Here is a 56,944-nt window from a genome sequence, read left to right as displayed (position 1 = left end):
ACTGGAATTGGGAGTTGCAGGCGGCCGACTTATTCGCCACTTAAATGACTTGGCGCAAACAGAGGAGAGCAAACAGAGGAGATATGGGGTGTGGATTGCTGGGCTAGCGCGATTCTCTGGTGCAAGGAACATCTATCACCACCTTTTCATTTTGCAACAACAACGGTTACCCCTCATCTGCCTTTCGAGGATCGGTCATTTGGCCTTGTTTCTGCGGGTTCGGTATGGACGCATCTAGACGATCTCGCCGAAGCTTGGGCGTTAGAAGTGCGCCGAATACTTCAGCCAGAGGGCAGATTCTACTTCACAGTTAATGACCGGGCCGCAGTTGCGGTTTTCCAAGGGGGCGGAAACCCGGAACATAGACAGCGATATATCGAGCGCATTCGGCCTGACAGCTGACAGAATTGGCTGAAGCTCTTAGAGAGTCATGCCGGCTATCAGCGTTTCGCCAAGGGCGAGGCGCAAATGGTGGCAATGGGCCGATCCACGCAAGCGCATGTCATGTGGGATGTCAATTATCTCATCAAGCGCCTAGGTCCCGGTTGGCGGGTGTGTTCAATAACTCCTGAGGCCTATGGACATCAAACCGGCATACTGCTAGCAAAAATCTAGACGTAGCGCCGCTTCTGTAGCACACGGTCGATGGCACCGGCCGATTGCGCTTTCAACCAAGCCGCTCCACACTCAGCTTACCCATCAAGTGCCACGTGAGCACGCAGAGAACGCAGGCACCGAAAGCGTCGATATTGCTCAAAACCGAGCCGCCGCCCTTGACTCCTTAGAGAACAGTATCCGCCAGCACAGGACATGCCCGGTGCTATCGGCGAGTGGCAGCTTTGGGGCGCAGCTTGGCCACGCCTGACATCACGCTTGAGGGACTGCGGCCTGGCTTGGTTGAGCCGTCGTTGCGCCTGCGAGCCGCGAGCTGGATGACATTTTCAAGCGGTATGCTGTGGCTGCTGAGATGCTTGACGGCTTCCGGAAGGAGCGCCCTCGTCGCTAGGAACTGATAGCCGAATAGGAAGGTTTGTGCCTCCATATCCAGGTTCAAGAACTTCTGGAAAGGCTGAGCACGCCGACCAGCGATTGGAGCGGCATGACGATCAAACCTATCGCATCGCCAGGCCAGTGCACGTATAAGTATGATGAGTCACCAAACCCATTATTTTTGATTGTTTCTCTACGACTTTTGGCTAATATCCTTTATGCAGCGACCCATCTTTCCCGAATTGCCCTTAGAATTTGCTGTATTGGCGAGGGGAAGAAGTATTGCGGCGTCGATGCTTGATGTTGCAACAGATACAGTTTGGACATGATTAAGCCCGGATCGCAATGATCCGGGCTTCTTTCGACCGAGTCCGGCCGATCCGGTTTCTAGCAGACGCGGGATTTCTTCGGATATCGCCCGCACCAGCAGTAGAACGTGATGGTTGCTTGATAACCACCGGGGCCAGAAACAATGCCGAAGAAGACGTCCACACTCTAAAGGCCGCCCTCAGTGCCTGCGATAAATTCAGTCTTCGGCCTGTTATCCTCACGCACGCGGTTGAGCGCTTCAATAACTATGAGGCAGAGATCATTACGCGTGGAGGTATTTTCGCTGAGACAGCCAGCATAGAACGTGCTGCCGAGACAATATCACGATGTCGCCTGCATATCGGTGGCCGATATCACATGGCTATATTCACCATCCTCTGCAACGTCCCTTCTCTCCTTTTCGATGTTAAAACGCACAAAAACCAGTGGCTAGAGCGGTACTCGCCTCTAGTAAAACTTGTTCATCCGCACATAGACCTCAACGCCGTAGCAGCCCTGACCCTAAGCAACGGTGTGGCGCAAGAACATCGCGAAACAGGTACCGCGGATAAATACGTCCATTTCCTCAGAAGCGCCTATAGCTGAGCAGCCCGCGTCCACATTGCATCAATTTGCTCGTCATTGAGGCCCAGCGCGGCGCCCTACAGTCGTGATGAGCGGGTGTATGGCGGTTGAAGATGGTGGCGTATTCCCACTCAGTCAGCGCTGTTTGTTTCTCGGCACCTTCGGACATTGCCTCAATCGCAGCCGTGCTTGCCACGGCGTTAAAGCCCCGCCTACCAGCACGAAGGTGACGCCCCGTTCGCGGGCGCATGCTGGTGGCCCCACAACACTCGCGGTAGTGTCTGCCCTATGGCAACCCCACCGAAGCGCGGTTTCCTCTCCTCGCAACGGAAGATTTAGTTCAACTAGCTCTGGTAAGTGTACGCATGGCCTTTTCGCCGTCTGCCACCGCCTCTCTGCAAGTCAGCTAGGTCTCTGCCTAACCGCGATCCTCTCAAACCCTAAAGCGGTCGAAGGCCGTCAGGTGCTGCACCGGAGGATCGGCTTCGTCCCATCGGTAGATTTCCGATCTCAGGTAGCGAATCTCGTCGTTGAGCATCTCCTCGTCGATTTCGATCCACCAAGACTTCGGCCGCCCGTCGCTTCCATCCGACCAGCGGTACCCGCGAGCCTTCAGATGATCTTTCATGTCGAAGGGGCTGTGCTCTGCGAAGATGCGCACCCGCGATCGCTGACTTGCCTCGTATAGCTCTGCAAAGGCGCTGCGCTCCCAGTCTTTCCCGCTGCGTGCAAGGACTTCGAGGAGAGCGAAGCAATCGTCAACCGCCCGATGACCGTCATGGAAAAAGCCGGCCTGGCCTATGAGATAGCCGAGCTTGGTGCCTTCGAAGCCGCGCGCCGTCCAATCGATCTCTGAAACCGAACAGGCCCATGCCTTGCCGGAGAAGATCTCCGAAACTGCCTCGCAGAAGGGCCGATCGAAACCGGCATTATGCGCGACCACAAGATCCGCCGGAGCTATCAAGGCTCGAAGCTGGGTCACGTCGATGACCTGACCTGCCACCATCTCGTCGGTAATGCCGGTCAGCCGCGTGATCTCCGGTGGGATCGGCTTTATCGGCTGCTGCAAGCCGCCATAGACGCCAATGACATCGCCAATATTGCCTTCATCATCATAGCTGAAGGCCACTGCTCCGATCTCTATGATCTCGTCGCTGCGATGATTGAGACCGGTTGTCTCCGTGTCGACGATGATTCCGGTTCGCGCGAACTCCGGTCGCGGAATGTCGGCGACTTGCCGAGGCCGCAGCTTGCGAAGCACGCGGTAGCTTCCGCTTGCCTCCAGACGCACCGCCATTTCTTCGGCGCTCGGTCCTTTGCCTGCCCGCGCTTTTGTATGCAGCGGAAGTTTGGCGATGTCTTCACTATTCGCCTCAGTAGGCGGGGTAAACATCTCGAGTTGCGATGACATAACGGTTCCACATCGGAGCCCCGGCTCCCGTCAAGAGCGTGTTAGGATAGTGAGCAGTTGATTCCCCGGCAACATGACCTGAGCACGAACTAACAGTTCAGACAGCCCCAGGACCTCCGGGAACAAAGCGGTGGCATGGACGGTGTCCTGAGGAGCTCGGCCATCAAGGTGCCGAGCCCCGTAGCCGGAGAGAGAAGCGCCTGGCCTTGCACACGGAACATCATCCGCTCGACTATGGGGACTTGGAAGCAAAGATCCTGAAGGGTGAATATCGCGGCGCAAATGGAGCGCTATCTTGTCGGGCATCTTTTTCATAGGGACGCTTCCACCACTTCCCGCCGGAGGTCGTTCTCCTCAGCGCACCTTCGCGAGGCTACCTGATCCCGCCCATTCCACGGGTTGAGCAGATATTCTGACTGCGTAGATCCCTAAATAATCTGACAGCGCCTGCGGCAGTGCTGCGCCATCTGCTCTCATACAAAAGAGAGGAGATGATCCAATGCAGGAGAACGCGTCGATTTACGGACAACAAACATACGTTTCGACACAGTTGATCGCACCGCAGCCAAGGATTGCCGTGTTCGCCACGCTCGAAGGGCGCAGCCTGTCCTTCCGGCTTCTCGCGCGCCTTGCTCGCTGGATGGACACGCGGCGCGGTGGTTTGGACCTGCTCGAGCTCTCCGACGATCAGCTGAAGGATATTGGCCTGTTCGTGTCAGACGATTCTCGCCACGTCAACGCCCACGCTTCGAGACGTGGTCTGCGACGGATCATGCCGCGAGAAGAGTGCCGAGGAATGCGCGCATTCAACACGCCTCGTCTATCCCTATCGCCACGTTTTCATGCGGGGAAACCGACACCGTGGCTGAGCCAATTCAGGTGATTTTCTTCAACCGCCGTGAAGAATACCGCATCAGCCATCCGATCGGGGCGGCGATGCGTGCCTCGACGTACAAGTCACGAAGAGGTCCTTTCCGAGTTAGCGCCGAGGGAGCAGCTGCAGTCCGGCGCGAATGTGTCCTTCAAGCGCCAGCGCCGGCGCATCGATGGCCGCACACAGGCTCTCGTCGCCTTGTTGCGCTACAGCCTTGGTCGCGGGGTTGCCAGCCGCTGGAAGCGGAAACGCTCACGCTCACGCTGATCAGGCGCCTGCTTGGCGAGCGCACGTCGCATGGAGCGGCCGGCACCTAAGGACGCGAAAAGTTGGTCGATCGGACCAAACTGGTGCTCTCAGCCGATCTTGCCCGCCGGTGGACATTGGGCGACGTTGCAAAGGAGATCGGCGTCTCGCCGGTTTATCTCACCCAGGTTTTCCAGCAGGTAAAGGCACTGCCGCTTTACCGCTATCAGTTGCGACTGCGACTTGCGCGAGCACTTGACCTGCTCGGTTCCCTACATGATTTGACCGCACTCGGCCTCGAGCTCGGCTTTTCCAGCCACAGCCATTTCAGCTCCGCTTTCAAGCAGGCCTATGGGCGCACGCCGGGCGAATTTCAGCGTGCCCTTCGTCTTCGTTAGGTCGCTAAAAAACTGACAGCGGCACAGCACCGGCCATGGTTCTCTGCTGTCGTCGAAACCACGCCGGAAGAGGAGAATGAAGAGCATGAACCAGAGAACCTGCGCAGCCTGCGATTGTGAACTCGATCAACAGAGCATCAAAGTCAACTCGGCGGCAAAACCGTGGAAGTCTGCTGCGAGGAAAGCGCCACTGCACTTGGCGAATCCGATGCTGCAAAGACAACCTCGGCCGAGGCCGAGACGTGATCTTCGAGACCGGTCGCTAAGGCGAGCGGTCGCGCGCAAAGCAGGTCATCATCCTGGATAAGGTGCCGTATTCATCGCAATCGGCAACTGTATCCATGCCCGGTAGAATGTCTACTTCGTGGCCCTTCGGGAGCAGGTCTTCGATGCCAGATGTGAAATCCGCAACTCGCTTGCTCAGGTTCGTGGCGGTGCGGACCTGAATCGCTAAGCCTCTCCTTGCGGGGCTACCGCCGATCCGCAGGTCGACGGTTATGACCGCGGTTGGTGCTGTGGTAGTTAATAGTAGTTAATAGTACCATGCTGATGGGTTGAATAATCTCGTGTCGGCCGCTATTTGTACCATCAAAGGGGTTCAAAATGAACTTGACGGTCGAAATTCATCACGGTGGAGAATGGCATGAGTGCGGCTCGATCGAGCTGATGGACGTCGCGCGCGGGTACCGCGGTCCATCGATCGTCGACTACGATCTCGACTACTTCACCGAGTTCGCGGCTGCCGATTACCATAGGCTCGGGCGGGTATGCGATAACAGGGCGATGTCTGTCCGTTACCCGGTTGATCTTGAAAACCGCTACCTCGACACATGGCCGCCATTCCTTCTTGATCTGATGCCTCAGGGCCATGCCCGCAAGATGCTGAGCGAACATCTCGGCCTAGAAGAGGGTGCAAGAGCGTCGGATTTCCCTCTCTTGCTGAGAGCTGCCGGCAATCCGGTCGGCAACATCAGGATCAAGGAAGCGACCAGGGAAGAGGACGAACGCCTGAGACGGGTGGTGCGGGTCGGCGTCACGTTGGATGATATCTTCGGCCGTACCGACCGCTTCGACGAAGTCGTGGACCGCTTCGCCATGATCGCTTCTGGGTCGAGCGGCCTTCAGGGCGAATGGCCGAAGGTGGCACTGACCCTTGCCAAGGACGGCCTCTACTACCCGGATGTGTTTGTCGGGGACGATGAAGCAGTCCGCCACGTCATCGTTAAGCTCCTGAGGAGCCGCGAGGAGCGAGACCGCCTCATTCTCGAGACAGAGGCCTCCTATTCGAAGCTGGCCCAGGAGCTCGGCCTGAACATGTACGAGCCTTCCGACTACTTCGAGGGCGTGCTGGTCATCCCTCGCTCCGACCGAGTGGTACAGCGAGGTGGTGTCCTGCGCTATGGTCAGGAGAGCATGGTGTCAGCGGTCGGCGTGGCGGATTTCGGCTACATAGGGAGCCACGAGGAATACATTGAGGTCCTCAGGCGGTACTCGAACACCCCCGTCGAAGACATCATCGAGTATGTGAAACGAGATGTGGCAAACCGGGCCTTCGGGAATCCCGACAACCATGGCCGAAACACAGCACTGAGCAAGCATCCAGACGGTCGTATTCGTCTGGCTCCCCTCTTCGATTTTGCGCCGATGCGGCTGGCGATAGAAGGTATACCCCGGTCGACTAGGTGGGCGGTCATGCGAGACAGACACATGGACCACGCGCCTGACTGGCGGGATATCGTCGATACGGTATTCCCCGATCAATCAGGTAGAAACCAACTTCGCGCTGAGTTAGCCACACTCGCGGAGAAGCTCCTCACCGCCCCTGATGGGGCGAGAAACCTTGGCGTGCCGGAGGGCGTGATTGAACGCGCGATGGCTGACTGCACGGCAGTCGCGACTTCGATACTCGACAGATTCGTACGTTAGTCTCGTTGGAGGCCAACTGATGGCAAGATGGAAGAAACCAACAAAGGAAGAAACCAGGGCGCTAAGGCGAGACCTAACGGCGAAGGCGGCGGCCGGACAGCTACAGCTTCCAACCGCCGTCGCAGAGGTCAGAAAGACTTTCGGACTAACCCAGGAGCAGTTCGCGGGCATCACCGGCTTAACGCGACGCCAGATCGCCGAACTCGAAACGGGCATCGCCAATCCGACACTCGAGACGCTCCAGAAGATCGGCAGGCTCTTCGGGTTCTCGGTTGGGTTCGTCCCCAAAAAGTCAGAGGAACCGGCTCCCGAGCTTTCGGCCCTGAGATAGCTTCCGCCGAGGCCCCGTCTGGTGCCGGCAGTGCTACGAAGCCTGTAGGTGCATACGTTGACGGAAATTCGCAGTAGAATAGGCATCGAAAGCAGACGATTCGAGCGAGGGAGTCGTGCTTTCCCATGCGAATGCAGTCGCAGTTCGCAATGGCCCCGGGCCGGATCGCCCGTAGCGGTTTAACCGCTTGTCTCTGAGGCCGATCTGAGATGCTTGCTAGGATTTTCGTTCAGGTCCGAAAGCATGATTTTCCGCTCGAATCGTTCCTAGAACCGGACCGAAGACCTCCGAGATGCTTTGGGCACCCTTTGCTGATAGGTGGTCCCCGTCTTTATAAAGAACGACGCCATTTCGCATGACATGACATTTGTCTGCGTCGCATATGGCGCGCATAGGATCGACGACCAAGGCCCCGTTCGATTTGGCGGCGTTCGTTATCACCCGTCGCGCCAGTGCCTGCCGCTTGTTCGTATATTCAAGCGGGGGCGCAATATCGAGCGAGCTTCCGGATGTCGCCGCCCGCGCCAAGGCTTCGGGAACGTCATACCCCATCTCCGGCACATCCATCACCAGGACCGCCTGGGTACCTTGCCGCCTGAATGTAGTTAATGTGGTTTTGAGGCTCGCCTCTACCGGTGCAGACCAGTCGGCCACGGGCGGTTCAATGCGAGCATCAAAAAAGATGCCTTGACCCGGCAGTTCGGCCCGATGGACGTATTTCGGCCAGTAGCCAACCATGAACACGAAAGCGAACTTCTTCTGCTGAATGAGCGACATTACTGCCGAATTGTAGTCAGCGCATCGCTCAATCGCCGATGGAGGACCGAAGGCAGCATTTGGTAGTGGGGGGCAGCTTCCGCGACCGACGAACATGCCTGAAACACCGATCTTACGCGCCGCGACGTCAATTGCGGGAGCGATGGCCGCCGCATGGGAATCGCCCCAGACGAGGAAATAAGGCTCATTCTTAGGTTCGGCTCCGATGCTACAGAGATCGCCCTTCCTTATCTGCTCCAGCGTCAGACCTTTTCCGTTCGAGTCGGCAAAACAACGCTCGGACGAAAACGGGCTCGCATCATAAGTGGCCTCGTAAAGTTGGTAGGCCTTTTCAGGCAGCCTTTGCGGAATACCTTGCAGGTTGTTCACGACGAACCCGAATGCGACAGCCGAAACGACCGCGCTGCCGCTCACTCCGAAAATGATGGGAAGAGATGACGCGAACTTTCCATATCGTGACGGCTGTTCGATGAACCTCCATGACAGATAGGCAAGCACAACGGAAATAATTGCGAGCCCAAATGCCCATGCTGTTGTCAGCTCATGGCCGATAACGTAGCGGGCAAAGACTATTGCCGGCCAATGCCAGAGGTAAAGCGAATAAGAGATGCGTCCGATGAAGACCGAACCCGGGTTGCTCAAGAGACCGGCGACGAGCCCTTCCCGGCAACGCGCGTGAATGATAAGCGCCGTACTCAGGCATGGAAGCGCCGCATATATTCCTGGAAAGGGCGTATCGGGAGAATAGAAGAAAACCGCGGCGAAGATACCTGCCAGCCCCAAGGTGGTCAGTGCCTGTGAAAAAATGACTTTATAGCTCACTTTGGGGAGAAGGGCGACAAGAGAGCCAGTCAACAATTCCCAAACGCGGAAATGGAGAAGATAGAACGCCTTTTCGGGGGAGTGAAAGACAGCCCAGCTACTTGCGCCAAAGGACAGGAGCAGTACTGTCCCCATGATCACGCCCGTATGCCTGCGCGCGAATCTACATGAGACAACGAGCGCGATTGGAAAAACGATATAAAATTGTTCCTCAACCGAGAGAGACCAAGTGTGAAGCAATGGCTTCATCTCGGCCGAGATGTCGAAGTAACCTGCTTCCCGACGGAAAAGAACGTTGGATGTGAATAACGCGGCGGCTCGTACGCTATCAGCGAAGTATCGCATCTCTTGAGGCATGAACAAGAACCATGCGACGACGGCCGAGACCGCAATCATCGAGAATAAGGCCGGAAAGATCCGCCGAATTCGTCGCAGGTAGAATTGCCTGAAGTTGAAGTCGCCTTTCTCGAGATCGCTCAAGATGATTTGAGCCATGAAAAATCCCGACAGGACGAAAAAAACGTCGACCCCGACGAACCCGCCGCGAAACCCCGCAAAGCCCAGGTGAAAGAATAACACGGGCAAGATTGCGATGGCTCGCAGACCGTCCAAGTCGGGCCGGTATTCAAAATGTCTGTTTACCGCAGCCAATCTGCCTCCCGTTTCTCAGGAACTTGCGCCGAAGATTGATAGGGCGGATTACATCCCACGACGCAAAAAAAATGCCGTCACATCAGCGCGAACTGCGAAATCAAGGCATCAGCGCCAAGAAACCGTTCACCACTGAAACTCGTGCGGGGCGAAATTTGGCATTTGCATGCACTCGAACTTTGACGATGCAATGCTCACACAACCCCGGCACGGAGCAGATCGTGGATGTGCAGGATCCCCGTGGGCCGGTCAAGGTCGTCGATCAGAAACAGCACCGTGACCTTCTGCGTCTCCATCAGTTCCATTGCTGCACTGGCTAGCATGCTGCCTTTGATGAGGCGTGGTCTGTGCGACATGATTGCGTCGACGGTCATCTTCAAAAGGTCCGAAGACATATGCCGGCGCAAATCCCCGTCCGTGATCACGCCTGCAAGCTTCTTATCGCCGTCCACAACTCCGACCACGCCAAAGCCCTTCGATGACATTTCGATAATCGCGTCACTCATCGGACTGCCAAGCGGTAGCAATGGCACGCTCTCTTCGCAATGAGCAAGCTCATGGGCAAGAAGCAACTGCGAGCCGAGTTTTCCGCCGGGATGGAATGTCTTGAAGTCGTGAGCCGAAAACCCTCGCCGCTCGACAAGCGCTATTGCCAGCGCATCGCCGACCGCCAACTGCAGCATCGCAGACGTTGTCGGGGCCAGCCCATGGGGGCAGGCCTCCTGAACCTTCGGCAAGGTAATTGCGACATTGGAATTGCGCGATATCAGGCTGTCGGCGTTGGACGTGATGGAAACCACTGGAACATTGAAGCGCTTCGCATAGGTCAGCATGTTCCCCAGTTCGACCGTCTCTCCAGACCACGACAGGAGAATGAGGAGGTCTTCCGACGTTATCATACCGAGGTCGCCGTGACTGGCTTCGGTCGGATGGACAAAGTAAGCCGAGGTGCCAGTCGATGCCATGGTCGCGGCGATCTTGCGTCCGATGTGCCCGCTTTTCCCGATACCCGAAACGACAACGCGGCCGCGGCTGGACGCGATCAGTTCGACCGCATCGACGAAACTACCGGAAAGAGCCTGATCCGCACTCAAGCAGGCGGCCAGCGCATTGATGCCGTCGGCGGCAGTAGCAATTGTCCGGGCAACCGACTGCCTCACGGCGCTCTTTGCCACAGTATCAGTCGCACTCTTCGCCAAAACATTCATTTGATTCGCCCAGAATTCTGCTGTGACCCCAACGCTTGAAAGTCATTGCCTATCTTCTGAGTGTCCCTAAATCAAACCTAAATGGCCAAATTGCGCATTCTAGCGGCACTTCTTTTACGTCGGCGCGAGACAAAAGCACATCTGGCGCAGAGCTTGTGTTCCGAGCGCATCTATCAGAATCACCCGAAACGTCCCCGCGTGGACACGCAGAGTTGCCTGTGCAAAGTTATGGACCGCGCATCTGAATGCGTTCGTTGTCAAATACTTCATCAATCTTGTCTCAAGGAAGTTGCGATATGACGATTGATTCCGGCGCAATGGAGTCGCTCCGAGACAATCACCGCCGCTGGCTGACAAAACTTGGTATTCTGGAAAAGCCTTGGCTGATCCTCGGCTCAGCCCCGTCTCCGACTCTCCCCCAGGACCTGATCGAATACTGCGCGCGCGTTGACGTTAACAATTCGGGCAAAACGGCAAATGCCTTAGGGCTCCCTCCGGCCGATCTGACTTTCCGAAAGAAGAAGAAATCTTGGGAAGAGCATCCCTACGTGAGGACGAGGGGTCTCCTTTGGCTCCATACGAGACCACTATGGAGCATGCGCCTCAAATTGTTGTTAAAGCCCAATGTGCGCTACACGAGCCTGATGCGTGCCACCAAAAGCGAGCGCGAAGCAATCGTGGATTTGGTAAGCGGCGGGCTTCCGCCGGAGGTAGGCGAGGTTGGAAAAGTGACGAACGGCGTCGCCGCACTCTGCTATGCGCTCTATATGGGAGTGCCGTCTGTCACCCTGGCGGGATTCTCGTTGACTAAGATGGGTCACTCCTACAATGACGACGGCCGTCTTCGCCGACAGATTGCCGAGGACCGCTACGTCCTGATGCGGCTTCAAAACCGAGGCAATGTCTTCACCACCGAGGCCGATCTTTCTGAAGAAATCGGCTTCCCGCTCGCGCGCAACAGAGGCGATATCATCAGGTACAACGCTACAACGCCGCGCGTCTTTTCAGACGCACAAAGATCGCTGTAGCACTTTGAATCGCTGCACTTTTTGTCCTTAAATCGGTTCCGATTTAAGGACACATGCGTAGGGTTAGGACGATCGACACCGCAGACTCTGGGTAGGGAGCTACCGCCGCTCGATCCAAACGTAGCCGAACTTATATTCGTCGCTCGGCCGCCCGGCATTGTAAGGGATGGAGACAATTTTCGCCTCGAGGCCTTCCGTGTTGACGGCTTTCATGGACAGCAGCCCAGATATGCGAGGAGGAATATCCTCCCGTCCGCCATCTTCTGCTGACCAAGCCGCGAGCACAGGTCCGGGCAAAAGCGGAAGGCTGTCGGAATTCGGAGGGAATCCCGGCAGCATTATTGGCGTGTCAGGAAACTGTATCCTTAGATTTCCCGCGAGAATTCGATCATCCACCACGATCGTCGCCGGCGGAGCGCCACGCTCATCAGTTACGGCGCGAGCAAAACCACCATATGGCGTGTGTGCGAACGAGTACTCGCCAATCATCGGCCCCACCAGCACTCGGGCTGAGAGCATGAGGACAACACCGATGGCAAGGACTCCCACGATCGAGAGGAGAGCCGTGAGTTTCGGCGTCGCATCGACGCCGGCGGCATCTATTTTGAGCGTGAAGTAGAGGGGAAGCAGCACGGTAAAGAGAGCCAGCCATTTCTCCCGGATATGAGTGGCCCCCATGGCTACGACAATCAGTGCAACGATCAGGAAGCAGGCACAGAGCATCCTGCCTATAATCCGTGTCCACGGACTGCGCGCGCGCAGGATCCTGCCGAGGTCGGCATAAAAGATCAACCCGAACACGGCCATTGTCGGCGCAACGCCCTTGATGATCGCAACACCGAGCGAAAAAAGACCCTGCATCATATGCGGTAGGGCCGCGTTTTCCGCGCCCTCCTTCATCTCGGTGACCGTGTCGCCGCTGGCGTGGGCGAAGTTGTTCAAAACCCAATATGCATGTGGTGCCATAATGATGGCCCCGATCGCGATCGAAGCGAGCACGCGCCAATCGAAGAGGCGCTTTCGCAAATCGGTTTCCGGCAGAATGGCGATGATTGCGGCCACCGGGATGACGACGAAGTTATATTTTGAGATCGCTCCCAGTCCCATCGCAATGCCAACCATGAGATAAGGACCAAGGCGTGAAGGGCCTTTGAGTACTTTGAAAGATCCGTAGAGAAAAAGTGACACCGCAAAGAGTGCCGCAACGGTGTGGGAGAGGTCGCGCTGAGACAAAAGAAAGACCGGTGGCAGAGTTAATACGCCCAGCATGGCAACTGCCGAAAGCGCTCGGTCCGAAAGTATCATACGAGCGGATAGTCCGTAGAATAGGAGGCAGAGAAACAGAAGGCCGTTTTTTACGATCGTCAGCGACGCAACAGAAATCCCAAAAAGAGTTACAACACCATACTGCAGCCAGTTGTAGAAAGGGGGTTGCGTTCCGTACCCGGCAAGTAAATATTGCGACAGAAAAGCTTGCTCGGACTCGTCGATCTCAAGCGAATCCGGACGAAGAATCTTCAAAACAATGCTTAGCAGACAGTATCCAGCAACCAAATAGTAGATACTATCCGGTCTGCGGGCCAGTAGACTGCGCATTTGGTTCTCTCCATTATGAAGCGCGTAAAGGGAGAATCGCGAGGCACTCAGCAGGCTAGTACCCGAAGTCGGCAGCCTTTGCCAGACGCCGGCCCATGTGGGGAGCCGCGGCAGCGGTTGCACGAACGCTCTTGGCTGACAATGCTGCCGCGAGAACAAGGGGCGAGCTTCGCTTTTCGTATTTTGAAGAGGCTTAAGCCGCGCCGTTTCGAACGGTTTCTGCGCGGTGGCGAGGGACCGGACATCAGATCGCGTCGTGACCAAGTAGGTCCTTTGTTCAATTAGCGTTCTATCGACGTGAATTATGTTATCGCCCGGAGGCTTCACGACAGCGTCTTTTTTGGTTAAACCGGCTTCGGGGGTTGAGGACGCAAATCAAGGTTGCAGGCGTTTAGCTTAACGCGAGTGGTTCTTATACTCGCGAAGCCGCGGTTTTGGATCGATTTTACAGCCAACTCAGAATCGGAAGTGTCATGTCGGAAAATGCGAACGTTTATATCGGCTTCGACAGCAAGGAAGTTGTCGCCTACCATGTTCTTTGCCAAAGTATCCTGGAAAAGAGCTCCATTCCGGTCTCGTTCACGCCAATATCGTTGAACAACGTCGAGAAGATTTTCACTCGCGAGCGCAACGCGCTTCAGTCGACGGAGTTCTCATTTTCGCGATTTCTCGTCCCGTATCTGAGCAACTACGAGGGTTGGTCGCTTTTTGCTGACTGCGACATGCTGATGCGTACCGATATTGCCAAGTTGTGGGAGCTCAGGGACGATCGTTACGCGGCCATGTGTGTGAAGCACAACTACGTTCCAAAGGTCGAAACGAAGTTTCTCGGACAAGTTCAAACGAAATACGAAAAGAAGAACTGGTCGAGCGTGATCCTTTTCAACAATGCCAAATGCCGCAAGCTGGATCTTGACTACGTCAACAGCGCTACCGGGCTTGAGTTGCATCAATTCAAGTGGCTAGAGTCCGAGGAACTGATCGGCGAGCTCCCTGCGAGCTGGAATTGGCTTGTGAATGAATATGACTACTCAGCGGATGCGAACCTCGTTCATTTCACGGACGGTGGCCCATATTTCGAGGAGTATAAGAACGACGATTATGCCGAGGAATGGTTTGCGGCCCGCGATCGCGTTCTTCACGTGACGCAACGGTCACGGTAAACCGTCGCAGTCCGGACAAGCAGATACTCGAGCATACTTTCTGATGCCGTGGGCGGTACCAGCTAGCCCATGGCATTTGTTTGAGTGGCTCGGCGGACAGGCGGCGCTGCTAATGCTCGCGACGTGTCAAGGCGCTTTGGGAGGCGCCGGATCGGTCGAGTTAGCGAACTCGCTGGAATAACCAAAGCCATGTTCCGCAAGGGCGGACACGGGCGAATAATTCCTAACAGTAATACCGTTCTCAACGGCTGCGTTCTTGGCCATGATCAAATGATCAAGAATTCTGTTCTGAGCTCTGCGGATCCCCGAATAGGCTTTGTTTCTTTCTTCGTAAAACCTAGGTTCATCGGCGTTGCTGATATCTATGCCGAGGAGGCCGATCTCCTTTGGCTTCCATGAAGCTGCGAACTGCATTGCCGAAACGGCGACGGAGCCGCCCTGAAAAACGCCTGCATCCGGGTCTTTAGAAAACCCGGTCGCCCCGTCCTCGCTCAAATTCGCATGAGAAAGACGGCGCAGCTCGGTGATGTCTCTGCGTGATCGACCATATGGCTTTCTGACGTCATCTATCAGTACGATCTTTCTGTCCTGCAGCCACGTTCTGTCTAGTTGGCAGATCGCTCTGATCACGCTTACCGAAAAAAGGCACGGACATTCCGCGGGTATTCTCGCGAGGAGGTCAAAATTACCCCACACAAACCGCTCGTCTTCGATCGCGACCGCCAACGGCTTCGATACGACCTCCGGAACCAGATGCAAGGCACCGTTCAGCAGAACGCAGGAAAATTCTTCAGCTCTCCCCAGATCGGTCCGGGTAATCGAGGGTCCGGACCCCACGATCAAGACCCTCGAGATCCTCTGACGGAAAGCTTGGCGGCTGGTGGTGAGGCGTCCCACCACGACGCCTCGATATCGCATGAAGCCGCCTTCAAATCCTGCCGGACAGTCAAGCCTCAAACCGGGGAACCAGTCCTGCACATGGGCTCGAGAACTGCCTAGCACAACACGGAGAGCGATCTTTATGATCGATCTGGAAAGGGGGCGGTTCGAAGGCATTTATCCTCTAAAGCTGGCGACGGTTCATTCACTTTGCAAAAAGCTCAGCTTCAGCATGCTTACTGCTGAGCCTTGCCAGTCCATAGCGGAATTCCGAGCTCTTCGGAAACACGTGGGTCCGCCGTAAAGATCGGGCGCTTATCCTTAAGTAGTTTCGTGACGACCTCTTTGTCCATCTGGACGTGTAGGCGAGCCAAGCCGGCTTGATTATAGGAGTGGCCAGCTGAATTCGGATTTATTCCGGTGATGATCACGACAGGCGCGCCGTTATAAAGCGCAAACAGCACCGCATTCATTCCGTTGGAGCATTTAGAATCCGCATCCAGTTCCAGTGAGCGGAGCCCGGCTACCCGGTCCAGCAACGCCATTCGTTCATAACGGTCGACGATCTGCAGGTTATCATATCTGTAGTTGAAGGCACGCAACCCCTGTTCCAGGCGTGGCCGATCGTCCTTGCGCCATAGAAAAACATAGAGTGCGCCGGTGCGCTCCCCGTTGAGCACGCGCCTAACCTCAACCGCATTCGGAGTGGTGCCGTCGATCTGATTGAATTGCATCAGCGTTATATCGGGAGCTTCGATGCCCCAAGACTTGATCACTGATTGCGAGCCGTTCACCGTAATGACGGAGAAATCTGAGTTCCATCCGGCCGGCTTATGGGAGATGGGCGCGGAACCGACGACGACGACGGGACCGCGAAACCGGGCGGGCGCGGAAGGTGGCGCCGGACGCATCAGCCGATATTTCAAATTGCGGTATACACGTTTGCGCGTCTCGGAAATCCATGACCCCATACGACATTTCTCTCGCTATACATCCCCGCCTACAGCGGCCTAACGCTAGCTCCTGATAGGAATTCGCAATTGCAAAATAACTGTGATGCCCGTTAGCCCTTTAATCCGGCGCCGGACTTCCTTAGAAAGCTTGGCTTTAGCCGGCGAAGAAAAAGGTCTATCGAGCGAAGTGCATTTGTAAGAGAGATCAATTTGTCAACTTGGGCGTCGGTTTCGCTCAGGCGCGATGACAGCACTTCCGCCACAGTCGAGGAGATTTCAGCGGGAGGCAGTTCAGGAAAACGGGCGGCGAGAGAAGCATAGCTGTTCCTCGCAATGCCACCGTGCATCGAAAGCTTTCCGACCCTTGCGAACAGTCGCAGGAAGACTTGCTCGAAAGTCCAGTCATGGACTGACACTACCCGCCACTTCTCGCTGCGCTTTGCGGAGAACCCCGCCAAGACGATCTCCGCCGAAAGCTTTAAATCCACCAGCCACAAGCTCATGGCAAACCCGCTAGTGGGTATTTTCGTCGAAGGGTAGAGATCGGCGCAGAAGCCTGTCAAATCCAGATGGCCCGTCGGCGTGCCCAGGAAATCCTCCATCGTGTTCAATTTTTCCGTCGCGGCCAGGCGAATGTTCATGATGCCGAGGAAGCGCTCGGGTGCAAATAACTTGACCACATCGGCCACCTCTCGCCGATAGACGATGTTGGCGCCCTTTGGCTGAGCACGTGATACGAGCAAGGATTGGCCTTGAAACGGCTCAGCCAAAACCTTGTAAACCTTGTTGAAAAAGACAAACAGCGCAGTGTCGGGATACTCGGCCTGCAGCTCTTTGATATTCACCGCATCACTGTTTGCGACAAGAATAATATGGGAGAAGGCGGAGAACAAAGATCGCCATTCCGCAGATGTCGTCAAATTTTCCGTCGCTCCGGAGGCGGGGAAGTTCATAATCCGATACCCTACTTTAGCGTCCTTGGGGCCATCACTGCCTGGCTTCGCTAGCTTGCAGCACTGTCGGCCGCTGAAATCTCAGCCAATCCCGCCTCTATAAGATGTCATTTCCTCTAAATCAAAGCGGGTGCGCTTGAAAAAATACTATTTGCGTGTTCAACGAACTCGTGAAGGCGCGCACCTCTCCCAAGAAGGATTAGAGAGATGGGCCGATGCAGACTCAATGCTTAGCGAACCAGCGGGGACGCGGATGTTTGGTTTGAAGCCTAAACGACACTTCACCAGAGAAGTTGCGATCACACCTCCCACTCCTGAACAGGGCCGACATGGCATTGCTATTGTCTCCTGCATAAAGAACGAGGCCACGTATATTGAAGAGTGGGTGCGCTTTCACAAGGCTGTGGGAGTCAGACATTTTCATCTCTATGATGATGCCTCGACCGATTCCACGCTCGAGGTGCTTCACCGGATCCTGACAACGGAAGAGCTTACCATCGTCCCGTGGAAGATGCGCATGCGTGATGAGGCGAGCGGACATTTTCTCAATGGCCAGACGCTGGCGTTTGCTCATGCGATTTTGAATTTCGGTAGCAAGTACGACAGGATGGCTTTCATCGACGTCGACGAATTCTTGCTTCCGCGAAAAGGTCGGACCTTGCAGGAGGCGCTGCGAGGCGCGGGAGAGTTTCCGAACATTTCCCTGCCCTGGCACATGTTCGGTCACAGTGGCCATGTTTCGAAGCCGGAAGCCCCTGTGTGCCTCAGCTACACGATGCGAGTTTCCGATCCAATGCGGGAGAACCTCGATGCCAGCAATTTCAAGTGTATTGTTGATCCAGTCGAAGTGACGCGGGTAAGTGTGCATCACTTCGAAACACGGTCATACGGGGACACAACAGTGAATGACGCTGGTAAAAAATTTGCCAAGCGGAAAAGGAAGATCGCCGAGTTTTACTCCTCAGAGTTCATTCAGCTCAATCATTACTACGCCAAATCGCGGCAAGAGCTGACCGAAAAGGTGGAGCGCGGATGGTCTTTTGACGGGTCTGCCGAGAAATACCGGAATAAGGTCTCTGAGACGATTAAATACATCGAGGAGAACGTCGTCGAGGACCGCCGGATGGTAGAATTCATAGAACAAAACGGCATCCATCTCGGTCGTTAAGCTTCTTCTCACTTAGGATCGATTCTAGCGCACCGCACACATTAATTGCTAAAATCGACAGTCTTCCTGGAGTTACGGTCTTGCAGGACGAAATTCTCAGAAAAATGAAATCGCCGGATGTGAATTGTGTTTGGGCCGTTGCCGAAAGCAAGGCGGGAACACTGACACAATGTCTAGGCGTCGGAAAGGAGCTCAATCGCGAGCCCGTGGTCAAGTTAATTAGCCGGGCTCGTGGACTGAAGAAGCTATTCGAACCGGCCCTTTTTCGAAAAAGAGAACAAGGTCCCGACCTTGTGATCTCCTGTGGTTTCCGCTCCGAGCAGCCGGTTCTCGATATCAAGGCGGCGTATGCTGGCCGACCATTGACGGTCCACCTCCAACGCCCTCGGATCGAAGGATACGACCTCATCTTCGTCTCACGCCATGATTGGGTCGACGAACTCAACGACCGACCAAACTATCATGCCATGGTGGGCGTACCACATCAGATCACTGCGGCTCGCCTCGAGCCGCTTAGAGATCCTGCGCGCGAACATTTCTCAGTCGATAGCCGCCCTATTGTGGCGGTCTTCGTTGGTGGATCGAACGGCGCCTATGTCTACGACCACGATACGCACGAGAAAATTAAGGCCGCGATCAAGCACCTGGAAGAGGATGGCTGGCGTATTCTCGTTTCCGTGTCGCGAAGATCTGAAGAGGACACCTTACGGGCGTTAACGCCGCTTAGGAACGAGAATATAGCGGTCTGGGATCGGCGGAGCGAAAATCCCTACCTCCACTATATGGCGGCTGCGGATGCCTTTTTGATCGCCAAGGACTCAATCACGATGCCATGCGAGGCTCTTGCAACGGGAAAGCCAGTCTTCTCGCTTGAATTAACCCCTGTCGCCGGGCCACGCCTGGAGAAATTCGAGCGCTATCATCGGGACCTTCAAGAGACCTTGAAGCTGACAAGACCATTTGAAGGCAAGATCGAGATCTATTCATACGAGCCACTTAATGAAACCCATCGGATAGCCTCGGTAATCAGGTCCGAACTGCAGCGGTCCTGACCTCGGTTGCCTCGTCTCGACTTGATGCTTGTCGTTAGGCGGCTACTCGCGCCAGTGTTCTGCTACCCAGCGCGTCGGGCGAATGTAGTGCCGGAGATAGCGAAACGGCCCTTTTTTTCGCCGGCGGTCGGCATCAAAGACCCCCAGAATATGCTTGAGTGGCGTTTTTGGAGGAGCTTTTGTTCCGTATCGCCCTTCAATTGCGTGCTGTGGCAGCAGGCCTCGCGGGAAAATAACGACGCGAGCATCGTGCGGTAGCCGCGGAGCAAAGCAGTAATTCAGCGGAAACGGCCAACGGCAATCCTGTCGAAAGTGCAGCACCCATCGGCGCGGAAAAAACGTTACCCCACCAGGTGCGTTGCGGCTCACGAAACGCTGCTCGTAACGGTATTTGTCAGCCACACTCTGGGGATCGGATCGAAACTGCTCCTGCAGGGGAACGAGCTTGCCGACCGGAAAACGAAAAAGCGACGTTTGCCCAAGCCGTTCCAGTGGTGTCGTTTGGTTTCTCGTCATCACCACGTCATCGGCGTCACCGATCTCGAAGAAGTCGTCTAGAGATGACACGATCACCAGATCCAGGTCGAGAAACAGCACTGGACCCTTCAGGGTGCCGAGTTCTGAGCCCCAAAGACGTGCCTTGGGCCAAATCCCTCTGGTGTTGGTTGGCATATTCACGATGTCGAGCGGCGGCAAATCCTCGCAAAGTATCTCAGGGTTGAGACCATTTCGGTTATCGGTGAAACATGTAAACGTGAACGGCGGTGTGATGTTGCGAGCGACCATCGCGTAAAGTCTGTTGATAAACGGCGCACCGTACTTCGTGCCCCAGTTTATACAGATCACTTGCTTAACACCGCCGCTTGCCGCCAATACATTCGAGGTCATGTTTCTCGTATTCCTGGTTATCTATGCATGCCCGCGGACAGCAGTTTTTCTCGCGTGGCTTCACCCCAACATCAGCAGGCCGCTGGTGCGGAAGCCACAACAAGTCCATATGTGCGAGCCTTGCACGACCTATATTCAATGCTTGCGGCATCGGCAATGTGCCGCATCCGGTAGCGCGTCACAGCATACGCGTGCCTCCTGCCGTAACGAGGAGCGCCTCTCCGCAACCGAGGCGCAATTGGCAACTTGATGATAGGCAACAATTGGCCGCGCACCTGGATTTCTCGACGCCTTATGCTGTGCCACTGCCGCCGCGGAAGTAATCAAGGAAAGCGTCGGAGGGGCCCATAAGTAGTTCCTTATGCGCGTGCAACTTCGAATCGGGCCAATCCCACCACGCTAACTTCAGCAGGAGTTCGATGTCCTCGGGACTGAAGCGAAACTTCACCACGCGCCCTGGATTGCCAACGACGACCGCGAAGGGCGGAACATCTTTGGCGACTACGGCAGATGCGCCAATAATCGCGCCGTCGCCAACGGTCACGCCGGAAAGTATCATCGCCCGACGACCAATCCACACGTCATTGCCGACGACGATCGGACCTTTGGAGGTGACGTTACTCTTTTTGCTATCAAACAGACGGCGGCCAATCGGGAACGAGGCTACGGGGCCGAGGTCGTGATCTGCCATTTGCATAAAGAGCACTTCCTCCGCTACGGAGCAGAATGAGCCTATCCGCACATCACAACGGAAGCTCATTCCGTGGAAGTTGTCGTACCTCAATCCGTACGTATGGCGCCCGACGGTCACGCCCTCGGGTAGCGGCTTCGGTCTTTTATTCTTCCGCAAGCCTAGAAAAGTACGCAATTTTCGAAACGATGCGATGACTTTTCCCCCGTTCCCTTGTTGATTGCCTCCTACCGCACTAACGCGCTAATCGTCTCACGTAAAGTGCCGTGGTCCAGACCGCGAAGCCAGCCAATAGGTTGAAGGAATACGTGACGGCGGTCAGCCCAACCTCCGAAGGGAAGCTGGGTCGCGTGATGTCCGCAACTCGACAGAGTAGTCTCCCCACGAAATCTGCTGGTTGAAAATGGCACGGTCGGCTCCAAATATCCTTTTGGGGCAATTGGGACCCGGAGGAGGTATTTATGAACAGAAACGTACTCATCGGCATTGGCGTGGTCATTCTCATAATCGTGGCGGTCGTGTTCTTTATGCCGGGACGCGTGGAACAAACTGCTGACACGCCGGCACCGACACCCACGGAAACTGCCCCAACCACTCAGCCGGAGCCGGCTACACCGCCCGCTGCTGAGCCGGCACCCAACACAGCACCATCAACGCCTGCACCTGCGCCGACGACGCCCGCCCCCGCGCAGTGATCTCGGAATGCCGTCACAACAATATCGGCCAGCTCAAGCGAGCCAGTCGCATTTTGCCAAGTCGCGAGAGGATGGGCCAAGCGACGAAAAACGACCGACGCGCCGCTAGACGTTGTGCCGCTTAACCAACGCGCAAACGGGGCGGCCGAGCGCGCGACTGGCACACAAGGGCGAGGAAGCGTCAGGCTCGATCGCAGCGGAAAGCCGTAGCGCTTGAACAGATGGAGAAAAAAGGCCCTCCTAACAAGAAGGACCTCTTCAGCTAGCCCAGCGGCTTTGACACATTCCGTACGTTCACACGGCTGTCATTAGCCCCCGCCAGTGCTCGACCCGCCGTTGTCGCCGCCTGGACCCGAGGTGCCGCCGTTACTATCGGCAGGACCTGAGGTGCCGCCGCTGCCATCGGCCGGACCCGACGTGCCGCCGCTGCCATCAGCCGGACCCGACGTGCCGTTACCGCCGTCGGAACCAGACGTGCCGCTGTCATCACCCGGTAAAAGGATGACACCGTTATCTGCATAGGCGTTGCCTGAAGACGCGCCATCACCAAATATGGCTACCGAGATTAACGGCATTGCTGTCGCGGATGTGAGCCCAAGCAGTGACGCAACGATAACTCTTGTAAGCTTTTCCATTGCCATCTCCTCCTTTGACAGGCCAACGCCTGCCTCCGCACGACTTTCACGAGGTGAAAGAAGGCATCTAGCCCCAGCCGCACGCAGGATCGCATCAGACCGAGGCAATTTGGAGATCAACATATTCAAAATCCTCCCCCTCGCCGCCTTTGCCCCAAACCAGCGCAGAACGAGCAACTCGGAGCCGCGGCCGACTTCCGTCCTAAAGTTCGGGAGCCTTGCCATGTCATGAGAATTTCTGTTTCATCGACGCGGGCAAATGAGGGCGATCAATGACTTACCTCGAAGACGACGCTGAACGCGGTATCCAGCTGTTCATGGCGGAGCACGCCATTAGCCGGGAGGAGGCGCTTCGCCGCATTGTGCGAGACTGGTTGATACGACACGGTTATCTTGCTCCCAATGACAGCGGTCTGGAGGAAACGGCTAAGCCTGAGATTGATGGCACGGGGCTAGCCTGATCAGATCTTTGGATACCGGATGCGAGTGACCGCGCGACAACTCATCCGCGATTTGCTTCGTCCCCTCAGCTCGATTGAGCGGCTGTCACGACCTCTCTAATTGCCGCGGCTCTCGCCACTTCCCTCGTTGGCGCGGCTTCGCTGTCTTCGGTGTTTCCTTCTTTCCCTCCTTCTTCTCTGGTGGTGCTTCAGCACATCACGGGCGCCGGCCTGATGGAAACCGATCCCCATGAGAATGCGCTCCAAAGCCTCCGCAAATCGCTGAACGGCATTCCGTGCGGCTTTCGTGACGGACGCATTGCTGTCGGCAAGGATGATCTTCGTCAGCTCTTCGACATTCCTCTTTGTCAGAGAACCCGCCGGCGCTTTCGAGCCCACAACATCATGAACCGCCTTTCCGTTGAGCGGTCCCTAGCTCCCTTGCCTCCCCGAGTGCTGCTGCGCTGCCTGGCATCGCCTGCAAGCACCTTGTCCGGTCGATCTGGCCGCCAATGTCGGTACGGCGCTAACCGACGAGAGCTATTCGCGCCAACGACGCGGATAACGCCCATGCGCTATTGAGAAGGATCATAGTGAGCTGATGTCCCCGACCGGCCGGATGAAGCCGGACTGATCTGGCCGGATTTTATGACGTCGTTCGTTGTGCCCGCTCGATCGCCGAGACCAGTTTGAGAGCAGGAAATATAAGATAGCGCCGTCCCCTGATCGAAATCGGAAGCGACTGGATGCGAAAGCCGCTCTACACAAGCGATCAGCCCAGAAGATTACGAATCGTACGCATGAAGACCCGCGCGCCGATAGCGATCAGGTCGTCCGGAAATCATAATCCGGGTTATGCAGGCGTGGATGGTTCTCACCAGCGCCCAGGAAAAACATTGCCGACGGCGCCACTCGGCCGAACAGGCCGAAGTCCTCTGAAGCCTTCATCGGCAGCACACCGCGGCCGGAGTCATGACTGACGCCCTCCTCATTGAGCGCGCGCCGCAATTCGGCGACTGCAGCGTCCGCATTGCTGCACTGGTGGAACACGTCCTCGTAGCTCACCGTTGCCGCTAGCCCTCCAGCCGTCGCTTCCTTTGTCACAAGCGCTTCGGCGCGGTCCACGAGCTCGGCCATGTGCTCGTCAGTCAGCGTGCGCAGCGTTGCCCAGGTTTCTGCCTGGCCGGGGCTGATACCGAAGGCTGCCTCGCCAACTCGCGCATGCGTCACCGTCACGAGCGCGATCAGCTTCATGCGAGAGTTCTCCAATTGCCTTATTCGTCGCCGAATTGAGTTGGACGCGCTCAACCTTCCGGCCTCCTCCTGCGCCGCGGGAATGATGTAGACTGCTTCACCGCCCGCATGAGAAAAAAGACGAGGAGACCGCCGGCAGTCGCGCTGCGGCCACACTGAACCGCCCGTTTCCCGGCCGGTTTGCCGTATTCGCGCTTGGCGACAATCCTGCGCGTCATGGCGTCGTCCCTGGCGAATTATTTCCGCACCAGGCTCAGTTCGTCCCGCGGTCTCGCGATAGGCGGTCGCAAGGGCATAGGCAAGCTGCCGTCGCCATGTGCCGCGAAGCCAGCGAGGATGCCATCTACGCCGTTCACCTGCTGCTGAGAGAGGCTCCTGCCAAACCGCCGGACGTGCACCGGCGCAGTGCCGCATGAAATGCTGCTCTGTCCATGATTCATCTTGTTACTGGCAAAGGAAAAATCCCGATCGTTGGGAGTTGCAGCTTGCCCCTGGCTTCAACTATTAATGAGCAGGCAATGAGGGCTTAGGGTATGAAGATTACTGACAAAAGATACCGCTCTGACCACACGCGAATGGACGACCTTCAGCGCATTCGTAAGCAGATCGATGATGTAAAAACGTTGGAGCAACTGAAGGAACATATGGCTGAGATGGTTGATCTGTTGATCGAGTATCATCCCGTCCATGGCCACTATTGACCCTCGGCCGGGCTGTCCAGTGAGTCCGAGCGCGTCGCCCTGCGAGCGGAGAGTTTTAGAAGAGCATTTCAAAAGATTGGTGATACCAGGTTGTGCTCTATGCATTTTGCACAACTCCCATCGTCCTTGTCTCACAGAAGGTAAGAACAGATGTTCGACGGGATACGATCGGCGATCCATTGGCGGTTAGCGAAAAAACTAAGAAAATCAAATCCCGATAAAGCTGCGAAGCATTTGTTGCTAGCCGTGAAAGGAAGCAAGGCTGACGTTTCCAAAGCGAGGCGTGCTGCTGGGTTTCTCGTCGCAGACAAGAAGTTCTCGGACGCGCGCACTTTTTGCCGAGATCGTATATCTGCAGGCGACCCATCCGGCTTTTGGCGGCATTATGAGAGCTTCGTTGATGAGCTCGAAAGTTCTTACAAACGACAAGAAGCGTCTCCATCGATCAAGATTGCTCTGTTCAACGATACCGACTTCAGGGTCAATATAGGATGCCGGTTGACGAGCCAGGGCCTCAAGAACCAAATTCTCAATGCATTCCCAGGCGCCGGGATCACCTCTCTCGGGTTTAACTTCGTGGCCTTTAGAGAAGAATTCCCGACGAGTTTAACGCTTGAACGATACGAACTCTCCGATGTAATGAGCCGACTCTCCGTTGCGTACGGAAACGACGCCATCGAGCAGATAAGAGCCGCCGATTTTGTTATCCTTCAGCCAGAGGGGTCGTTAGACCACAGAACAACGGCAGAGGGTCTTGCTACTTTCTTCACCCCTGTCCTTGCCGCCATGAAACTAGGCAAACCGTTGGCGGTATTGAACGGAACTATACCTATCTATGACGGCGAACGAGCAGCTTATCTCAGAAGACTTTTCCGCGATCTCGGTCATGTCGCAGCCCGCGACCAGATCTCAGCCGAATATTATGGAATTGAGTTTCTGGCGGATGCGGCATTTCTTCGGATATCGCCAGCACTGGTGGCCGAGCGCGATGGTTGCTTGATAACCACCGGGGCCAGAAACAATGCCGAAGAAGACGTCCATATTCTAAAGGCTGCTCTCAGTGCCTGCGATAGGTTGAATCTTCGCCCTGTCGTCCTCACGCACGCGGTTGAGCGCTTCAATGACCATGAGGCAGAGATTATTGCCCGTGGGGGTATATTTGCTGAGACAGCCAGCATAGAACGCGCTGCCGAGACAATATCACAATGTCGCCTGCACATTGGGGGCCGTTATCACATGGCTATATTCAGCATTCTCTGCAACATCCCGTCTCTCCTTTTCGATGTAAAGACGCACAAAAACGAGTGGCTAGAGCGATACTCTCGTCTAATAAAACTTGTGCATCCGCACACAGACCTCAACGCCGTGGCGGCCCTGACCCTAAATAACGGTGTGGCGCAAGAACATCGCGAAACAGGTACCGCGGATAAATACGTCCATTTCCTAAAAGGCGCCCACAGTCGCGATGAGCGGGTGTATGGCGGTTGAAGATGGTGGCGTATTCCTATTCAATCAGCACTGTTTCTTTCTCGGCACTGTCGGCATTGCCTCAATAGCTGTCGTCGCTTGTTGCACCATTTCGTCAGAAAGAACCCGCGACGGAGCCCAGCGCAACGACGGCCAACAGCGCCAAAATCGCGCCAACTATTCCCACCATGACGATATCGCGATAGCTTTCGCGGTGCGTCGCGCCGCAGACGGCGAGCAGCGTCACCACGGCTCCATTGTGCGGCAGGCTGTCGAGGGTACCTGAACCGATGACAGCGACGCGGTGCAACAGATCCGGGTTCAGACCGATTTCCGTCGCACGGGCCATGTAGATGCTGCCGAGCGCGTCGAGCGCAATTGTAAGGCCACCTGAGGCGGAGCCGGTCAGCGCCGCCAGAATGTTCGTCGCGACCGCAAGCGAGACCAGCGGCCCGCCGCCAATATCGAGCACCCAGTCGCGCACTGCCTCGAAGGCGGGCATCGCGGCCACGACCGCACCGAAGCCGACCAGACTTGCGACGCTGACGGCTGGCAGCACCGATGCGTTGGCGCCCGCATCCATCGTTTCACGCAGGCTCGGCAGCCTTCTGTAGTTCGCGGCGACAACGGTGATGATCGCCGCCGATAGCGCGCTCGCCACCGACCAGACGCCGCCGACGGCCGATAGTGTCGTTCCTCCCCAGCGCGGCTCGCTGAGGAAACTGACGTCGAGGCGCGGTAGAATGAAGAGTGACATCGATAGGTTAACAAGCACGACAACGACGAGCGGCAGGCCGGCCGCGAATATGCCCGGCGCGGTTGCCGCGTGCTCACCGTGCGTCAGCTCCGCCGGGTCGAATTCGCGCGCGCTCGTCGCCCGTTCCCGCAACACTCCGTTCGCGGCAAGGCTATCAGCCGATGCGGTCGCACCGCCTCCGAAGGGTTCACCGTTGCGCCGGGCTGCTCCCGCCTCTCGTTCCAGCCACCAGAGGCCAAAACCGAGCATGATCGCCGAAGCGATGATGCCGAGGCCGGGGGCCGCGAAAGGGGTCGTGCCGAAGAAGGGCATTGGAATGGCATTCTGGATCGACGGCGTTCCCGGCATCGCGGACATCGTAAAGGTTGATGTTCCGAGCACGATCGCCGCCGGCATCAGGCGGCGCGGTATAGCGGCCGAGCGGAAGAGCTCCTGCGCCATTGGCGCTAGCACGAAGAAAGCGACGAAAAGGCTGACGCCGCCGTAGGTGACCAGCGCACCGGCGAGGACGACTGCGAGAACCGCGCGGCGCTTGCCGAGTCGCGTGGTCATCCACTTCGCGATGGTCGACACCGAACCACTCGTCTCCATCAGCTTGCCGAAAAGCGCACCGAGCAAGAAGAGGGGAAAGAACTGCGCCAGGAACTGAGCGGCGCCCGCCATGAAGGTCTGCGTCCAGTGCGCAAGAACAGGCTCTCCCGCAAAGAGGGCTGCCACTAGCGCCGCAGCCGGTGCAAGAAGCAGGACGCTCCAACCCCGAAAGGCCAGCCCGATGAGTATGGCGAGGCCAATCAGGATTCCGAACAATCCCATGCTCAAACCCCCTCCAGTAGAAGTTCAAGATCAAGCGAGGAACGATAGCCAAGGTCATCGCCATGTTGCGCCAGAAACGTTTCGGCGGCCTTACGACCTTCGTCGCGCAACAGGGTCAGGAACGCCCATTCGGCGTTCAGTTTCGACGAGTATCCAAAGTCCAGCATAACGTCGCTCGCGATACGATGGATGCGCATCGATGCCCAGCGTGCCCCCTCTTCGTCGGTGGGCTGCGCAAACCGACGCAATAGCGCCATCATTCGCAGCTCCTTCAACAGAACGGCATTGAAGGAAACCTCGTTGAGGCGATTGAGGATCTCGCGCGCCGAGCGTGGCGTGCCCGGACGCTCGACCGGATTGATCTGGACGAGGATCGTGTCTTCGGACGCGCAATCGCGAATGAGCGGCGTCAGGGTGGGATTGCCGGCATAACCCCCATCCCAATAGGCTTCACCGTCGATTTCAACCGCTTGGAACAGCGTCGGCAGGCAGGCGGAAGCGAGCAGCGCATCGGGCGTCAGTTCGCCGTTGTGAAAGACGCGGCCGCGGCCGGTACGCACATTTGTTGCTGTGATGAAGAGCCTGATCGGGCTCTCCACCAAGTGGGCAAAGTCGACTGTCTCAGCAAGGATCGCACGAAGCGGATTGGTACCGCCGGGATTGAGGTCATATGGCGAAAACAGTCGGGCCGCCACGTCCATGGCGACAAACAATGGCGAATTGTCGAGCGTCCAGCGACCGAGCAGAACATCGAGCGGACTACGACGGAACGGGCTGAAGCGGGCCGCTTCCGACACTTGTTTCCAGAAGGCCTCGAGTGCCGTGCGCGCTTCTTCGGCGCCCCCGCGGGCATGGCCATGAGCAAGCACCGCCGCATTCATCGCGCCTGCCGACGTGCCGGAAATGCCTTCGATCTGCAGCCACGGCTCCTCCAGCAGGCGGTCGAGCACGCCCCAGGTGAACGCGCCGTGCGCTCCGCCGCCCTGCAGCGCAAGATCGACTTTTACGGGATCGCGGCGCCGGATTCCACGCGCTGCATTCATTGTGTCGCCTGTTCGTCAAAGGGCTACTCGCAGTTGCAATATACACGTTGTGCGGCGCCGAGAAACCCTGCGTACGGCAAAGCGGTGATGCGCTCTGCACGCTCTTTGAACGGCTCCCGCATCTACATGAAGGAAAGCGGGCTAGACGCTTACCTCCCACACGGGTTGTCAGCTTGGCTCAGGGTGTCTCATTCCTGCGCGCACCCACGCTCGTTCAGGCCAAACAATTGCACATTTGCCCCGCGTCAGCGATGCGAGAAATAGAACCACCTTGGAGAAAGCTGAATCCGGCTCCGCGTCGGACGGCCGGCGCCACGTGGCAGCTGTTGCCGTTGATACATTCTGCGATCTTTACGGAACGAGAACATCGGTCGCTGTGCGCCTCGAGGGTGGCGGAGGGTACCGCTGCTCTCGACCCGAAGCGGACTCTCGTTCTCGAAACGTGAGCAGCGGCTTTGCGCCCCACTGCGGTCCTTCAGGATCATCCGGACGTGGGACGGCAGCCCAAGATTCGACCTACCAAACCCTTCGCCTTGAGCGGACTCGAACTACAGGCCATGTTTTCGATTGAGCGGCGTAAAGCTCTGTTGTGGAACAAAAATCAGGCAGGGACGGCGATTGTTGCCGGCATGTCCTGCTGCGGCCATCGCCGCAGTGCTTCCCGCCCAGCGTCTGTCAAGCCGTAGACGCCTCTGTCAAGCCGTTCAAACCAGCCATAGACATTCGCAAGCAAAATCTTCCCGGCATCCGGTATGCTGGATCTGATTTCACGCACGCGCAGCGGTCCTGACGCCAGCGCTGCCGCACAGCCGAGCGCCTGCTGACGGTACGCGGTCATGACAGGCGCGCGTGTGCTCCCGCCTACTGCCGGATCGCCGCGTCGCCTCCGGTGTTCGCGCATGAGCCTCGAACGCCGTTTCGGATTGGTTCGCGGCATCGGCGATGCGGAGCCGACGATAACGCTGACGTCGCCGGCATCGGAAATGCCGAGCATGCCGATCCCGAGCCTGCGGCAGAGATCGCGGTAGCGTTTGTCGGCGTCGCGACCTTTGCCCTTGGCCGAGACTCGCGCCGCGATCCAGACCTCGTCTGCGACGGCTGCGCGATCGACGGCCTGCAGGATGAGCTCCAGATTGAAGCTCAGTTTTAACTCGCAGATCACCACCACCGGCGGATCGCCATCACTCAAGCCGACGAGATCACAGCCGCCAACTTCGCCCTTAACGACGTAACCTGCCCTTTCGAGAAAGCCTTTGACGGGCAGATAAAGCGAAGTTTCCATATGCCTGCAGGTTTAAGCGAAGAATCGTTCCATAAACTACATCGATCCGCCCGTACGGAACACCGCATCGATCGCCGCCGACGCGGTTACACGGATGGGCTGTGGAGGCAGCAACAACGCATCCCTGCGACGATTGGCCAGGACTTCACCGCGGCATTGGAACGATGCTCTTGAATGGAATCGAACCTCCGCCCTCTATTCCGAACAAGTTGGAAATTTGGTTTCGGGCCCGGAGGACTGCAGCGCAGCCAGTCAGTTCGTCTTTGTGATTCGCTAGGCCGGTGTCGCGAAGACGAGCCTCCACCGTCACTTCGGCACAAAGGATGATCTCATCGCCGCGGTTTTTGCTGCTGCCATGGGTCCTCAGAACGGCGAGACTGCCTTCTCTCCTATTTCCCTCCCCCCGGCCTCGAGACATTCCCTAAGACAATCCTTCCGCTCATCCGGTAACATCGCGGCTCCGATCTTCATGGCTTCCTCCCATGCGGGCCCGCGTTCCCACGCTTCGATATAGGCCATCGCCAGATCGGGAGATCGTTTGGTTTGCAGTAGGGCTTCGACAAGGATTCCGGCCTGCATTATGTCCTTGTCGCGCTTGAGCGCACTGTGCGCGTGACGTCGGGACGCGATGATCAGTTTGTGAACAGCGTAGCGAGCTGGATCGGGGACGAGCACCGAGACACCGGCTCCATACAGGAGGACCGTTCTAACCGGTTCACGGATCAGGAAATCCATGAACCGCAGCGGCTGTGCGCTTGCCCCACCCAGGGCGGGCATGTCTGCCGGCCTGTCCAGATACTCGTCCCTGCCGCGATTCGTGGTCAGGAATTCGACGCGATAGCCTTCGTCGTTGACGAATGCGGTCGTCTCTGCCCCGTCGAGCGCCGGGACAGCACGGAAAGTCGGATCGGCTGACTGCAGCAGTTCGAGGATTGGCGGCAGGCTATCCATGACCTCTGCCGAGATCGCATAATCTTGCGCGAAATCGGCATCCGCGGTCATGATCGCGGCAGAGGGAATGCGGACACCCAGGAGGCCAGAGTACGTTCCGAAGGCGAGAGTGCCGACCAGGACGGCCCGAAGTCGAAAGAGGCCCGCGGCCGCCAGAGTTTCGACGATCAACCCTGAGGTACGGTCGGCCGCCGGAAGGCCGCCATCCCGCGTGAGACTCGAGACCAGACGTCGACGTATCCTGTAGTCGGTTTTCGTGCGGGAGAAGTCTTCAACACGTTTCGAAATCTCCGGATCCTCAGCAGGGCCAACATATTTGCGCTTCTGGCCGCCTTCGCCATCAGGCTGATCGAAATACCAGTATTCACGACCCTTGACCTTGACCTTCACGAAGCGGCCGGCCGGCGGGAAGTCGAGTGTCCAGGCGTCATCCATGGCGCGCTGCCCGATCTCAGCGAGCATTGTCTGGTACATCATGTCGACAGTTTTCAGCATGGGAGGCTCCGCCGTTATACTAGAACTGCAATTATAGTATAACGCGCTCTGAGCGAACGATCAACGAGCTCGATTTCCTTCGCCGTTGGGCAGGGACACCACGCCTACTGACCATGACAATGAGCGGCTATGTCAGAGCTGTCGATCTATAACGTCGGACGACCACGCGCACCTTCTCGCAAGTCAGGTAATCCGAGCGAAAGGATCGAGGCCGATTCCTGCCCGCGAACTCCTCGACGCCTCACGGAGCCGGAGTTACAGGGACGCCATCACGGAGGAATCGCCGTTCCGAGCCATAGTTATAACATTTCCGCAGATCTAGTATAGCGGCCGCCATTCAGGAAAAATCAGCGTAATTGGCGCATTTGTTCGCTGCAAGCGACGATGCTCAAGGGGTGCAACGGGCGTAGCTTGTAGAAACCTCGACGGCGCGGCCTTTCGGGCGCGGCGGCGGATTGGCGGCGATCGCCTTTGCTGGATTGGCTGCAACGACCGCGGCTTCAAAAAGCGAGGTCAAGAACGGACGGCGCTCGTCGGGCGGCAACAAGTTTCACGCCTCCTCCGCCGCTCCGTAGAGGCCGAGTTTGTCGAGCATCGCCCGCTGCCGGTCGGCACTTTCGACCAGCAGGCCGGTATAGCGATCGACGATCCGGGCGCGATGATCCGGATCGGAAATGGCGGAGAGCGCACCCAAAATCGCCGCGACCTTTTCCGAGGTCTGACGCAGCTCCTCCAGGAGCTCCGCCTTGCCGCCGACCTCACTGACCGCCCGCTTCGTCACCCGGCCGATGCCCGTGGGCGTGCGGCTGCCGACTAACATGTAACCCGCCGGCAGGTCGCCCTTGAGATTGGTGACCGATTTGAAACGGATGACGTCGAAGATCTGGTCGACCGCCTGCTTCGCGCCGGCCACCCGCGAGGGATGATCGGTGTCGGCGGCCGCATGCGGCAACAGCTCCAGCCTGCCCTTATGGCGCTCTTCAAGCGGCAGGTAGGGAAGCATGGGTCCGCTGAGCTTGCCGGTCGCGGCGTCCTTGAAAAGGTCGGCGTCGATCGCCGCGTGCGCGATCTTGCCGGACGACAGCGCCTCATCGAGCGCGGCGGCATCGACGACCTCGCCCCGGTCGTAGTTGACCAGCACGGCGCGGTCGTTCATCGCGCCGAGCACCTTCGCATCGACGGTTCCGGCGTTGGAATAGACCCCGGTCGCCGCGTCCAGCCGGCCGAGACCGATATGGACGGAGAGCACGTCGGCGCCGGTCGCCGCTGCAACCGGACTTGTCGCATATTCGAAGCCTTCCGCCTCGATCCAGCGCTTGTGATGCTCGCGAGCGTAGATCGCCACCGTCATGCCGAAGGCCTTGGCAAGCTTGGCGACTTCGCGGCCGATATTGCCGTAGCCGAGAATGGCGATCCTCCGGCCCTCGAGCTTGGCGGTCGGAAAATCCTTGAGCTGACGGCCGGTGTCGAAGTCGCCATCGGCGACCATCCGGTGCAGCCTGTCGACCGGCAGGTCGGGAACGACCCTCAGGATCGCCTTCATCGCCATTTGGGCGGTCGCCCGGCTGTTGATGCCCGGCGTGTTCATCAGCGGCGCGATGCCGCCCTCGCCGTTGCCGCCGCCCCAGGAGGCCGAGCCCATGTTGCCGGTGCCCGCGCCGATGCGCACGCCGCCGAGCGGGAAGACGGAGTTCTTCGGGATGAAGGTCGCCGCCGCGATCAGCGCGTCGTACTGACCCTTATCGGTCTGCGGCAGGATCTCCGCCTCGGTGCTCAGGTTTGGCTGGTAGAAAAAGTGGATACGGTGCTTCTCGAGCGCCGACCGGTCGCCGAGCGGCCCGAGATGGAAGACGCCGCCCTTTTCCTCGATATAGGCCTTGATCTCGCTGTGATCCGGCTGGCCGTCGCTGCCGAAACGCAGGCCGACCAGGTCGGCAATCAGCACGGTATAGGCGCGCGCCGGATCGTCCTTGCGGACTGCCCCGCCGGCCCTGGCCCGGGCCTCGAAAGTGACGCCGTTCTTCGCCAGCTCTTCTTCGAGAACGACGATCTTGGCGCGCAGATAGGCGTGTTGCAGGTTCTCCAGCAGCGCGACGACATCTTCCGGCTCGCGGATGCCGCCGACCCAGGCGCGGTAGTCGCCGGGCGTGCCCGGGAAGGCATTGACGTAGCGGGCCGCGTCGAGACCGGGCTCGTATTCGCCGTTCGGATGGGTAATGCCCTCATAGCCGAGCAGTTGCTTCGAACGGGCGATGATGCGGGCGTGGATGTCGGGATCGGTGATGCCGTCGTCTTCGACCTTCAGGAGCGTCACCGCCGCGCCGCGCCGCTCGGCATCGGTGACGGTCAGCGACAGAAGCGGATGCGACTTGACCCACTCGTCGATCACCTTGCGATTGGCGGCAGAACGGCGGTTGAGCTCGACGACAGAGCCGACCCGAGCCTTCGACTGTAGGAGGCCGAAGGTGGTCTCGGCAAAGGCGAGCGCGCTGTAGGTGTTGATGACGCCGCCGAGCATGCGGTCTTCGGCAGCATCGTAGAATGGCCCGGCATCGACGGAGCGCTTGGCCGACAGCGGCTGCTTGGGATCGATCGGCGGCGCGATCTTCAGCTGGCGCGGGATCGCCCAGGCAGGATCTTGCTGGTTCTTCTCGATCAGGGCCAGGGCATGCGGCGTGAAGGAGGCGACAAAATAGCCCGAAACCCCGCCGATCGCCTTCTGGAACGGCATGAACAGGCAGCACTTCGCCATCACGGCTTCGACCAGTTCGGGCTCCCACGGCATCGCTCCGAGCATAGAGGTGGCATCGAACACCGCATGGCGGTTTGCCGGATCGCCGTCTATCCAGCTCAAAAGTTCGCGGATCTCACGGCTGGTATAGGCATTTGCCCCGGTCGTCTCATGGCCGACACCGACGAAGATCGAGACGCCGAGGGCGGAGAGCTCTTCTGCCGTCGGGATCACCCCTTCGGAGACGGCGAAATGGATGCGGCTCTCGCAGCCCTTTTCGGCGAAGCGCTGCATCTCGATCAGCTGGGTGGCCCAGGACTGGCGGAAGAAGCCGGCGGACTTGGACGGACCGCTCTCTGGCGGCGGCGTATCAACATAGACGCGTTGGGAGGCGTCGTTGGCGTTCATCAGGTGCTGGACGCAGACCGTGAAGCCGCTGTGGCCACCGCCGAGCCCCACTGCCATGCGGTTCGTCTTCGGAAAGCCGAAATAGCGATGGATCGCCCGCATCATGTCGGTCAGGATCCTGTCTGCCGGATAGCCGCGGTGCATGCTGCGGGAAATCTCGGCGGTGGTGAAGCCGCCGATGTCGTTGCCCCTGTCGTCGAACTTGCGATAGGTCTTCTCGATCCAGTCGTCGAAGGCGAGGCGCCGCAGGCGGCTGTCCACTTCGTCGGTGGTCGCATCGGTGATCGGGCCAACGCCGAAGAACGGATTGGACGGCAGCCTCGGCGCGCCATCGCTGGTCAGTTCGAGTGCCTTCAGTCGCTGTTCCTGCATCTGCGCGATATTCATCATGATCTGCCTATCTTTTTTCGAGGCGTGAGGATGCGGGGGATAGTGGATCGAACACGCCAGAAAGGAGACCTCATATGCGCCGAACAGCACGCGGAATGCGTCGTGGGTTCGCCTGTAATGAGAGATTGCTGCCGCTCGCTCATTTGGGCCTCTAGCTCAGATCACGCCGCGGCGAGTTGGAGACCATTTCTGCACGGCCGGTCCCGTCGACCGGCCGTGCAGTCGAGCGATCTCAGATCACGACGCTGCTTCAGGCACAAGCGCCGAAGCTTCGACATTTCCCGTTTCCGGCGTAGCGGAGGCCGTCACCGGCCGACGCCCGCTTCCTTCTTCGAGCTCATCGAGAAGGGCATGCCATAGCGAAATGCAAAGCCCGACCATCACGAGCAGGAACGGTGCGGCCGCGATGATCGACGCGGTCTGGAGGCCTTGGAGCCCGCCCATGACCAGAAGCACCGCGGCCGAGGCTCCGGCAAGCACGCCCCAAAGGACGACAATACCAGGCTTTGGCTCCAGTGCCCCGCGTGATGAAAGCATTCCCATCACGACCGCGCCTGCATCCGCGCCCGAGATGAAGAAGATCGCGACCAAAAAGATGGCGATCAACGATGTCAGCCAGGCGAAGGGATACTGCGCCAGAAGGGCAAAGAGCGAGACCGCCGCGCCCTGGTTGTTGACCGCATCGACGATCCCGCCGGCACCGAAGAGTTCGGAATGGAGTGCGGTGCCGCCCAGGATCGTGAACCAGATGAAAGTAACGCCGCTCGGGATCAGGAGCACGCCGATCACGAACTCCTTGATCGTGCGACCGCGCGAGATGCGCGCGATGAACACGCCGACGAAGGGCGCCCAGGATATCCACCAAGCCCAATAGAAGATGGTCCAGCTGCCGAGCCATTTGCCGTCGCTGAAGGCCGCCGTGCGCAATGACATGGACACCAGGTCGCTCAGATAGAAGCCCAGCGATTCGGTAAAGGTGTTGAAGATGAAGATTGTCGGTCCGATGCACACCAGGAAGACCAGCAGCACCATCGCGATGATCATGTTCATGTTGGAGAGGAACTGGATCCCCTTGCCCACACCTGACACCGCCGAGAGTATGAACAGCACCGTCATGACGCCGATGATCGTCAGCGCGATCCCGTTGGACTGGCCGGTTCCCCAAAGGAAGTTCATGCCGCTATTGATCTGCTGGGCGCCCAAGCCAAGCGAGGTAGCGGTTCCGAACAGTGTCGCGATAAGCGCAAGCACGTCGATCGCCTTGCCGATCGGCCCGCTTGTGGCCTCGCCGAGGATCGGCGTGAAGGCAGCGGAAATCAGGTTCGGCTTTCCCTTGCGGAAGGTGAAATAGGCGATCGCAAGACCAACCACCGCATAGATCGCCCAAGGGTGAAGCGCCCAGTGGAAATAGGAATACTTCATTGCCAAGAGGGCTGCCTCAAGAGTTCTCGGTTCGGCCTGCCCGTGGGGCGGACCGGCGAAGTGGTATATCGGCTCGGCAACACCCCAGAACATCAATCCAATGCCCATGCCGACGCTGAACATCATGCAGATCCAAGAGGCGGTGCGGAATTCCGGTCGCTCGTCGTCCTGTCCGAGCCGTATCTTGCCGAAGCGGCTCACGGCGAGGAAGAGGGCGAAGACCAGGAAACTGGCCGAGGAGACGACGAAACCCCAGCCGAAGTCGTCGATGATGGCGTCGAGTGCCACCTTGGAGATCGAGGATAGGCTTTCAGGGAATACCGTCCCCCAGCCGACGAATCCCAGGATGATGAACATGGCCGGCCAGAATACGGCCGGATCGATCTGACTAGGTCGTGATGGCTCCATTTTTTTGCTCCTCCTATTTAACCTCCAGGCCGCCCCTGATACCAGCCGCCTGGCCACTCATACGATCCGGCTCGGGACGCGTCAGAAGCACGACGTTTTCGAGATCCGTCAGTCCAGCGGGGACCGATGGCTCCTCCTCATAGACGTCGAGCCCGGCGCCGGCGATCGCCGCCGTCGAAGCGCGCGGTCGGCACGCGCTCTACTACTCCCGGCCAGCGCCGAGTCACCAACACGCGGGGATTTTCGCTTCAGGCCGCCTTCGTCATGGCCGACAGCACGTCCGACACCGTCTCGCCGAAGGACGAGGGGGTCGGCACGATCGTGACCCCGGCACCCTTGAGGATTTCGACCTTCTCCTGTGCCGATTCCCCGAAAGCCGAGATGATCGCGCCGGCATGGCCCATGCGGCGGCCTTTCGGGGCTGAAAGGCCGGCGATATAGGCGATCAGCGGCTTCCTCATGTTGTCGCGCGCCCAGAGAGCGGCTTCCGCCTCCTGCGGGCCGCCGATCTCGCCGATCATCAGCACCGCGTCCGTGCCCGGATCTTTCTCGAACAACTCCAGCATGTCCTTGAAGGACGAACCGTTGACCGGGTCGCCGCCGATGCCGACCGAGGTGGAGACGCCGATGCTGAGCGCCTTCATCTGGCTCGCGGCCTCGTATCCGAGCGTGCCCGAGCGGCCGACGATGCCGATGCGGCCGGGCAGGTAGATCGAGCCCGGCATGATGCCCATCAGCGCCTCGCCAGGCGTGATCATTCCCGCGCAGTTCGGCCCGATCAGGGTCATCCGATCCTCGAAGCGGTAGCGCCGCATGTATCGCTTGACTCTGATCATGTCCTGGGACGGGATGCCGTCGGTGATGCAGACACAGAGCCGGATGCCGGCGTCGGCCGCTTCCATGATCGAGTCGGCCGCAAACGGCGGCGGCACGAAGACGATCGAGGCATCCGCACCGGTTTCCTGCACGGCGCCCTTCACCGTATTGAAGACCGGCATGCCGAGATGAGTCTGGCCGCCCTTGCCCGGGGTGACGCCGCCGACCACATTGGTGCCATAGCGCTGCATGTCCTCGGCATGGAAGCTGCCGATCTTGCCGGTGAAGCCCTGGACGATGACGCGGGTGTTCTTGTCGAGCAGAATGGACATGTCTCGCCTCCTTAAGCTGCCTTGCCGGCAGTGAACGCACGCCATGCGGCGACTGCCTTCTCGGCAGCTTCGGCCAGCGTTTCCGCGATGATGATGTTCTCGCCGGATTCGGCGAGGATGCGCCGGCCCTCATCCATGTTGGTGCCGGAGAGCCGGACGACGAGCGGAACCGGCACGCCGACTTCGCGCAATGCCTTGATCACGCCTTCCGCCACCCAGTCGCAGCGATTGATGCCGGCGAAGATGTTGACGAGGATCGTCTCGACTTGTCTGTCGTGCAGCACGGCGCGGAACGATTTCGCCACGCGATCGGGCGACGCGCCGCCGCCGATGTCGAGGAAATTCGCGGGCTCGCCGCCGGCGATCTTGATCATGTCCATGGTCGCCATGGCGAGGCCGGCACCGTTGATAATGCAGCCGATATTGCCGTCGAGGCCGACATAGGAAAGCCCACGGTCGGACGCGTAGGTTTCGCGCGGATCCTCTTGGCTCTTGTCGCGCATCTCGGAGATATGCGGCCGGCGGAAGAGCGCGTTCTCGTCGAAGCTCATCTTGGCATCGAGCGCCACGAGATCGCCGCGGCGGGTCACGACGAGCGGATTGATCTCCAGCATCGCGGCGTCATAGTCGACGAAGGCGCGGTAGCAGCCGAGCAGCGTCTGCGTGGCGCGGCCGATCAGGGCATTGTCGATGCCGAGCCCGAACGCGATCTCGCGGGCCTGGAAGTCCTGCATGCCGACGCCGGGATCGACGGTCGCGCGGATGATCGAGTCCGGCTCGGCCTCGGCGATCTCCTCGATCTCCATGCCGCCTGAAGACGAGGCGACGATCATGATGCGCTCGGATTTGCGGTCGAGCACGAAGCCGATATAGATCTCGCGCGCGATATCCATCGCCTCCTCAACATAGAGGCGGCTGACCAGTTTTCCCTGCGGCCCGGTCTGGTGCGTCACAAGCGTGCGGCCGAGCATGGAGTCGGCGGCCTCGACGATCTCGTGGTCGGACGAGCAGAGCTTGATACCGCCCGCCTTGCCGCGCGCGCCGGAATGAACCTGTGCCTTCACCACCCATCGGTCGCCGCCGATCTCCCTGGCACGATAAGCCGCCTGCTCGGGACTATAGGCGAGGCCGCCGCGCGGGATATGGATCTGGTAGCGCGAGAGGAGCTCCTTCGTCTGATATTCGTGAATGTCCATAGGATCCTCCCTTCAGCGGCGGCCCGCGGTGATTGCTTCATGGGTTGCGAGCACGTTGCGCGCCATGCGTTCCGAGGCGGCGTCGATCATCTTGCCGTCGAGCGAGGCCGCGCCCTTGCCTTGGCCCTCGGCGAGCTTCAGCGCATCGATGATGCGGCGGGCGCGGTCGACCTCCTTTTCCGGCGGAGAGAAGATATCGTTGGCCAACGCGATCTGGCTCGGATGGATCGCCCACTTGCCTTCGATGCCGAGGGCCGCGGCACGACGCGCAGCCGCCTTGTAGCCGTCGGGATCGGAGAAATCTCCGAAGGGGCCGTCGATGGCGCGCAGACCATAGGCTCGGCAGGCAACCGTCATCCGCGACAGGCCGAAGTGCCACTGGTCACCGGGATAGTCAGGGTTGAGGCCGCCGATATTGACGGTGCGGGCCTTCAGGCTCGCGGCATAGTCGGCGACGCCGAAATGCAGTGCCTCGAGCTTGCCGCCGAAGGACGCGATGGCTTCGACATTGGCCATGCCGAACGCGGTCTCGATCAGCGCCTCGAGGCCGACGCGTGTCTTATAACCCCTGGCGATCTCGATCTGGTTGACCATTGCCTCGACCATATAGAGGTCAGCCGGCACGCCGACCTTCGGCACGAGCAGCGTGTCGATCCGGTCGCCGGCCTGCTCCATAAGGTCGACGACGTCACGATACATGTAGTGGGTGTCGAGACCGTTGATTCGAACCGAGATCGTCTTGCCGCGGCCGCGCCAGTCGATCTGGTTGAGCGCTGCGACGATATTGGCTCGGGCGCGCTCCTTTTCCGGCGGCGCCACGGCATCCTCGATGTCGAGAAAGATGTAGTCGGCGTCGGAATTGGCGGCCTTCTCGATCATCTCGGGGTTAGAGCCCGGGACGGCGAGTTCGCTGCGCTGCAGGCGCAGCCGGCGGAGATGGTTTATCGTGTGGCTCATAGATTGCTCCCTTCCGGTTCCTTCAGGCTGCCTTGGCGGTCGACGTGCTGGTGGCGGAGCGGAACTGCTTGATCGCCGCGCCGACGCCCGAGCCCGGCTCGATCTTCACACCGCAATCGAGCAGCGTGAGTTCGGCGGCTGAAAGCGCACCCAGAACCATGACCTCGTTCAGTGAGCCGAGATGGCCGATGCGGAAGACCTTGCCCGCCACCTTGCTGAGCCCGCTGCCGAGCGAGGTGTTGTAGGTGCGGTACGCGTGACGGATGACCTCGGCACCATCGATCCCTTCCGGCAACCGGATCGCGGACACCGTGTCGGAATGCCATTTCGGCTGGGTCGCGCAGAGCTTGAGACCCCAGGCGGAGACAGCGGCACGCACGCCGTTGGCAAGGTGGTGGTGGCGTGAGAAGATATTTTCGAGGCCTTCCTCGAAGATCAGGTCGAGAGAGGCGCGCAAGCCCCGCAACAGCTGCGTCGGCGGAGTATAGGGGAAATAGCCCGCGTCGTTGGTCTTGATCATGTCTTCAAACGAGAAATAACAGCGCATATGACGCGCAGTCTTGGCGGCTTTGAGCGCCTTCTCGCTGACCGAGAGGAAGCCGAGGCCGGCGGGCAGCATGAAGCCCTTCTGCGAACCGGAAACGGCGCAATCGACGCCCCATTCATCCTGGCGGAAATCGATCGAGCCGATCGAGGAGACGCCATCGACGAAGAGCAGCGCCGGGTGGTCGCAGGCGTCGAGCGCAACCCTGACCGCGGCTACGTCCGAGGTGACGCCGGTCGCGGTTTCGTTGTGCGTCACGAAGACAGCCTTGATCCTGTGCGCCTCGTCGGCGGCGAGGCGCTCGGCATAGAGCTCGACCGGCACGCCCGTGCCCCATTCCCCGTCGATGCAATCGACCTCGAAGCCGAGGCGCTCGGCCATATCGACCCAGAGATGCGAGAACTGGCCGAAGCGGCTCATCAGCACCCGATCGCCGGGCGAGAGCACGTTGGTCATCGCCGCTTCCCAGGCGCCGGTGCCCGATGAAGGATAGATGAAGACGCGGCCGTCGTGGTTCTTGAAGACCTTCTTGACGTCGGCGAAGAGCGGCAATGTCAACAAGGGATATCGAGGGGAGCGCATGTCTTCCATCGGCAGATTCATCGCCTGACGAACCTGTTCGGGAATGTTGGTGGGGCCGGGAATGAAGAGATGATTGTAGCCTGACATCGTTCCTCCAATGGCTGCGTCCGCGGACGACGTTTCCTCGGCACCAAAGCTGCCTTCCGGGCCATGTCCGCACAACACTCACTCAGGCAGAAAAGAATGCCCGACGGGCAGCGCAGGAGCGGCCCTGACGGGTGGTCACTTGGAGGGAATGGGTAGGGAAAAGACTACCCACAGGTAGTCACTCCGGATTGCGCCGGCGCTCCTTGGCATAAAGGGCGACCGCCATGGCGCGGTTGCGCACCTCGAGCTTGTCATAAAGATTCTTGAGGTGGTACTTCACGGTATTCTCGGAAATGCCTGTTCGCGCGGCGATTTGAATATTGGTCCAACCATTGGCCAGCATGCCGAGCAGCTCACTTTCCCGAGAGGTGAGCTGTTGAAACGGCGTGTGCGAGATTTTCGAAAGCACCGTGTAGGGAATGCAGATCCGACCCTGCATTACCGCGGTGAGCGTCGCGAACAGGATTTCAGGATCTTCGAACTGATAGCAGAGACCATTGACACCAAGCCGGATCGTCTCGTTGACGACCGAAGGATTGCTGGTGTCGGCGAAGAGAACGATCCGGGGGTCGAATCCGAGCCGGCCGAGATCGGCGAGCACCTCGGGCGCCTCGGCATCGTCGAGCTGCCAACTGAGCAGCACGCAGTCCGTCTCAACGGAGGCAAGCTTCTCGCAAAGTTCGGCCGATGTCCGAGCCGTATCAACGATGAAAAATCTGGCATTGTCGGAAAAAAGTCCGCGAAGAGCGGCAATCACCAAAGGGTTGCGCTCCGCGACCAAAACTCGGCCTCCACCCTCCTGCGACATGTGCCTCCCTGCGTCTTATACCGTGACATGCACCCATCAGCGATGGCCTGCACACTACCATCAGATGTCGCGCACCTTTCACCGTCGAGCGACGAAACGTGTCCTAAAACGTCTTCTGAGAGTAATGGGTGAAGGGCCAAAAGCGGTGCTTACGGGCAAAAAGGACCGAGGCAAGGACGGTGTTCGGATTCTGCATCAGTGTTGCTGGTTCCTTCAGGCCAATGCACGCGACAGCGGCTCTGGCTGCAACGTTGGCGGGCGGAGGCGTGTCGGTGTTGCGGGACTATCGCCGCACGTGCAAGCTTGCGCGCAAGAAGCTCCAACGCGAGGCCTCCTGCCTCACCGAAGAGAGTCCCCCGCGCGCTGATCGCTCCTCATAATTAAAACGCGTGCTGCGGGTGAAAAGCGCTCAAAGCGGGAAGGCCCGCTCCTCATTGCCTCCAACGCTTTTCGTCTCAACGGGGCATTCCTCCGGATAGGAATGCCTTTATCCGCCTTGAGAAACCCGACGGCATACTTTATATGATGCGTGATGCGTGATGCTTGATGCTTGATGCTTGATGCTTGATGCGCGATGAGGCGGATATGAGAACGACACTGGCGATCGATGACGATGTCCTGATCGCCGCCAAAGCGATGGCAGCCCAGCAGCACCGTAGTGTCGGCGAGGTCATTTCCGAACTGGCGAGGCGTTCTCTGCGCCGGCCTCGCAGCGGCGGCGAGCGCAATGGAATTCCTCTTCTGTCACCTCGGCCGGACGCGCCGCCAGTGACTCTCGAGATCGTCAACGCCTTGCGTGACGAACTGCCGTGACTTTCCTGCTCGACGTCAATGTGCTGATCGCCTTAATCGATCCGGGCCATGTAGCCCATGATGACGCGCACGATTGGTTCGCATCGATCGGCCAGACCGCGTGGGCTACCTGCCCCATTACTGAAAATGGTGTCATCCGGATCGTGGGCAACGCCAAGTATCCCAACTCTCCCGGCTCACCGTCACTCGTGATGGAGATCGTTGGCAAATTGCGGTCGCTACCCGGTCACTGTTTTTGGCCGGACGATGTGAGCCTCGTCGGGTCAGGTGATATCGCTGCCACGAAAATCCTAACTTCGGGGCAGGTAACGGACACCTATCTGCTTGCACTCGCGAAGGCGCATGGGGGCCAGTTGGCGACATTCGATCGCAAGCTGTCAGCAGCGGCGGTCACAAGGGGCAATGCTGCCTTGCGCCTGATCACCAGCAAATAGGCTCGCGAATTCCCGTTGATACATTATGCGATCTTCTTAGCACGGAACGGGAACCTAGCGATGAGCCGCGCGTGAGGCTCGTGAAGAACGGCTGCCCTCGACCCCTTGCTGTCATTGGCGTTCGACGCGATGAATGGCTCGATTGAGCCCAGAGCGGACCTTTGTCAGCCGGTCGAGGCGGCGGTGAAAACCGCCAATTGAGCGTCGAAAGCACGCTTATATGCGGGCCGCGCCTCGCCGCGGGCGACATAGGCGGAGAGGTTCGGATATTCGTCCAGTATGCCCGAGCCTTGCAACCTGCGCAGCACCGACACCATCAGCAGGTCACCGGCGCTGAACACACCATCGAGCCAATCGGCATCGCCAAGGCGACTGGAAAGGCCGCCCAACCGTTTCCGGATGCTGTCCTCGAGGAAACGGAGGCGCTGCTCGTACCAAGGCTCGTCGCGCTCGAAGATCCTGGCGAGGGTGCGGTCGAAGATCGGCGGCTCCACCGTGTCAAGCGCGGCAAACATCCATGTGATCGCGCGCGCCCGGGCGTTCGCATCGTCTGGCAGCAGGCCCGCATGGCGCTCCGCGATATGGAACACGATCGCCCCCGACTCGAACAGGGCGAGATCGCCTTCTTCATAGGTCGGAATCTGCCCGAAAGGTTGAAGCGCGAGATGCGCGGGTTCCTTCATCGCTTTGAACGAAAGAAGACGAACGTCGTAAGGCTGTCCCACTTCTTCGAGCGCCCAGCGAACGCGCATGTCACGCGCCAGGCCCTTGCCGCGGTCGGGCGACCGTTCAAAGGCGGTAATAGTGATAGTCATTGTTGTTCTCCATAGCTTGTCTGTCTTGAAGACGACTGGCTAAACGAGATTCCGACACCCCATGCTCGAGATAATTTTCGCGGTCAGTTCAAATACAGCTCAAAGGATGCGCCCTTGCTGCTGTTGAGCGTCCGCGACCTGCTCCTTCCGATCGGCGAGACAGACAGCAGAGAACCACCCAACGGTCGGGAGGCTGGGAGCGCCGTCCATGGTGTCGGATGTTTGTCCCTCGCCTTGAGCGGAATCGAACCAGCGGCTCCTTGATCGACACCGAAGGTTAGCTAGTTGTGAGCTTTCAGTAGGTTGTCCATCCGGCCCAGACCGGGAAAGCTGAGGTTGTCGAAGCTTCAGTGATTCTCGGAGGACCGGATGAACATCCACAAGAATGCGCGGCTGACGCCGCGCGGTCGAGAGCGAATTGTAGGGCAGGTCGAGAGCGGGCAGACGCCGGAGGCCGTGGCCAAAGCCGCAGGCGTCTGCCTGCGGACCATTCGGAAGTGGATAGACCGATATCGCCGCGAAGGATTGACAGGATTGCATGATCGCTCCTCCCGGCCCCATCGACTGCGCCGGCCGACGCCTGCGGCGATAATCGAAACGATCGAACGGCTGCGCCGCCAGCGCTGGACGGGCAAACAGATCGCCGCTGAGGCCGGCGTCTCGCCAGCGACGGTGAGCCGTATTCTGCGCCGGTTGGGCTTGAATAAGCTGAGCGCGTTGGAGCCGGAGCCCGTGCGCCGCTATGAACGGGAGCATCCCGGCGAACTCATCCATCTTGATATCAAGAAGCTCGGCCGGATCGGCTCTGTCGGACACCGCATCACCGGACGACAAACTGGCATGATCAACCGTCACACCGGCATCGGCTGGGAGTGCGTCCATGTCTGCATCGACGATGCCTCGCGCGTCGCTTTCGTCCAAGTTATGCCCGATCAGCGCAAGAACAGCGCTGTCGCCTTCCTTGAGGCCGCCGTTGCTTATTACGCCAGTCTCGGCGTCAAAGTGCAGCGCGTGATGACCGACAACGGTTCCTGCTACCGGTCAAAGACTTTCCGGGCAGCCTGCAAGCGTCTCGGCCTGCGCCAGATCTTCACCAAGCCCTATACTCCCAGGACCAACGGGAAAGCCGAGCGCTTCATTCAGACAAGCTTGCGCGAATGGGCCTATGCTCGCGCCTACAACACCTCAGACGAACGCACCGCCGAACTGCCGCGATGGCTTCACCGCTACAATTGGCATAGACCGCATGGCAGTATCGGCTCAAAACCACCCATCAGCCGACTCGGTCTGACCGGGAACAACCTGTTGAGGCTCCACAGCTAGTAATCTCTTCGACATCAGCCAGAGAGTAGCTGGTACTCCGCCCTCCGCTTGCTTCCCGAATGAGAATTCCGCGTGCCACGAGGTCATTGATGTCGCGCGGGGCGGTGTCCGGTGAGGTCCGCGTTAGCTTGGCCCACTTGGACGACGTCAATTTGCCCTCAATGCCCTCGAGAAGTCGATTGACGACCTTGCGCTGGCGCTCACTAAGCGGCTGGCCGGCGTGCGCTTCCCAGAAGCGCGCCTTGCGGAGCACATTGGCGAGAATTTCTTCGGTAGCGTCAAAGGCACGATTGAGGCAGCCGAGAAACCACAGAAGCCAGCCGGTGATATCGAGATCGCCCTTCTGTGTCGTCTCAAGGATGGTGTAGTAGTCCCTCCTCTCCTGCCGAATCTGCGCGGACATACTGTAGAAGCGCTGCGAGGTGCCTTCCGACCTGGCGAGCGCCATATCGGCAATAGCGCGCGCAATGCGGCCATTGCCATCCTCAAAAGGATGTATGGTGACAAACCACAAATGCGCAATCGCCGCTTTCAGCACCGGGTCGTGCGACGCTTGCCCGTTGGACCAAGAAAGAAATGCAGCCATCTCTCCTGGAAGTCGTTCGGCTGCAGGCGCCTCGAAATGGACCCTCTCTCGTCCCACCGGCCCAGAGGCCACCTGCATTGGACCAGAACTTTCATCGCGCCAAGCACCCACAATGATTTTGGTCATACCGCTGCGGCCGGTCGGAAACAGCGCGGCATGCCAAGCAAACAGCCGCTCATCGGAAAGCGGAGCCTCATAGTTCTGGGTGGCATCCAGCATCATCTCAACGACGCCCTCGACATGGCGGTCGGCAGGAGCGAGCGCACCAATGTCGAGGCCGAGCCGGCGGGCAATGGAGGAGCGGACCTGCTCCTTGTCGAGAAACTCGCCCTCGATCTCACTGGACTTCACAACGTCTTCAGTCAGCATGTACAGAACTGCTCAGCGCGAAAAGCAAAGCCCAGCGCTTCCATCCGCCCGAGTAGGCGCCCTTGCTGATGTCGGACCGCCGCTAACCGCGCATCTCCAGCCAAATCTCGGCCAGCCGTTCAGATTGTGAATATGGCTCAATATTCTCCGCGTCCTTTGCGGTGAATATGGCTATTAATCTCCGCACCCGCAGGTGAATTCTCCGCATCTTTCGCGGAGAATAGTGACCATGTTCACCGCAAAAGGGGTATCCACCTCAAACTGAATTTCGATCTCCACGGCGCTGAGAACCCCCGCGCGCGGGCCAACAACCATGTAGCGGTTCCCGTTGATACATTATGCGACATGTGAGCGGCAACTCCGCCCACCCTATAGACCCTCCCAGCAGCGCGGCAGGTATTGCCGATTGTCCGCCTTTAAGGACGATCTAGGCTGCTACCTCTCGCGAACCAGTGCGATAATGGCGACGAAGGCGATGAACAGGCAAAACACCACGCCCACCTATCGCTCGTAGCCTTGAGCCGATAAGCGCCCCATAGGCTCAACAATATCGAAGCGCCCCAAAACACAAGAGCAATCTCGTATGCATCGGCGACATCTATTAGAGCGACGCGACCAGACCGAGCAAGCCGGCGACCGCCATAAACACGCAAACCCATTGCCCGACCTTGTCGCCCCTTCGAGCGCACCAGTATCCCGCATAAGCGCAAGCCACGATGACACCGGCCCAAAAGACAACGATTAGGATGATATCGCTGGACATGGTTTAGGCTCCCTCGTGCGAGCGCGTGATGTGCCCGTGCTGAGCCCCCCGTGTAGAGCGGGCCCCCCGGGGGTATTTTCTTTTGAATTGCGAGAGAATTAGAGGCCAGAACACAATTAGAAACCCTAGGAACAAAAGAGGAAGGGCTCTAAAAATTCCCTTATACAGCAGTGCCTTGCGTTGGCCCTCCGGGCCGCCATATACTTTCAGAGTCAATAGCTTAGAAGCAGGCTAGCCAGCAGAGTTAGCCAATCGGCTAGCCAGTAGCGCCCGGTCAGCGGCTGGAAGCGAACCGTTTCGGTCGTTCCGCGGCGAACTGCTATGGCGCAGCCTGATCCAAAGCGGCCGTTCTTTGATGGATCGCGACGCATGCCGGAAGCGTCTATGCGATTCAAAACGGACTGCCGTGTGCCTGGTGCTGAGAACCGACGCGCTGAGATTCTCCAATTAAGTGCTACCGCCTGCATGAACTGCTGCATTCTTACGGTTAAGTGCCAAGCGACACCTCTCCTTTCCACCGGTTCAAAAAAGGTGGCTGGCTATGACTCTCTCAGGACCGGTTCCGTAGACCCGCGCCCGTGGGATTCCGCGGTGTCCGGCCTGCAGTGAGACCGGCGCGCCATAGGTCAATGGCAGGTTTCATCAGGAGCGTAGATGGCAAAGCCATTCTGCGGGACTGCGGCTTGTCAAAGCGCCAGGCCGGTCGTCGCTTTGCGATGGCAATGTGAGCCGCTAAGATATCGTTCCTGGGATGGCCGTGATTTCCTGCAGCCTGCCCATCTGCGCATCTCATCTGGAAACTTGGTGGGGGCCGAGGCGGTGTTCAAAGTGCTGGCATTAATCCTGGTGTTCAGTGGAATCCCGGTTCAAGCGACAGCAGCAACCGAAGAGGTAGATCTGGAACTCGTGCTGGCCGTCGACATGTCCGGCTCGATAGACATGGAGGAGGCCCGTGTGCAGCGCTCCGGCTATCTGGAGGCGCTCAGACACCCGGACTTCATCAGCGCCGTCGAAGGAGGTTATCTTGGGCGCATTGCCATCGGCTATTTCGAATGGGCGGGGCTGGTGAATCAAGCATCCGTAATGGCTTGGCAGGTGATTGCCGACGCCGCGGACGCCGAAGCCTTCGCGGCCAAGCTCGAAGCTCGACCTATCGGGACACGGCCCTGGACCTCCATCTCCAATGCGATCCTTTTCGGTACATCGTTTATTGACTCGAATGAATTCTCCGGGGTGCGCCGGGTTCTTGATATTTCCGGCGACGGACCGAACAACACGGGACAGCCGGTCACGCCCGCACGCGATGCCGCCCTGGCCCGCGGCATCGTCATCAACGGACTTGCGATTCTGATACGGCCGTCGGCATCTGTCGGCCCCCTCGACCAATATTACGCTGATTGCGTCATGGGCGGTCCGGGCTCCTTCGTGCTTGCCGTGCATGAGCCAGAAGACTTTGCGGTTGCTATCCGTCAGAAATTGATTCTGGAGGTGAGCGGCCTTTCTCGAGCCTCGAGTCTTCGCCTCGCGGCGGACCAGCCTGCCGCAGACTGCATGATTGGCGAAAAACTGAGGCCGGGCTTCTTGGATCGCTAGCCGAGCCTGAGCGATAGGGGACCCGCTTGGCATTCCCTCCGGAGATCTAAACTCATCGAATTTAGCACGCACCGCTCAACATATAAGAGCGCACCTAACACCCATGCCCCGTTGCAGTGTCCGCAGTCCCCCGGAGGACGCTGCTTTCTCCATCATGGCGCTCCAATCCTTACGATAACAGACGCTATCCAGCGATCTCGGCGGCAGTTCTTTCTACGAGTTCATCTTGAGAAACGTTTCAGCCGCACGCCCTCGATCACAATGTGTTCGCCGAGGGGTCGATAACGACGATTGGCGGCATCGAAGTCGGCTTCGGTCGCTACAGCGCATTTAATGGCGACTAAAAGTGCAGACGAATCTGCCTCTTCGCAGTGCTTCCGATCAGAACTAGATCATAGCTTCCTCCGTCTCCTGACACTGCGGCGAACGATACCGTTGGGCCTGATTCCGAAGCACTTGGCCTTCTCACATCGAACGGCTGCGATCAGGGCATCGGAACTAACCCCTTGCGACGGGTTTTTTGCTCCAGGTGCCACGGAATCCGGAGGTAAACGCGTGAAAATGTGGCTTTGTGGTCGGCGCCGAATGAGCTGTCGGAAGATTCGCGCGCGGGGACGACACGGGCGGACGATAACGCGAACCGGCGATGGCCAGTCACCAACCTCACCAGAGTTTCGAGCTCCTATAGAGATAGTCCGGCGGCAAGCCCAATCGGCGAGAGGCCTGTACCGGCGGGGTGGACGGCAGCACAGTCCTGTCCGCAAGCGCGCCAACGCAGCGCAAGAAACTGTGCTCAGCCAAGCGGTGACCGAATTTCTCAGTCAGGCCGACGCGCTCACGAACCCAGGCCGGGACTACCTCAATGGCACCGCGCACCATCGCCCCCTGAAAGGCCCGGAAAGGTCGAGGCAAGAGCTCCGAATTTTCCATGATATCGATGAACTCGAATATGATGGGAGAAGGCTCAAGGCGATCCCTCATTGAATCGAGGAGTCGAACCCACTCTGTCAGAGACACCGGAGCGTTCACCGTCCCATGGAGCCGAGCAGCATGGATTCCCTCCGCGAAGACTTGCGAAATGTCGCGGTCGCTTAGGCACGACACGTACCGGCTGTAGGCGTTCGCAAACCCGAAGATTGCGGTGGCCTGCACCCAGGCCAACAGACGACTGTCACTCGCACTGTAGCGTTCGCCGTGCGGAGTGACCCCGGAAATGTTGTTATGACGCCGGACAACACCGGCGATCATTTCTTCGGCTGTACTCCGCGGTCCATAGACGGTCATCATTGCCGCCAAGCCCGTATGCTGCAGGCGTTTTAGCGGCTCTTTTCTGAAAGTGCTATGCTCCCAGACACCCGTCCGTACCGCTGGCTCAGCCAATTCCAGGATCACCGCGGCTACCCCGCCAATGAAGAGCGATACCGGATTCTTATAAATTCGCCAGGAGACGGAGTCATGTGAAAGCAGTGCAGGCTCGCCGAGTGGCCGCGAAAAATCGAAGCCGCGACTGCCAGGCGGGAACATCAGACGCACTGCCGTCCGATCAAGATAACGCCCAACCGGAGACAGCAGCCTAGTCGCTAGCGGCCTTGTTCTCACTTGCATAGGGCGACACCTGATGCCGCCTCCACTAAAATCAGGTCCTTTCATAAAAGGGATCCCGAATTGGCCACCGACACAAGTGACCCAACGCCTATGAGCCGTTTTCCGGCGCCGCGGGAGTGCAGATAGGCCCCCGCGGCACTCGATATTGATCAAAACCTACATTGATTTGACCATGCTGCGGAGCTGCGCGATCGTCATCGTGCTGCCGCCGCTATCCGATGTACCGGCTGTTCCGCCCGTCGATCCAGCCATAGTGCTTCCTGTCGTTTCGCCAGAGGTCGTCGCAGAAGCCGAACTGCCGGTCGTCGTGTCTGTAGATGTGCCGTCTGTGCTGGCCATCGTATTAGTAGATGTGCCGCTTCCCGTCGTCCCGGTGATGGTTGTGCCACTGCCCGCTCCGGCCGAGGCGGTTTCCATTGTATTGCAGTCATGCTTGACTTGGTTCTGTTGCTCTGCCGTCAGCTTCGACCAGGTGGCTCGAATTTCATTCCGGCTGCGCAACCTGGACATCGACGTGTCGGAGAACAGTGCCTCGCCGATGGGGCGGGTCCATTTCGATGTCGTGCTCTTCTCCGCTTCCGTCATCTGCATCATGTCAGTGCCGGGGTGCACCAGTTCCAGGTGCTGCAGTGGATGTCGAGCCGGTTGCACCAGTTTCAGGTGTTGTACTGGATGTCGAGCCGGTACCGAATGACGAACCTGAGCTGTTCTGTGCCAGAGCAGTGAATGCCATTGCGACCAAAATCACGCCGGCGACAATGTGATTGTTCTTCATTGTTGCTTCCTTCGGAGCGGCTCTCCGAACGGAGTGGAAAGCTGCCTGACGACCTGAACGATCGTCAGACCCGCCTGCACGGCCCGCTCGGCGTCATCCTCGTCCGCACGGGGCCAACCGAAATAGACCAGCACCCCGTCGCCCATCAGCTTCGCAAGATGTCCACCCATACGGCGATCTCGCCCATCACAGCATTTTGTTATGCGTGCAGGACCTGACGCATATCCTCAGGATCGCGACGCGATGATAGAGCCGTCGAACCAACCAGATCAACGAACATGACGGTAAGCTGTCGCCGCTCTGCTTCAGAAATGGCTGATGCGACCATCGGCGGCGCGTTGGCCGGTCTGTCAAGTTCTGCGATGGCGGCGACTTCTGTTTTCGGTGGCCGAGCGACACTACGCCGAGCTCCCGCAGGTCATCGTCAGTCAGGGTTGGAAGCAGGCTCGCATCAATATCATTATTGCGGAAGGCCTGCTCATACTTGCCGAGCCCCAGACGGAGCAGCCACGCCGTAACGCTTACCACGTTCCCATTTCAGGATCTCACGGGTTGCCAACACTGAAATATACACGAGCGAGCGCGCTGGGTCTGCCGCAAACTGGCCCATGGGACTATTGGTTCGTTCCGATCGGGGGCAGACGGGCCAAATCGCTCGCCGCTGTCGGAATTGATATCCAGTCGGCCTTGCCAAGCCTCACGCACCCGGAAATGAATCACCGAACCGGGGGCACTGGCGTGATCGGCCGATCCTGCTCGTCTGGATCAAGTGGTGGAATAGTTTCGGGCTCCGGAGCTGGTTTCTTGCCGAGCCCGTCACCCGGATTTGGCTCACGACCGGGCGCCGGTGAAGGCGGTTCGCCTTCGCGTCGCGGTTTCTGCTGCATCATCCAGACCGGGGCCAGTTCAGCCGCCAGGCTTCTTATGAATTCCTTCATCGATCGCTTCCTTTCTGTTCAACAGAGGTAAGCCGTTAGGCAACCATGTGTTCCAGTGCGCGATCGCCACTTTGTCCCATTGAGCGCTGGAACGTTTTCAGCACCAAGCTAATCGGAACCCAGGCGTCGACCAACAGTGGGGGCGCTTTCGGCGCAGTTCGCAGCCCAAACTTACGGAACTGGATGCGCCTTCGACGGATTCGTTTATTGCGAATATGGAGTAGGAGTTGTTTTCAACGGAGGGTATGTAAATGACAATCCCAGCAGCAGCCCAGGAACTTGGCGGGCGCCTGCCGTCTGCCTTTGAAAAAACTGCCGCAAACCAGCTGCGAAAATTACTGGCGGCCCATGTTACAGGTGACGCAAAACTGCGTGTGCTGGACGATGAGGCGCAGCAGCCAACTGAGATCACGCTTACGCCAGCATTGTCCAGTCTCCTAATGGAGCTGCTGCGTCACATCGGCAAAGGCGACGCGGTCACTCTCGTCCCTGTCAGCAAAATGCTGACGACACAGCAAGCGGCCGACATTCTCAATGTATCGCGCCCATTCCTCATTTCTCTTCTCGACAAGGGAGAAATCGAACACACGCTTGTTGGGCGGCATCGAAGGATCCAGGCGGACCATCTTTTTAAGTACAAGAAGGAACGAGACGAGAAACGGAGTAAGGCCCTTGCGGATCTTGCCGAGCTAGACTCGGAGTATCTCTAAGCTTGTTCGCTAATCGCTTCACGGCCTTCATCGATGCCTGCACACTCGCCGGTGCTGACCCTTGCGGAGGCGGAATTTTTCCGCCTCGCTGGTCCGCAATGGTCCTCGAAGAGGCGCAGAAAGCCATTGAGAAAATCTTAGCAGATAAGGGCGTCGCCGACGCCTCTGAGAGAGCATCGCGTGCGCGAGCAGGCATGGAGGCGGCATTTGAGGAAGCGATGGTTGCTGACTTCGATCAGTTTCTCTCCGCTTGCGATGGTCTCCCCGACCAAAACGATGCGCATGTAGTTGCGGCCGCTCTGAAGACATAGGCCGCTACCATTGTGACCGATAATCTGAAGGACTTCCCGGAAGCATTTCTCGGCCGTCTGAATCTTGAAGCGCGGTCGGCTGATGCCTTCATTGCTGATACAGTTGCCTTGGACACTGGTAGAGCGGTAGCGGCGATTCGGCGAATGAGAGAACGCTTCAAAAAACCCGAGAAAACTGCCGCTGTTCTGCTTCTAGACATGGAAGCGAACGGCCTCACTGAAACGGTGGACGTGCTGCAGCCCCATTTCTTTCGCTTTGACCGGGGACTACGCCGTGCCCTCACCTCCCGCTGCGGCCGGCGCACGGCACACAATCATCGTTGTGTTCCCAATGATCCATTATGCGATCTTCTGTAACGGGCTTTGCGTCAATCCCTTGTGCGCTTAATCCCTCGCCGAGGGCTTGCTTCTGTCCGCAGTCGGCGCTTTGCCGCTGCTCTATGGGGTCTGCTGAGGACCGGTTGGCCAAGCTTTAGCGGCGCAGTCACCGCGGGCTGCTGATCGCATAGCGGCCTAACCCATCCATCGTCCCGGCGAAGGGACCTTGCTGCGGAGGGCGGATGGCGGTGCCCGTCCGAAAGCCTGCCTTGTCGTCTCCTCCCGATCAAGCCGCCAGGGCTGGCGCTCCCTTATGCGCAATGAAGTTGGTTGTCTGATCGCGGCTCACGAGTCAATCGCGTTTGAGTATGCGCGATGAGCTCCGAATGCCAGCGCGGCACGGATTCGGCAACGTCATATGGCGCATTCATGTTCTTAGTCGTCGCCCAGCGCTCCATTTTGACGTGAGAGCAATCGTATGTCGGGAACAGGGTTGTCTTCGCGGTCGGTACAAGCCCGCCGCATGATGGTCTTCGCAGGCAAGGTCTTCCTATGTTCTGCGCGCAGTCTCTGGGAGCTGCCGCCAACTTCACGGAATGGCCAGACCTACGTCCACGACAGGGACGCCTTGTCGCGCCAGAAAGGTGATGCGCGGAGAGTAATCGGCTGTCAGACCTTCATTAATGCGTTGGTGCCGGCTGAAGGATTGAAGGTTTCTCCCGTCTTGAGCATGGTATGCATGATAACCGCGAGTTTGCGGGCGACGGCCACAGCCGCCCGCTTAAAGCCAAGCCGCTCGCGCAGCTTAAGTCCCCAATTCTTGAGACTGCTCTCAGTTCTGGCACTGGTTCTCGTCAGCAGCGTTGTCGCCGCTTCGTAAAGCAGCCCGCGCAGCCGGTTGTCGCCTCTGCGTGAGATATGGCCGTCATAATCGACTTCGCCCGACTGATAGCGGCGGGTGGTCAGCCCGAGCCAGGCGCCAACCGAGCGCGAAGTTCGGAAGTTTTCCGGATCCTCGATGGCGGCGATGTAAGAGACCGCCGTAATGGCGCCGATACCTGGAACTGTCATCAACAACTTCGTAGCCGGGCTCTGCCGCGCCGCTGCAATGAGCTGACGGTCAAGAATGGCCGCACGCTTGCGAATATTGTGCCACGCATCAAGCAAGGGCAAAATGATCTGTGCCAGAGAAGTTTGCCTCTCCAGGAGCTCTCGAACATGGGTATCAAAAACCCGACCTGTGCCTTTGGGTACGATAAGGCCGAAGGTCTTCATGACACCGCGGATCTGATTGCCGAGTTGGGTTGAGAGATTCAGGAGCTGATTGCGGGCCGCCACCAACGCGCGGGTCAGCATAGCGTCAAACGACTTGACCCGAACCGCTTTGTAAAAGCCGGCTTCTGCGAGCTGCGCCAGACCATCGGCATCATTGGCATCGGTCTTGTTGAGTGTCTCGTTCAATACCTTTTGCGCGTGCCGCGCTTCAATGCAGATCGCCGGAGCCCCTTCGGCCGTCAGGGCATGGTAGAACCACGTCGACAGCGGCCCCGTTTCGAAGACGACGCGCCTGGCGTGCGGCGCGTGCTTGCGGATAAGCTCGGCCAGAAGCGTTGGGTCCGAAGGGCACTTTCCCCGCCAGATCCGCTTGCCGTCCTCCCGAACCGAGATTGCTGTGTCTTTCAATGAAACATCAAGCCCAATATACTGGTCCATGGTTGCTCTCCATCTGATGTTGGGCCCGGTTTCCCATCGTGAGCCCGTTTCACCATCTTATCGGGAGCAACCACCCCCGATAGCATCTGCTTGGGGCGGTCGCGCCGCGATTACCCCATGTTCTGTCCCTGAGCAGGCAATGCAACACCACCGCCAGCTTGCGGGCCAGCGCCACGCGCGCCTTTCTGGGACCGGCACGTCTGGCGACCGCCAACGCCCAGCCCTTCAGATCGGAACCTTTGACCGGTCGCGTCAGGATGACGTTGGCCGCCTCGTAGAGCGCGGTGCGCACGCTGCCGTCGCCGATCTTCGAGATGCGACCGCTCTGATCGGTGTCGCCCGATTGATATTTCTTCGGCGTCAATCCGAAGTGCGGCCCCACCGCGCGTGAGGAGCGAAATCGCTCCGGCGCGTCGACGGCCGCGACAAACGTCAGCGCCACCAGGACGCCAACGCCTGGCGTCGTCATCAGCCGCTGTGCGTTCTCATCCTGGCGGGCGATGGCACGCAGCTTGCGCTCAAAACCTGCAAATTCATGCACAAGCGCGTCGCGCACCTTCAGCAGGGCCGTCGCGATCGCTTCCAGGGTCGAATGGCCTGCAATCAGCGCGCGGATGCGCGCCCCACGTAAGTGCGCCGCGTCGTCGCCCCGACCTTGAGGCCGAAGCCGCGCAGGATGCCCCGGAGGCTCATCTCGATGTCGTGAAGCTTGCCCGAAATGAGCTTGCGGGCGGTCAGCAGAGCCCGCACCTCCTGGGCGGCAAGAGATTTGCAGTGGACCGGTCTGAACCAGCCAAGCCGCATCAACTGCGCAATGCCCCGCGCGTCCTTCTTGTCGGTCTTCACCGGCATCGTCTTAAAGGCTGCACGCACGTGGCGCGTCTCGATCAGCTCGACAGAAAGACCTGCTTTCACCATCCCGGCATCGAGCCACTGCGACAAAGGGCCGGCCTCCAGACCAATGCGCTCCATCGCCACGCCGTGCGCGCCGAACCAGGCGATCAGCGCATCGGCTTCGCTGAGGATCTTTGCTTCCCGCACAATGCGGCCATCCGCATCCACCACGCACACACTGGCGTCTTCCAGTGATACGTCGATGCCGGCATACTGCTTCATGGTCGTCTCTCCGTGCTGCTATGGAGCAGGCCACTCCTGACTCCGCGACACCATCATTGTCAGGGACGACCACCGGCCCTTCAAACCTGCCGGGCCGGGTTCCGCCCGTTACACCATCTTTTCAGCACAAAGGGGAACGTTCCCCCCCCCGGGGTTCGCGCCTGGGGCCCGCGTAGGAACGGCTACTCTCGACGCGTCGGAGTCATTGGCCTCCCGGCGGATGAATGGCTCGATTGAGCCCAATGCTGGCCTTCCTAGGCCAATCTTCCTGAAACCGAACAATGGGGCGCACCGGTGCTCCTGGTCCCGAGCTGAACTTGCCACCTTGAGGCCTTCCTCGAAGGACGGCGACTCACCTGGCCGTGCTCAGCAGAGAGCGATACCTGGGCTATCGCTCAGGCACTCGCCCTTTGACGACCCAAGCAGTGGCGGCATAGGAGCGCGGACTGTCAATTTTCGCCATCACGATAAGCTAATCTGAGTGTAGCTCGCAGTTTGCAAGAAATCTGAGGTCCCGTGTCGGACTAGCGAAGCCTCGTTCGTCCTCGGCGCATGGATCGGCACTTCATCGGATCCGTCGTAAACTCATAAGGATAAACGATTATGCCCAACACCGTACGCTTGCACCGCGTTCTGGCAACCAGTCCAG

Annotated in this window: 49 protein-coding genes and 6 pseudogenes (1 of these 55 cut by a window edge); 22 read left to right on the top strand and 33 right to left on the bottom strand. The window is 58.6% G+C overall.

The features are described 5' to 3' along the window. Window positions 1–90: 90 nt before the first annotated feature. The gene (locus PYH37_RS32375; RefSeq protein WP_425336073.1) at window positions 91–402 is read left to right on the top strand and encodes a methyltransferase domain-containing protein; all 312 of its coding nucleotides are present in this window, start codon (window positions 91–93) and stop codon (window positions 400–402) included. Between the two features lie 966 nt (window positions 403–1,368). Then, a pseudogene (locus PYH37_RS03040) lies at window positions 1,369–1,945 on the top strand (polysaccharide pyruvyl transferase family protein); the annotation flags it as partial. 372 nt (window positions 1,946–2,317) lie between these two features. On the opposite strand, the gene PYH37_RS03035 reads toward PYH37_RS03040, so the two are convergent. Then, a complete protein-coding gene (locus PYH37_RS03035; RefSeq protein WP_280731959.1) occupies window positions 2,318–3,295 on the bottom strand; it encodes a 3'-5' exonuclease in 978 nt (325 codons plus the stop codon). A 499-nt stretch (window positions 3,296–3,794) separates the two neighbouring features. On the opposite strand from PYH37_RS03035, the pseudogene PYH37_RS32725 reads away from it, so the two are divergent. The 4 genes and pseudogenes from PYH37_RS32725 to PYH37_RS03020 all read left to right on the top strand — a co-directional run. Next, window positions 3,795–3,962, top strand: a pseudogene (locus tag PYH37_RS32725) (hypothetical protein); the annotation flags it as partial. 31 nt (window positions 3,963–3,993) lie between these two features. After that, window positions 3,994–4,813 (top strand): annotated as a pseudogene (locus PYH37_RS03030) (helix-turn-helix domain-containing protein). Between the two features lie 603 nt (window positions 4,814–5,416). Continuing rightward, window positions 5,417–6,739, top strand: coding sequence for a type II toxin-antitoxin system HipA family toxin (locus tag PYH37_RS03025; RefSeq protein WP_280731958.1), 1,323 nt, complete (start codon window positions 5,417–5,419; stop codon window positions 6,737–6,739). Between the two features lie 19 nt (window positions 6,740–6,758). Further along, window positions 6,759–7,070, top strand: a complete 312-nt coding sequence (locus PYH37_RS03020) for a helix-turn-helix transcriptional regulator (protein WP_280731957.1) — start codon at window positions 6,759–6,761, stop codon at window positions 7,068–7,070. Window positions 7,071–7,286: 216 nt separating this feature from the next. Here the strand turns inward: PYH37_RS03020 and PYH37_RS03015 are convergent, their stop codons facing one another. Further along, on the bottom strand, window positions 7,287–9,320 hold the full coding sequence (locus PYH37_RS03015; RefSeq protein WP_280731956.1) for an acyltransferase family protein: 2,034 nt from the start codon (window positions 9,318–9,320) through the stop codon (window positions 7,287–7,289). Window positions 9,321–9,514: 194 nt separating this feature from the next. Further along, entirely contained in the window at window positions 9,515–10,528 is a 1,014-nt protein-coding gene (locus PYH37_RS03010) for a KpsF/GutQ family sugar-phosphate isomerase (RefSeq protein WP_280731955.1), read from the bottom strand. Between the two features lie 296 nt (window positions 10,529–10,824). Between PYH37_RS03010 and PYH37_RS03005 the strand changes: the two genes are divergently transcribed. After that, window positions 10,825–11,556, top strand: coding sequence for a hypothetical protein (locus PYH37_RS03005; RefSeq protein ID WP_280731954.1), 732 nt, complete (start codon window positions 10,825–10,827; stop codon window positions 11,554–11,556). Between the two features lie 99 nt (window positions 11,557–11,655). Here PYH37_RS03005 and PYH37_RS03000 read toward each other — a convergent pair whose 3' ends face one another. Then, complete coding sequence (locus PYH37_RS03000) at window positions 11,656–13,152, bottom strand: ArnT family glycosyltransferase (RefSeq protein ID WP_280731953.1); 1,497 nt, start codon at window positions 13,150–13,152, stop codon at window positions 11,656–11,658. 473 nt (window positions 13,153–13,625) lie between these two features. On the opposite strand from PYH37_RS03000, the gene PYH37_RS02995 reads away from it, so the two are divergent. Beyond that, on the top strand, window positions 13,626–14,315 hold the full coding sequence (locus PYH37_RS02995) for a glycosyltransferase family protein (RefSeq protein WP_280731952.1): 690 nt from the start codon (window positions 13,626–13,628) through the stop codon (window positions 14,313–14,315). A gap of 126 nt (window positions 14,316–14,441) precedes the next feature. Here PYH37_RS02995 and PYH37_RS02990 read toward each other — a convergent pair whose 3' ends face one another. From PYH37_RS02990 to PYH37_RS02980, 3 genes are all read right to left on the bottom strand, one after another. Beyond that, window positions 14,442–15,371: a glycosyl transferase gene (locus PYH37_RS02990; RefSeq protein ID WP_280731951.1), complete on the bottom strand. Its 930-nt coding sequence runs from the start codon at window positions 15,369–15,371 to the stop codon at window positions 14,442–14,444. A gap of 59 nt (window positions 15,372–15,430) precedes the next feature. Beyond that, entirely contained in the window at window positions 15,431–16,165 is a 735-nt protein-coding gene (locus tag PYH37_RS02985) for a membrane-anchored protein (RefSeq protein ID WP_280731950.1), read from the bottom strand. A gap of 92 nt (window positions 16,166–16,257) precedes the next feature. Next, window positions 16,258–17,100, bottom strand: a complete 843-nt coding sequence (locus PYH37_RS02980; RefSeq protein WP_280731949.1) for a 3-deoxy-manno-octulosonate cytidylyltransferase — start codon at window positions 17,098–17,100, stop codon at window positions 16,258–16,260. Window positions 17,101–17,353: 253 nt separating this feature from the next. Between PYH37_RS02980 and PYH37_RS02975 the strand changes: the two genes are divergently transcribed. Next, window positions 17,354–18,268: a glycosyltransferase family 92 protein gene (locus tag PYH37_RS02975; RefSeq protein ID WP_280731948.1), complete on the top strand. Its 915-nt coding sequence runs from the start codon at window positions 17,354–17,356 to the stop codon at window positions 18,266–18,268. Window positions 18,269–18,372: 104 nt separating this feature from the next. After that, on the top strand, window positions 18,373–19,320 hold the full coding sequence (locus tag PYH37_RS02970) for a mitochondrial fission ELM1 family protein (RefSeq protein WP_280732511.1): 948 nt from the start codon (window positions 18,373–18,375) through the stop codon (window positions 19,318–19,320). Window positions 19,321–19,362: 42 nt separating this feature from the next. Here PYH37_RS02970 and PYH37_RS02965 read toward each other — a convergent pair whose 3' ends face one another. The 3 genes from PYH37_RS02965 to PYH37_RS02955 form a co-directional block, all read right to left on the bottom strand. Next, window positions 19,363–20,208, bottom strand: a complete 846-nt coding sequence (locus PYH37_RS02965) for a glycosyl transferase (RefSeq protein ID WP_280731947.1) — start codon at window positions 20,206–20,208, stop codon at window positions 19,363–19,365. 292 nt (window positions 20,209–20,500) lie between these two features. Then, on the bottom strand, window positions 20,501–20,899 hold the full coding sequence (locus PYH37_RS02960) for a CatB-related O-acetyltransferase (protein WP_280731946.1): 399 nt from the start codon (window positions 20,897–20,899) through the stop codon (window positions 20,501–20,503). A gap of 1,003 nt (window positions 20,900–21,902) precedes the next feature. Beyond that, window positions 21,903–22,229 carry a hypothetical protein gene (locus PYH37_RS02955; protein ID WP_280731945.1) on the bottom strand — a complete coding sequence of 109 codons (327 nt, stop codon included), beginning with the start codon at window positions 22,227–22,229 and terminating at the stop codon, window positions 21,903–21,905. Between the two features lie 272 nt (window positions 22,230–22,501). Here PYH37_RS02955 and PYH37_RS02950 point away from each other — a divergent pair, with 272 nt between their 5' ends. Beyond that, window positions 22,502–22,690 (top strand): hypothetical protein, encoded by a 189-nt coding sequence (locus PYH37_RS02950; protein ID WP_280731944.1) that lies wholly within the window; start codon window positions 22,502–22,504, stop codon window positions 22,688–22,690. Between the two features lie 751 nt (window positions 22,691–23,441). On the opposite strand, the pseudogene PYH37_RS02945 reads toward PYH37_RS02950, so the two are convergent. After that, window positions 23,442–23,911, bottom strand: a pseudogene (locus tag PYH37_RS02945) (M20/M25/M40 family metallo-hydrolase); the annotation flags it as partial. A 545-nt stretch (window positions 23,912–24,456) separates the two neighbouring features. On the opposite strand from PYH37_RS02945, the gene PYH37_RS02940 reads away from it, so the two are divergent. Then, on the top strand, window positions 24,457–24,624 hold the full coding sequence (locus PYH37_RS02940; RefSeq protein ID WP_280731943.1) for a hypothetical protein: 168 nt from the start codon (window positions 24,457–24,459) through the stop codon (window positions 24,622–24,624). A 150-nt stretch (window positions 24,625–24,774) separates the two neighbouring features. Further along, window positions 24,775–26,112: a polysaccharide pyruvyl transferase family protein gene (locus PYH37_RS02935; RefSeq protein WP_280731942.1), complete on the top strand. Its 1,338-nt coding sequence runs from the start codon at window positions 24,775–24,777 to the stop codon at window positions 26,110–26,112. A 94-nt stretch (window positions 26,113–26,206) separates the two neighbouring features. Here the strand turns inward: PYH37_RS02935 and PYH37_RS02930 are convergent, their stop codons facing one another. From PYH37_RS02930 to PYH37_RS02920, 3 genes are all read right to left on the bottom strand, one after another. Further along, window positions 26,207–27,661, bottom strand: coding sequence for a GntP family permease (locus tag PYH37_RS02930; protein WP_280731941.1), 1,455 nt, complete (start codon window positions 27,659–27,661; stop codon window positions 26,207–26,209). A gap of 2 nt (window positions 27,662–27,663) precedes the next feature. Next, window positions 27,664–28,704: a patatin-like phospholipase family protein gene (locus PYH37_RS02925; RefSeq protein WP_280731940.1), complete on the bottom strand. Its 1,041-nt coding sequence runs from the start codon at window positions 28,702–28,704 to the stop codon at window positions 27,664–27,666. A gap of 601 nt (window positions 28,705–29,305) precedes the next feature. Continuing rightward, complete coding sequence (locus tag PYH37_RS02920) at window positions 29,306–29,986, bottom strand: DUF2161 domain-containing phosphodiesterase (RefSeq protein WP_280731939.1); 681 nt, start codon at window positions 29,984–29,986, stop codon at window positions 29,306–29,308. Window positions 29,987–30,269: 283 nt separating this feature from the next. Between PYH37_RS02920 and PYH37_RS02915 the strand changes: the two are divergent. Then, a pseudogene (locus PYH37_RS02915) lies at window positions 30,270–30,323 on the top strand (hypothetical protein); the annotation flags it as partial. A gap of 26 nt (window positions 30,324–30,349) precedes the next feature. Here PYH37_RS02915 and PYH37_RS02910 read toward each other — a convergent pair. From PYH37_RS02910 to PYH37_RS02875, 8 genes are all read right to left on the bottom strand, one after another. Then, on the bottom strand, window positions 30,350–31,429 hold the full coding sequence (locus PYH37_RS02910; protein ID WP_280732510.1) for a nucleotidyltransferase family protein: 1,080 nt from the start codon (window positions 31,427–31,429) through the stop codon (window positions 30,350–30,352). A gap of 553 nt (window positions 31,430–31,982) precedes the next feature. After that, window positions 31,983–34,961, bottom strand: coding sequence for an NAD(P)-dependent oxidoreductase (locus tag PYH37_RS02905; RefSeq protein ID WP_280731938.1), 2,979 nt, complete (start codon window positions 34,959–34,961; stop codon window positions 31,983–31,985). A 237-nt stretch (window positions 34,962–35,198) separates the two neighbouring features. Continuing rightward, the gene (locus tag PYH37_RS02900; protein WP_280731937.1) at window positions 35,199–36,791 is read right to left on the bottom strand and encodes a BCCT family transporter; all 1,593 of its coding nucleotides are present in this window, start codon (window positions 36,789–36,791) and stop codon (window positions 35,199–35,201) included. 248 nt (window positions 36,792–37,039) lie between these two features. Then, window positions 37,040–37,939, bottom strand: coding sequence for a succinate--CoA ligase subunit alpha (sucD, locus tag PYH37_RS02895; RefSeq protein ID WP_280731936.1), 900 nt, complete (start codon window positions 37,937–37,939; stop codon window positions 37,040–37,042). An 11-nt stretch (window positions 37,940–37,950) separates the two neighbouring features. After that, on the bottom strand, window positions 37,951–39,135 hold the full coding sequence (locus tag PYH37_RS02890; protein WP_280731935.1) for a malate--CoA ligase subunit beta: 1,185 nt from the start codon (window positions 39,133–39,135) through the stop codon (window positions 37,951–37,953). Between the two features lie 12 nt (window positions 39,136–39,147). Continuing rightward, the gene (locus tag PYH37_RS02885) at window positions 39,148–40,092 is read right to left on the bottom strand and encodes an HpcH/HpaI aldolase/citrate lyase family protein (RefSeq protein ID WP_280731933.1); all 945 of its coding nucleotides are present in this window, start codon (window positions 40,090–40,092) and stop codon (window positions 39,148–39,150) included. 22 nt (window positions 40,093–40,114) lie between these two features. Then, window positions 40,115–41,305: an aminotransferase class V-fold PLP-dependent enzyme gene (locus tag PYH37_RS02880; RefSeq protein ID WP_280731932.1), complete on the bottom strand. Its 1,191-nt coding sequence runs from the start codon at window positions 41,303–41,305 to the stop codon at window positions 40,115–40,117. 178 nt (window positions 41,306–41,483) lie between these two features. After that, entirely contained in the window at window positions 41,484–42,113 is a 630-nt protein-coding gene (locus PYH37_RS02875; protein ID WP_280731931.1) for a response regulator transcription factor, read from the bottom strand. A 585-nt stretch (window positions 42,114–42,698) separates the two neighbouring features. Here PYH37_RS02875 and PYH37_RS02870 point away from each other — a divergent pair. Both PYH37_RS02870 and PYH37_RS02865 read left to right on the top strand, forming a co-directional pair. After that, entirely contained in the window at window positions 42,699–42,926 is a 228-nt protein-coding gene (locus PYH37_RS02870; RefSeq protein WP_280731930.1) for a CopG family transcriptional regulator, read from the top strand. Further along, window positions 42,923–43,360 (top strand): TA system VapC family ribonuclease toxin, encoded by a 438-nt coding sequence (locus tag PYH37_RS02865; protein ID WP_280731929.1) that lies wholly within the window; start codon window positions 42,923–42,925, stop codon window positions 43,358–43,360. The genes PYH37_RS02870 and PYH37_RS02865 overlap by 4 nt, the downstream gene beginning before the upstream one ends. 164 nt (window positions 43,361–43,524) lie before the next feature. On the opposite strand, the gene PYH37_RS02860 is transcribed toward PYH37_RS02865, so the two are convergent. Continuing rightward, window positions 43,525–44,175 carry a glutathione S-transferase family protein gene (locus tag PYH37_RS02860; protein ID WP_280731928.1) on the bottom strand — a complete coding sequence of 217 codons (651 nt, stop codon included), beginning with the start codon at window positions 44,173–44,175 and terminating at the stop codon, window positions 43,525–43,527. A gap of 369 nt (window positions 44,176–44,544) precedes the next feature. Between PYH37_RS02860 and PYH37_RS02855 the strand changes: the two genes are divergently transcribed. Further along, the gene (locus PYH37_RS02855) at window positions 44,545–45,498 is read left to right on the top strand and encodes an IS481 family transposase (RefSeq protein ID WP_280731927.1); all 954 of its coding nucleotides are present in this window, start codon (window positions 44,545–44,547) and stop codon (window positions 45,496–45,498) included. On the opposite strand, the gene PYH37_RS02850 is transcribed toward PYH37_RS02855, so the two are convergent. Both PYH37_RS02850 and PYH37_RS02845 read right to left on the bottom strand, forming a co-directional pair. After that, the gene (locus PYH37_RS02850) at window positions 45,449–46,453 is read right to left on the bottom strand and encodes a Fic family protein (protein WP_342394635.1); all 1,005 of its coding nucleotides are present in this window, start codon (window positions 46,451–46,453) and stop codon (window positions 45,449–45,451) included. The two genes, PYH37_RS02855 and PYH37_RS02850, sit on opposite strands and share 50 nt — an antisense overlap. A gap of 601 nt (window positions 46,454–47,054) precedes the next feature. Next, window positions 47,055–47,216, bottom strand: a complete 162-nt coding sequence (locus PYH37_RS02845) for a hypothetical protein (RefSeq protein WP_280731926.1) — start codon at window positions 47,214–47,216, stop codon at window positions 47,055–47,057. A gap of 819 nt (window positions 47,217–48,035) precedes the next feature. Here PYH37_RS02845 and PYH37_RS02840 point away from each other — a divergent pair. After that, entirely contained in the window at window positions 48,036–48,809 is a 774-nt protein-coding gene (locus PYH37_RS02840; protein WP_280732509.1) for a DUF1194 domain-containing protein, read from the top strand. Between the two features lie 663 nt (window positions 48,810–49,472). Here the strand turns inward: PYH37_RS02840 and PYH37_RS02835 are convergent. From PYH37_RS02835 to PYH37_RS02815, 6 genes are all read right to left on the bottom strand, one after another. Further along, window positions 49,473–50,333 (bottom strand): oxygenase MpaB family protein, encoded by an 861-nt coding sequence (locus tag PYH37_RS02835; protein ID WP_280736694.1) that lies wholly within the window; start codon window positions 50,331–50,333, stop codon window positions 49,473–49,475. A gap of 237 nt (window positions 50,334–50,570) precedes the next feature. Then, window positions 50,571–51,008 carry a hypothetical protein gene (locus PYH37_RS02830; protein WP_280731924.1) on the bottom strand — a complete coding sequence of 146 codons (438 nt, stop codon included), beginning with the start codon at window positions 51,006–51,008 and terminating at the stop codon, window positions 50,571–50,573. Window position 51,009: 1 nt separating this feature from the next. Then, window positions 51,010–51,189 carry a hypothetical protein gene (locus tag PYH37_RS02825; RefSeq protein WP_280731923.1) on the bottom strand — a complete coding sequence of 60 codons (180 nt, stop codon included), beginning with the start codon at window positions 51,187–51,189 and terminating at the stop codon, window positions 51,010–51,012. Then, complete coding sequence (locus PYH37_RS02820; protein ID WP_280731922.1) at window positions 51,186–51,359, bottom strand: nucleotidyl cyclase domain-containing protein; 174 nt, start codon at window positions 51,357–51,359, stop codon at window positions 51,186–51,188. Before PYH37_RS02820 ends, PYH37_RS02825 begins: the two co-directional genes overlap by 4 nt. Before the next feature lie 16 nt (window positions 51,360–51,375). Next, complete coding sequence (locus PYH37_RS32370; protein WP_425336072.1) at window positions 51,376–51,717, bottom strand: SAM domain-containing protein; 342 nt, start codon at window positions 51,715–51,717, stop codon at window positions 51,376–51,378. Between the two features lie 188 nt (window positions 51,718–51,905). Then, the gene (locus tag PYH37_RS02815; protein ID WP_280731921.1) at window positions 51,906–52,127 is read right to left on the bottom strand and encodes a hypothetical protein; all 222 of its coding nucleotides are present in this window, start codon (window positions 52,125–52,127) and stop codon (window positions 51,906–51,908) included. Window positions 52,128–52,378: 251 nt separating this feature from the next. On the opposite strand from PYH37_RS02815, the gene PYH37_RS02810 reads away from it, so the two are divergent. The 3 genes from PYH37_RS02810 to PYH37_RS02800 all read left to right on the top strand — a co-directional run bounded on the left by PYH37_RS02810 (window position 52,379) and on the right by PYH37_RS02800 (window position 53,505). Next, the gene (locus tag PYH37_RS02810; protein ID WP_280731920.1) at window positions 52,379–52,837 is read left to right on the top strand and encodes a helix-turn-helix domain-containing protein; all 459 of its coding nucleotides are present in this window, start codon (window positions 52,379–52,381) and stop codon (window positions 52,835–52,837) included. Between the two features lie 98 nt (window positions 52,838–52,935). Beyond that, a complete protein-coding gene (locus tag PYH37_RS02805; RefSeq protein WP_280731919.1) occupies window positions 52,936–53,148 on the top strand; it encodes a hypothetical protein in 213 nt (70 codons plus the stop codon). Between the two features lie 12 nt (window positions 53,149–53,160). Continuing rightward, a complete protein-coding gene (locus tag PYH37_RS02800; protein WP_280731918.1) occupies window positions 53,161–53,505 on the top strand; it encodes a VapC50 family PIN domain-containing toxin in 345 nt (114 codons plus the stop codon). Window positions 53,506–54,135: 630 nt separating this feature from the next. Here PYH37_RS02800 and PYH37_RS02795 read toward each other — a convergent pair. Next, window positions 54,136–55,179 carry an IS110 family RNA-guided transposase gene (locus PYH37_RS02795; protein WP_280731917.1) on the bottom strand — a complete coding sequence of 348 codons (1,044 nt, stop codon included), beginning with the start codon at window positions 55,177–55,179 and terminating at the stop codon, window positions 54,136–54,138. Window positions 55,180–55,228: 49 nt separating this feature from the next. Beyond that, window positions 55,229–56,295: pseudogene (locus tag PYH37_RS02790) on the bottom strand (IS110 family RNA-guided transposase). A 603-nt stretch (window positions 56,296–56,898) separates the two neighbouring features. Between PYH37_RS02790 and PYH37_RS02785 the strand changes: the two are divergent. After that, a protein-coding gene (locus tag PYH37_RS02785; protein WP_280731916.1) for an SRPBCC family protein crosses the window boundary here: on the top strand, window positions 56,899–56,944 show its beginning. It continues 398 nt past the right edge of the window; only the first 46 of its 444 coding nucleotides appear in the window; the start codon lies at window positions 56,899–56,901; its stop codon lies beyond the right edge, outside the window.

It is taken from the genome of Sinorhizobium numidicum (assembly GCF_029892045.1).
In the GTDB taxonomy this organism is placed as follows: Bacteria; Pseudomonadota; Alphaproteobacteria; order Rhizobiales; family Rhizobiaceae; genus Sinorhizobium; species Sinorhizobium numidicum.
Note: the sequence above shows the minus strand (reverse complement) of the source record. Positions and strands in the feature narration are given on the sequence as shown.

Excerpts from the sequence above, each read along its gene's own strand:
- PYH37_RS03035 (WP_280731959.1), bottom strand. The coding sequence starts at position 3,295 with ATGTCATCGCAACTCGAGATGTTTACCCCGCCTACTGAGGCGAATAGT.
- PYH37_RS03025 (WP_280731958.1), top strand. The coding sequence starts at position 5,417 with ATGAACTTGACGGTCGAAATTCATCACGGTGGAGAATGGCATGAGTGC.
- PYH37_RS03020 (WP_280731957.1), top strand. The coding sequence starts at position 6,759 with ATGGCAAGATGGAAGAAACCAACAAAGGAAGAAACCAGGGCGCTAAGG.
- PYH37_RS03010 (WP_280731955.1), bottom strand. The coding sequence starts at position 10,528 with ATGAATGTTTTGGCGAAGAGTGCGACTGATACTGTGGCAAAGAGCGCC.
- PYH37_RS03005 (WP_280731954.1), top strand. The coding sequence starts at position 10,825 with ATGACGATTGATTCCGGCGCAATGGAGTCGCTCCGAGACAATCACCGC.
- PYH37_RS03000 (WP_280731953.1), bottom strand. The coding sequence starts at position 13,152 with ATGCGCAGTCTACTGGCCCGCAGACCGGATAGTATCTACTATTTGGTT.
- PYH37_RS02995 (WP_280731952.1), top strand. The coding sequence starts at position 13,626 with ATGTCGGAAAATGCGAACGTTTATATCGGCTTCGACAGCAAGGAAGTT.
- PYH37_RS02990 (WP_280731951.1), bottom strand. The coding sequence starts at position 15,371 with ATGCCTTCGAACCGCCCCCTTTCCAGATCGATCATAAAGATCGCTCTC.
- PYH37_RS02985 (WP_280731950.1), bottom strand. The coding sequence starts at position 16,165 with ATGGGGTCATGGATTTCCGAGACGCGCAAACGTGTATACCGCAATTTG.
- PYH37_RS02980 (WP_280731949.1), bottom strand. The coding sequence starts at position 17,100 with ATGAACTTCCCCGCCTCCGGAGCGACGGAAAATTTGACGACATCTGCG.
- PYH37_RS02975 (WP_280731948.1), top strand. The coding sequence starts at position 17,354 with ATGTTTGGTTTGAAGCCTAAACGACACTTCACCAGAGAAGTTGCGATC.
- PYH37_RS02970 (WP_280732511.1), top strand. The coding sequence starts at position 18,373 with ATGAAATCGCCGGATGTGAATTGTGTTTGGGCCGTTGCCGAAAGCAAG.
- PYH37_RS02965 (WP_280731947.1), bottom strand. The coding sequence starts at position 20,208 with ATGACCTCGAATGTATTGGCGGCAAGCGGCGGTGTTAAGCAAGTGATC.
- PYH37_RS02960 (WP_280731946.1), bottom strand. The coding sequence starts at position 20,899 with ATGGCAGATCACGACCTCGGCCCCGTAGCCTCGTTCCCGATTGGCCGC.
- PYH37_RS02955 (WP_280731945.1), bottom strand. The coding sequence starts at position 22,229 with ATGGAAAAGCTTACAAGAGTTATCGTTGCGTCACTGCTTGGGCTCACA.
- PYH37_RS02950 (WP_280731944.1), top strand. The coding sequence starts at position 22,502 with ATGACTTACCTCGAAGACGACGCTGAACGCGGTATCCAGCTGTTCATG.
- PYH37_RS02940 (WP_280731943.1), top strand. The coding sequence starts at position 24,457 with ATGAAGATTACTGACAAAAGATACCGCTCTGACCACACGCGAATGGAC.
- PYH37_RS02935 (WP_280731942.1), top strand. The coding sequence starts at position 24,775 with ATGTTCGACGGGATACGATCGGCGATCCATTGGCGGTTAGCGAAAAAA.
- PYH37_RS02930 (WP_280731941.1), bottom strand. The coding sequence starts at position 27,661 with ATGGGATTGTTCGGAATCCTGATTGGCCTCGCCATACTCATCGGGCTG.
- PYH37_RS02925 (WP_280731940.1), bottom strand. The coding sequence starts at position 28,704 with ATGAATGCAGCGCGTGGAATCCGGCGCCGCGATCCCGTAAAAGTCGAT.
- PYH37_RS02920 (WP_280731939.1), bottom strand. The coding sequence starts at position 29,986 with ATGGAAACTTCGCTTTATCTGCCCGTCAAAGGCTTTCTCGAAAGGGCA.
- PYH37_RS02905 (WP_280731938.1), bottom strand. The coding sequence starts at position 34,961 with ATGATGAATATCGCGCAGATGCAGGAACAGCGACTGAAGGCACTCGAA.
- PYH37_RS02900 (WP_280731937.1), bottom strand. The coding sequence starts at position 36,791 with ATGGAGCCATCACGACCTAGTCAGATCGATCCGGCCGTATTCTGGCCG.
- sucD (WP_280731936.1), bottom strand. The coding sequence starts at position 37,939 with ATGTCCATTCTGCTCGACAAGAACACCCGCGTCATCGTCCAGGGCTTC.
- PYH37_RS02890 (WP_280731935.1), bottom strand. The coding sequence starts at position 39,135 with ATGGACATTCACGAATATCAGACGAAGGAGCTCCTCTCGCGCTACCAG.
- PYH37_RS02885 (WP_280731933.1), bottom strand. The coding sequence starts at position 40,092 with ATGAGCCACACGATAAACCATCTCCGCCGGCTGCGCCTGCAGCGCAGC.
- PYH37_RS02880 (WP_280731932.1), bottom strand. The coding sequence starts at position 41,305 with ATGTCAGGCTACAATCATCTCTTCATTCCCGGCCCCACCAACATTCCC.
- PYH37_RS02875 (WP_280731931.1), bottom strand. The coding sequence starts at position 42,113 with ATGTCGCAGGAGGGTGGAGGCCGAGTTTTGGTCGCGGAGCGCAACCCT.
- PYH37_RS02870 (WP_280731930.1), top strand. The coding sequence starts at position 42,699 with ATGAGAACGACACTGGCGATCGATGACGATGTCCTGATCGCCGCCAAA.
- PYH37_RS02860 (WP_280731928.1), bottom strand. The coding sequence starts at position 44,175 with ATGACTATCACTATTACCGCCTTTGAACGGTCGCCCGACCGCGGCAAG.
- PYH37_RS02855 (WP_280731927.1), top strand. The coding sequence starts at position 44,545 with ATGAACATCCACAAGAATGCGCGGCTGACGCCGCGCGGTCGAGAGCGA.
- PYH37_RS02850 (WP_342394635.1), bottom strand. The coding sequence starts at position 46,453 with ATGCTGACTGAAGACGTTGTGAAGTCCAGTGAGATCGAGGGCGAGTTT.
- PYH37_RS02845 (WP_280731926.1), bottom strand. The coding sequence starts at position 47,216 with ATGTCCAGCGATATCATCCTAATCGTTGTCTTTTGGGCCGGTGTCATC.
- PYH37_RS02835 (WP_280736694.1), bottom strand. The coding sequence starts at position 50,333 with ATGTTCCCGCCTGGCAGTCGCGGCTTCGATTTTTCGCGGCCACTCGGC.
- PYH37_RS02830 (WP_280731924.1), bottom strand. The coding sequence starts at position 51,008 with ATGATGCAGATGACGGAAGCGGAGAAGAGCACGACATCGAAATGGACC.
- PYH37_RS02825 (WP_280731923.1), bottom strand. The coding sequence starts at position 51,189 with ATGAAGAACAATCACATTGTCGCCGGCGTGATTTTGGTCGCAATGGCA.
- PYH37_RS02820 (WP_280731922.1), bottom strand. The coding sequence starts at position 51,359 with ATGGGTGGACATCTTGCGAAGCTGATGGGCGACGGGGTGCTGGTCTAT.
- PYH37_RS02815 (WP_280731921.1), bottom strand. The coding sequence starts at position 52,127 with ATGAAGGAATTCATAAGAAGCCTGGCGGCTGAACTGGCCCCGGTCTGG.
- PYH37_RS02810 (WP_280731920.1), top strand. The coding sequence starts at position 52,379 with ATGACAATCCCAGCAGCAGCCCAGGAACTTGGCGGGCGCCTGCCGTCT.
- PYH37_RS02805 (WP_280731919.1), top strand. The coding sequence starts at position 52,936 with ATGGTCCTCGAAGAGGCGCAGAAAGCCATTGAGAAAATCTTAGCAGAT.
- PYH37_RS02795 (WP_280731917.1), bottom strand. The coding sequence starts at position 55,179 with ATGGACCAGTATATTGGGCTTGATGTTTCATTGAAAGACACAGCAATC.